This window comes from Methylobacterium sp. P5_C11, from assembly GCF_054049775.1.
Window position 1 is genome coordinate 1 of the sequence record NZ_JBFULS010000037.1, and the last position, 50,706, is coordinate 50,706.

At 69.2% G+C, this 50,706-nt stretch carries 42 protein-coding genes and 1 pseudogene; 20 read left to right on the forward strand and 23 right to left on the reverse strand.

The features are described from left to right. From ACXJKQ_RS18445 to ACXJKQ_RS18475, 7 genes are all read right to left on the reverse strand, one after another. A partial coding sequence (locus ACXJKQ_RS18445) for a DUF5343 domain-containing protein (protein WP_457107183.1) occupies positions 1–620 on the reverse strand: 620 nt, incomplete at its 3' end. 41 nt (positions 621–661) lie between these two features. After that, positions 662–2,065 carry a pyruvate dehydrogenase complex dihydrolipoamide acetyltransferase gene (locus tag ACXJKQ_RS18450; protein WP_457107184.1) on the reverse strand — a complete coding sequence of 468 codons (1,404 nt, stop codon included), beginning with the start codon at positions 2,063–2,065 and terminating at the stop codon, positions 662–664. Positions 2,066–2,069: 4 nt separating this feature from the next. Further along, entirely contained in the window at positions 2,070–2,663 is a 594-nt protein-coding gene (locus ACXJKQ_RS18455; protein ID WP_457107185.1) for a Uma2 family endonuclease, read from the reverse strand. A gap of 15 nt (positions 2,664–2,678) precedes the next feature. After that, positions 2,679–2,966 carry a DUF5076 domain-containing protein gene (locus ACXJKQ_RS18460; protein ID WP_457107186.1) on the reverse strand — a complete coding sequence of 96 codons (288 nt, stop codon included), beginning with the start codon at positions 2,964–2,966 and terminating at the stop codon, positions 2,679–2,681. A gap of 72 nt (positions 2,967–3,038) precedes the next feature. Then, positions 3,039–4,481: a pyruvate dehydrogenase complex E1 component subunit beta gene (locus ACXJKQ_RS18465; protein ID WP_457107187.1), complete on the reverse strand. Its 1,443-nt coding sequence runs from the start codon at positions 4,479–4,481 to the stop codon at positions 3,039–3,041. Between the two features lie 56 nt (positions 4,482–4,537). Continuing rightward, entirely contained in the window at positions 4,538–5,611 is a 1,074-nt protein-coding gene (pdhA, locus tag ACXJKQ_RS18470) for a pyruvate dehydrogenase (acetyl-transferring) E1 component subunit alpha (RefSeq protein ID WP_457107188.1), read from the reverse strand. 137 nt (positions 5,612–5,748) lie between these two features. Further along, positions 5,749–6,060: an FtsB family cell division protein gene (locus ACXJKQ_RS18475; RefSeq protein ID WP_457107189.1), complete on the reverse strand. Its 312-nt coding sequence runs from the start codon at positions 6,058–6,060 to the stop codon at positions 5,749–5,751. Positions 6,061–6,155: 95 nt separating this feature from the next. On the opposite strand from ACXJKQ_RS18475, the gene ACXJKQ_RS18480 reads away from it, so the two are divergent. Further along, positions 6,156–7,403 carry an adenylate/guanylate cyclase domain-containing protein gene (locus ACXJKQ_RS18480; protein ID WP_457107190.1) on the forward strand — a complete coding sequence of 416 codons (1,248 nt, stop codon included), beginning with the start codon at positions 6,156–6,158 and terminating at the stop codon, positions 7,401–7,403. Here the strand turns inward: ACXJKQ_RS18480 and ACXJKQ_RS18485 are convergent. Together ACXJKQ_RS18485 and eno are read right to left on the reverse strand one after the other, a co-directional pair. Beyond that, on the reverse strand, positions 7,379–7,783 hold the full coding sequence (locus ACXJKQ_RS18485) for a DUF3574 domain-containing protein (protein WP_457107220.1): 405 nt from the start codon (positions 7,781–7,783) through the stop codon (positions 7,379–7,381). The two genes, ACXJKQ_RS18480 and ACXJKQ_RS18485, sit on opposite strands and share 25 nt — an antisense overlap. After that, complete coding sequence (gene eno / locus ACXJKQ_RS18490) at positions 7,780–9,069, reverse strand: phosphopyruvate hydratase (RefSeq protein ID WP_457107191.1); 1,290 nt, start codon at positions 9,067–9,069, stop codon at positions 7,780–7,782. The genes ACXJKQ_RS18485 and eno overlap by 4 nt, the downstream gene beginning before the upstream one ends. A gap of 193 nt (positions 9,070–9,262) precedes the next feature. Between eno and queF the strand changes: the two genes are divergently transcribed. Then, positions 9,263–9,715 (forward strand): preQ(1) synthase, encoded by a 453-nt coding sequence (queF, locus tag ACXJKQ_RS18495; protein ID WP_457107221.1) that lies wholly within the window; start codon positions 9,263–9,265, stop codon positions 9,713–9,715. Positions 9,716–9,989: 274 nt separating this feature from the next. Here the strand turns inward: queF and ACXJKQ_RS18500 are convergent, their stop codons facing one another. Together ACXJKQ_RS18500 and ACXJKQ_RS18505 are read right to left on the reverse strand one after the other, a co-directional pair. Continuing rightward, on the reverse strand, positions 9,990–10,508 hold the full coding sequence (locus ACXJKQ_RS18500; protein ID WP_457107192.1) for a hypothetical protein: 519 nt from the start codon (positions 10,506–10,508) through the stop codon (positions 9,990–9,992). 246 nt (positions 10,509–10,754) lie between these two features. Continuing rightward, positions 10,755–11,087, reverse strand: a complete 333-nt coding sequence (locus tag ACXJKQ_RS18505; RefSeq protein WP_457107193.1) for a hypothetical protein — start codon at positions 11,085–11,087, stop codon at positions 10,755–10,757. Between the two features lie 324 nt (positions 11,088–11,411). Here ACXJKQ_RS18505 and ACXJKQ_RS18510 point away from each other — a divergent pair, with 324 nt between their 5' ends. Next, entirely contained in the window at positions 11,412–12,086 is a 675-nt protein-coding gene (locus ACXJKQ_RS18510; RefSeq protein ID WP_457107194.1) for a class I SAM-dependent methyltransferase, read from the forward strand. A 6-nt stretch (positions 12,087–12,092) separates the two neighbouring features. On the opposite strand, the gene kdsA is transcribed toward ACXJKQ_RS18510, so the two are convergent. Both kdsA and ACXJKQ_RS18520 read right to left on the reverse strand, forming a co-directional pair. After that, positions 12,093–12,947, reverse strand: coding sequence for a 3-deoxy-8-phosphooctulonate synthase (kdsA, locus tag ACXJKQ_RS18515; RefSeq protein WP_457107195.1), 855 nt, complete (start codon positions 12,945–12,947; stop codon positions 12,093–12,095). 10 nt (positions 12,948–12,957) lie between these two features. Further along, positions 12,958–13,449 (reverse strand): hypothetical protein, encoded by a 492-nt coding sequence (locus tag ACXJKQ_RS18520; RefSeq protein ID WP_457107196.1) that lies wholly within the window; start codon positions 13,447–13,449, stop codon positions 12,958–12,960. Between the two features lie 689 nt (positions 13,450–14,138). Between ACXJKQ_RS18520 and ACXJKQ_RS18525 the strand changes: the two genes are divergently transcribed. Beyond that, positions 14,139–14,936 carry an FkbM family methyltransferase gene (locus tag ACXJKQ_RS18525; protein WP_457107197.1) on the forward strand — a complete coding sequence of 266 codons (798 nt, stop codon included), beginning with the start codon at positions 14,139–14,141 and terminating at the stop codon, positions 14,934–14,936. Between the two features lie 103 nt (positions 14,937–15,039). Next, on the forward strand, positions 15,040–16,044 hold the full coding sequence (locus ACXJKQ_RS18530) for an alpha/beta fold hydrolase (RefSeq protein ID WP_457107198.1): 1,005 nt from the start codon (positions 15,040–15,042) through the stop codon (positions 16,042–16,044). A 46-nt stretch (positions 16,045–16,090) separates the two neighbouring features. On the opposite strand, the gene ACXJKQ_RS18535 is transcribed toward ACXJKQ_RS18530, so the two are convergent. Then, positions 16,091–17,266 (reverse strand): amidinotransferase, encoded by a 1,176-nt coding sequence (locus ACXJKQ_RS18535; protein ID WP_457107199.1) that lies wholly within the window; start codon positions 17,264–17,266, stop codon positions 16,091–16,093. 209 nt (positions 17,267–17,475) lie between these two features. Here ACXJKQ_RS18535 and ACXJKQ_RS18540 point away from each other — a divergent pair, with 209 nt between their 5' ends. The 6 genes from ACXJKQ_RS18540 (at position 17,476) to ACXJKQ_RS18565 (ending at position 23,859) form a co-directional block, all read left to right on the forward strand. Next, positions 17,476–18,585: a flippase-like domain-containing protein gene (locus tag ACXJKQ_RS18540; protein ID WP_457107200.1), complete on the forward strand. Its 1,110-nt coding sequence runs from the start codon at positions 17,476–17,478 to the stop codon at positions 18,583–18,585. Further along, positions 18,576–19,211 carry an MlaC/ttg2D family ABC transporter substrate-binding protein gene (locus ACXJKQ_RS18545; RefSeq protein WP_457107201.1) on the forward strand — a complete coding sequence of 212 codons (636 nt, stop codon included), beginning with the start codon at positions 18,576–18,578 and terminating at the stop codon, positions 19,209–19,211. The genes ACXJKQ_RS18540 and ACXJKQ_RS18545 overlap by 10 nt, the downstream gene beginning before the upstream one ends. 78 nt (positions 19,212–19,289) lie before the next feature. Then, on the forward strand, positions 19,290–20,498 hold the full coding sequence (gene hpnI / locus ACXJKQ_RS18550; protein ID WP_457107202.1) for a bacteriohopanetetrol glucosamine biosynthesis glycosyltransferase HpnI: 1,209 nt from the start codon (positions 19,290–19,292) through the stop codon (positions 20,496–20,498). A 57-nt stretch (positions 20,499–20,555) separates the two neighbouring features. Then, complete coding sequence (gene hpnJ / locus ACXJKQ_RS18555) at positions 20,556–21,989, forward strand: hopanoid biosynthesis associated radical SAM protein HpnJ (RefSeq protein ID WP_149310638.1); 1,434 nt, start codon at positions 20,556–20,558, stop codon at positions 21,987–21,989. Between the two features lie 119 nt (positions 21,990–22,108). After that, positions 22,109–22,951, forward strand: a complete 843-nt coding sequence (hpnK, locus tag ACXJKQ_RS18560; protein ID WP_457107203.1) for a hopanoid biosynthesis-associated protein HpnK — start codon at positions 22,109–22,111, stop codon at positions 22,949–22,951. A 32-nt stretch (positions 22,952–22,983) separates the two neighbouring features. After that, positions 22,984–23,859 carry a bifunctional helix-turn-helix transcriptional regulator/GNAT family N-acetyltransferase gene (locus ACXJKQ_RS18565; protein WP_457107204.1) on the forward strand — a complete coding sequence of 292 codons (876 nt, stop codon included), beginning with the start codon at positions 22,984–22,986 and terminating at the stop codon, positions 23,857–23,859. 22 nt (positions 23,860–23,881) lie between these two features. Here the strand turns inward: ACXJKQ_RS18565 and ACXJKQ_RS18570 are convergent, their stop codons facing one another. Continuing rightward, positions 23,882–26,548 (reverse strand): MMPL family transporter, encoded by a 2,667-nt coding sequence (locus ACXJKQ_RS18570; RefSeq protein ID WP_457107222.1) that lies wholly within the window; start codon positions 26,546–26,548, stop codon positions 23,882–23,884. A gap of 591 nt (positions 26,549–27,139) precedes the next feature. Here ACXJKQ_RS18570 and hpnH point away from each other — a divergent pair. Next, positions 27,140–28,303 (forward strand): adenosyl-hopene transferase HpnH, encoded by a 1,164-nt coding sequence (gene hpnH, locus ACXJKQ_RS18575; protein WP_243927709.1) that lies wholly within the window; start codon positions 27,140–27,142, stop codon positions 28,301–28,303. A gap of 81 nt (positions 28,304–28,384) precedes the next feature. On the opposite strand, the gene ACXJKQ_RS18580 is transcribed toward hpnH, so the two are convergent. The 4 genes from ACXJKQ_RS18580 to ACXJKQ_RS18595 are packed head-to-tail and all read right to left on the reverse strand — an operon-like array spanning position 28,385 to position 31,087. Further along, positions 28,385–29,005 (reverse strand): GNAT family N-acetyltransferase, encoded by a 621-nt coding sequence (locus tag ACXJKQ_RS18580; RefSeq protein ID WP_457107205.1) that lies wholly within the window; start codon positions 29,003–29,005, stop codon positions 28,385–28,387. A gap of 29 nt (positions 29,006–29,034) precedes the next feature. Next, complete coding sequence (locus ACXJKQ_RS18585) at positions 29,035–29,817, reverse strand: hypothetical protein (protein WP_457107206.1); 783 nt, start codon at positions 29,815–29,817, stop codon at positions 29,035–29,037. A 23-nt stretch (positions 29,818–29,840) separates the two neighbouring features. Continuing rightward, the gene (locus tag ACXJKQ_RS18590; protein WP_457107207.1) at positions 29,841–30,041 is read right to left on the reverse strand and encodes a hypothetical protein; all 201 of its coding nucleotides are present in this window, start codon (positions 30,039–30,041) and stop codon (positions 29,841–29,843) included. Then, positions 30,038–31,087 (reverse strand): hydantoinase/oxoprolinase family protein, encoded by a 1,050-nt coding sequence (locus ACXJKQ_RS18595; RefSeq protein ID WP_457107208.1) that lies wholly within the window; start codon positions 31,085–31,087, stop codon positions 30,038–30,040. Before ACXJKQ_RS18595 ends, ACXJKQ_RS18590 begins: the two co-directional genes overlap by 4 nt. A 9-nt stretch (positions 31,088–31,096) precedes the next feature. Here ACXJKQ_RS18595 and ACXJKQ_RS18600 point away from each other — a divergent pair, with 9 nt between their 5' ends. From ACXJKQ_RS18600 to ACXJKQ_RS18620, 5 genes are all read left to right on the forward strand, one after another. Next, a complete protein-coding gene (locus ACXJKQ_RS18600) occupies positions 31,097–31,828 on the forward strand; it encodes a HisA/HisF-related TIM barrel protein (RefSeq protein ID WP_457107209.1) in 732 nt (243 codons plus the stop codon). 188 nt (positions 31,829–32,016) lie between these two features. Next, positions 32,017–32,619 carry a 3-isopropylmalate dehydratase small subunit gene (gene leuD / locus ACXJKQ_RS18605; protein WP_457107210.1) on the forward strand — a complete coding sequence of 201 codons (603 nt, stop codon included), beginning with the start codon at positions 32,017–32,019 and terminating at the stop codon, positions 32,617–32,619. A 384-nt stretch (positions 32,620–33,003) separates the two neighbouring features. After that, positions 33,004–34,218, forward strand: coding sequence for a lytic murein transglycosylase (locus tag ACXJKQ_RS18610; RefSeq protein WP_457107211.1), 1,215 nt, complete (start codon positions 33,004–33,006; stop codon positions 34,216–34,218). After that, positions 34,215–34,598 (forward strand): RidA family protein, encoded by a 384-nt coding sequence (locus tag ACXJKQ_RS18615; protein WP_457107212.1) that lies wholly within the window; start codon positions 34,215–34,217, stop codon positions 34,596–34,598. The genes ACXJKQ_RS18610 and ACXJKQ_RS18615 overlap by 4 nt, the downstream gene beginning before the upstream one ends. A 532-nt stretch (positions 34,599–35,130) precedes the next feature. Continuing rightward, positions 35,131–36,678, forward strand: a complete 1,548-nt coding sequence (locus ACXJKQ_RS18620) for a methyl-accepting chemotaxis protein (RefSeq protein ID WP_457107213.1) — start codon at positions 35,131–35,133, stop codon at positions 36,676–36,678. A gap of 115 nt (positions 36,679–36,793) precedes the next feature. On the opposite strand, the gene rplS is transcribed toward ACXJKQ_RS18620, so the two are convergent. The 3 genes from rplS to argB form a co-directional block, all read right to left on the reverse strand. Next, on the reverse strand, positions 36,794–37,195 hold the full coding sequence (gene rplS, locus ACXJKQ_RS18625) for a 50S ribosomal protein L19 (RefSeq protein WP_457107214.1): 402 nt from the start codon (positions 37,193–37,195) through the stop codon (positions 36,794–36,796). Positions 37,196–37,325: 130 nt separating this feature from the next. Then, positions 37,326–38,087: a pyrimidine 5'-nucleotidase gene (locus ACXJKQ_RS18630; protein ID WP_457107215.1), complete on the reverse strand. Its 762-nt coding sequence runs from the start codon at positions 38,085–38,087 to the stop codon at positions 37,326–37,328. A gap of 190 nt (positions 38,088–38,277) precedes the next feature. Beyond that, entirely contained in the window at positions 38,278–39,171 is an 894-nt protein-coding gene (gene argB, locus ACXJKQ_RS18635; protein WP_457107216.1) for an acetylglutamate kinase, read from the reverse strand. A 310-nt stretch (positions 39,172–39,481) separates the two neighbouring features. On the opposite strand from argB, the gene ACXJKQ_RS18640 reads away from it, so the two are divergent. The 3 genes from ACXJKQ_RS18640 (at position 39,482) to ACXJKQ_RS18650 (ending at position 50,000) form a co-directional block, all read left to right on the forward strand. Next, positions 39,482–40,825 (forward strand): UDP-glucose dehydrogenase family protein, encoded by a 1,344-nt coding sequence (locus ACXJKQ_RS18640; protein WP_457107217.1) that lies wholly within the window; start codon positions 39,482–39,484, stop codon positions 40,823–40,825. Between the two features lie 368 nt (positions 40,826–41,193). After that, positions 41,194–48,636 carry an SDR family NAD(P)-dependent oxidoreductase gene (locus ACXJKQ_RS18645; protein WP_457107218.1) on the forward strand — a complete coding sequence of 2,481 codons (7,443 nt, stop codon included), beginning with the start codon at positions 41,194–41,196 and terminating at the stop codon, positions 48,634–48,636. Continuing rightward, positions 48,633–50,000, forward strand: a complete 1,368-nt coding sequence (locus ACXJKQ_RS18650) for an aminotransferase class I/II-fold pyridoxal phosphate-dependent enzyme (RefSeq protein WP_457107219.1) — start codon at positions 48,633–48,635, stop codon at positions 49,998–50,000. The genes ACXJKQ_RS18645 and ACXJKQ_RS18650 overlap by 4 nt, the downstream gene beginning before the upstream one ends. Before the next feature lie 158 nt (positions 50,001–50,158). On the opposite strand, the pseudogene ACXJKQ_RS18655 reads toward ACXJKQ_RS18650, so the two are convergent. Next, positions 50,159–50,706: pseudogene (locus ACXJKQ_RS18655) on the reverse strand (polysaccharide biosynthesis/export family protein); the annotation flags it as partial.

The window sequence follows — 50,706 nt, forward strand, 5'->3', positions numbered from 1 at the left end:
GTCTCTTTGAGGCTCTTGAATATGGCTTGATAGACCCCGATCTCTGTTGTTGCCGGAAGGTGTATTTGAATATTATAGTGAAACTCAGATCTCCGATGTCCGACATGGAATGGAGTTGATGCGTTAGTGCTTTTGAATGAATCATCCTTCGAGGAAATTTCGTCTGCGGAATTGCTGGCTGGACGTGCAGGAGCCAAATTGTGCTGGAAATCTGCTATACCGCAAAGTGTTTTGAACGTTGACGCAGTACGATTGACGTTTGTCTCATCTTTGCCCGTAATTCGTGCTATGGCGCCCCTAATCTCTTGGTCTGGCGCCTTGTTTATTTCGGTGTTGATGGAAAAGAGTTCATTGTAAGACTCGCGGATTTGCTCTGCCAGAACTTGCTTAGAGCGGCTGCCGTCCTTGAGTAAATCGTACTTCGTGTTAGGCCGAAAATTCTCGTCTAAAAATCCTAAGAAGCGCAAGAGGCGCGGGAATGATCTATCGTTTGAGCTCGAAAAACCCAATTTTTCTAGAAAATCCTGGGAAAACTTCTCGGGTTTGGCCGCCCCAGTAATCTTATCGAATAAAAGGGGCAGCCTCGCATTTCCCAGGACATAAGGCAGGTCGTTCGACAAAAGAGGTTCCCCTCGATCAGAGTTGTTTGCCGCTTTGCATATTACACCAGCATGCCCATCGGGTTCTCGATCAGCCCCTTGAAGGCCGAGACCAGCTCTGCGCCGAGCGCCCCGTCGAGGACGCGGTGGTCGCACGACAGGGTGGCGGTCATCACCTGGACCACCGCCGGTGCCCCGTCCTTCACGACGACGCGCTTCTCGCCCGCGCCCACCGCCAGGATGCTCGATTGCGGCGGGTTGATCACCGCGGTGAAGTGCTTGATCCCGAACATGCCGAGGTTCGACACCGAGGTGACGCCGCCCTGATACTCCTCGGGCTTCAGCTTCTTGGCGCGGGCGCGGGCGGCGAAGTCCTTCATCTCGTTGGAGATGGTCGAGAGCGTCTTCTCGTTCGCCCGGCGGATCACCGGGGTGAACAGCCCGCCGTCGATCGCCACCGCGACGCCGACCTCGGCGTTCTTGAAGCGCAGGATCCGGTCCTCGGCCCAGACCGCGTTGGCGGCCGGCACCCGGGTCAGCGCGAGGCCCATCGCCTTGATGACGAAGTCGTTGACCGAGAGCTTGAAGGCGGGCTTGCCGTCCTTGTCCTTGCCGGCCGAGCCGTTCAGCGTCTCGCGCAGCTTCATCAGCGCGTCGAGTTCGCAATCCACCGTCAGGTAGAAGTGCGGGGCGACCTGCATCGCCTCGGTGAGGCGCTTGGCGATGGTCTTGCGCATGCCGTCGAGCGGCACTTCCTCGTAAGCATCCTTGGCGAAGAAGCCCTTGACCTGATCGGTCGTGAGCCCGGCCGGCGCGCCGCCCGCGGGGGCGACCTTTGGGGCGGGCGCGGCCTTGGGTGCCTCGGCTGCGGCCTGGGGCGCGGGCGCCTTGGTGGCTCCTGAGGCCTTCGCGGCCTGGACGTCGCGGGCGATGATGCGGCCATGCGGGCCGCTGCCCTGGACGGCGCCGAGTTCCACGCCCTCCTGCTTGGCGATCCGCCGGGCGAGCGGGGAGGCGAAGACCCGGCTGCCGGATGCGGCCTGTGATGTGCCGCCCGGCTGCGCGCCCTCCGGCGCGGCGTTTACCCGCTCGTACGCCATGTGCCCGCCGCCGGGCGTGGTGTTCTGCGCGGCGGCTGACGGCTCGGCCTTCGGCTCCGGGTTGGCCGCACCGTTGGAGGCCGCCTTCGGCGCTCCGCCTGCGGCGGCCGCCGCCACGTCCTCGCCCTCGGCGGCGATGATGGCGATCAGGTCGTTGACCGGCACGTCCGCGGTGCCCTCCGGCACGAGGATCTTGGCCAGCACGCCCTCGTCGATGGCCTCCACCTCCATGGTGGCCTTGTCGGTCTCGATCTCGGCCAGCACGTCGCCGGACTTGATCGGGTCGCCTTCCTTCTTGAGCCACTTGGCGAGGTTGCCCTTCTCCATGGTCGGGGAGAGCGCGGGCATCAGCACGTTGATCGGCATGGCATCAGGTCTCGGGCAAGGCCGGGGCGGCCGGATCGTCGAAGGGGAAGAGGTCGTCGAGGGGGAATGGAACGGCGTCGAAGGGCGGCAGCTCTACGGTCTCGCCGCGCTGGATCGTGGCGAGGAGCACCCAGCGCCCGTCCGCGAGGGCGAAACCTTCCAGCACACCGGCACTCGGATCGAGCAGCCAGAGGTGACTGATCCCGGCCTCCCCGTAGATGCGGCGCTTGCGACCGCGGTCGAGGCGGATCGTCGCCGGCGAGAGGATCTCGCAGGCCCAGTCCGGGGCGATCTCGATGAAGGCGGCTTCGAAATCGGTCGGCACCCGCTCGCGGCGCCAAGCGGCCAGATCGGGTACGACGACGTGAGCGCCGAGGTGAAGTTCCGGCTCGACCATGAAGATCCAGCCGCCGGGTCCGCCGCGCCCATAGCGGAACGGGGTGCCCAGCAAGGTTGATAGATCGGATGCCGCCATCGCGTGTCGGGGCCGTGGCCGCGGATGCGTCTCGAGCACCCCGTCGATGATCTCGGCGACGAGATACTCGGGGACCGTCTCCAGATCCGCGTAGGTCGCCTGCCGGACGGCCGCCTCAGCCATGGTCAAACACCATCGCTAGTTGAGGCCGCCGGGGTCGAGCCCCTCGGCTTCCCACCCGGCACGGATGCGTTCGACCGCGTCTTCCTCCGACATGTCGGTCTCCAGCGCGTAGGCGCGGGCGGCCTGCCGGGCGAGGTCGGCCAGGAGCCGGCCCCACGTCGCCGGGTCGTCGAAGGAGCGGCGGAGCGCGATGCTGACCGCGCCATCGACCACGGCTGCGCGCAGCACCTCGACGCCGCCCTGTTCCAGGGCGTCGGGCGGGATAGCGAGTTCGGCGAAGTCGCTGCTGGAATCTTGGCTCATGGCGCGCCGGCTGTTCCTTGGACCCCCCTTGCCGGGACGAAGCCGGGATCACGGATCCCGGCCACGCGCCGGTCACTTGTAGCAGACGCTCTTGGCCGCCTCGACGACCTCCGCCACGTTCGGCAGCGCCAGCTTCTCGAGGTTCGCCGCGTAGGGCATCGGCACGTCCTTGCCGGTGATGCGCAGGACCGGCGCGTCGAGGTAGTCGAACGCGTCGACCATCAGGCGGGCCACGATCTCGGCGCCGATGCCGGATTGCGGGAAGCCCTCCTCCACGGTGATGCAGCGGCCGGTCTTCTTCACCGACTTGACCACCGTCTCGGAATCCATCGGGCGGATCGTGCGCAGGTCGATGACCTCGGCCTCGATGCCTTGCTCGGCGAGCACCTGCGCGGCCTTGAGCGCGTAGGTCATGCCGATCGAGAACGACACGATGGTCACGTCCGTGCCGGGCCGGTGGATCCGCGCCTTGCCGATCGGCAGCACGAAATCGTCGAGCTGCGGCACCGGGAAGGACTGCCCGTACAGGATCTCGTTCTCGAGGAAGATCACCGGGTTCGGGTCGCGGATCGCGGCCTTGAGCAGGCCCTTGGCGTCCGAGGCCGTGTAGGGCGCGATCACCTTCAGGCCCGGGACGTTGGAGTACCACGCGGCGTAGTCGTGGCTGTGCTGCGCGCCGACCCGGGCGGCCGCGCCGTTGGGTCCGCGGAACACGATCGGGCAGCCGAGCTGGCCGCCGGACATGTACAGGGTCTTGGCCGCCGAATTGATGATGTGATCGATCGCCTGCATGGCGAAGTTGAAGGTCATGAACTCGATGATCGGCTTCAGGCCTGCGAGCGCCGCGCCGACGCCGATTCCCGCGAAGCCGTGCTCGGTGATGGGCGTGTCGACCACGCGCTTGGCGCCGAACTCCTGGAGGAGGTTCTGGGTGATCTTGTAGGCGCCCTGATATTCGGCGACCTCTTCACCCATCACGAACACGTCGCAGTCGCGCCGCATCTCCTCCGCCATGGCGTCGCGCAGGGCCTCGCGCACGGTGGTGGTGACCATCGGCGTGCCTGCCGGGAACTCCTCCATCACCGGCTCGTCGGCCTTGTTGGTGACGACGGCCGGGGCCGCCGGCGCCTTCGGGGCGTCGTCGCCGGTCTTGGCTGCGGGCGCGGCCTTGTCGGCCATGCCCTCGGCCTGCATGTCGGGGGTCGGCGCCGGATGACCGCCCGCGCCGTTCGGCTTCGCGCCGCCGCCGGACTGGACGCTCGCCGGATCCTCGCCCTCGCCCGCGATCACGGCGATCGGCGTGTTGACCGCGACGCCCTCGGTGCCCTCGGCGATCAAGATCTTGGCAAGGATGCCCTCGTCGATGGCCTCTACCTCCATGGTGGCCTTGTCGGTCTCGATCTCGGCCAACACGTCGCCGGACTTGATCGGATCGCCCTCCTTCTTCAGCCACTTGGCGAGCTTGCCCTCCTCCATGGTGGGCGAGAGGGCGGGCATCAGGATGTCGGTCGCCATGCTCAGCTCTGCGGTCGTTTATTCGGTAGGGGGGCGGCCAGCGGTCTCGTCCGCGCTCAGGCGTGCGCGTCCAGAAGGATGTCGGTCCACAGCTCGGACGGATCCGGCTCGGGATCGTTGGTGGCGAACTCGGCCGAGGCGTTCACGGTCTCGCGGACCTTCGCGTCGGTGGCCTTCAGATCCGCCTCCGGCACTCCGTGCAGCTCGAGCAGACGCTTCCGGACCATCTCGATCGGGTCGTGCTCGTCGCGCATCTTCGAGACTTCGTCCTTGGTCCGGTACTTGGCCGGGTCGGACATCGAGTGGCCGCGGTAGCGATAGGTCTGCATCTCCAGGATGTAGGGACCCTGGCCCGTGCGGGCGTGCTCGATCGCCCGCGTGGCGGCCTCGCGCACCGTGCGCACGTCCATGCCGTCGACCTGCTCGCCCGGGATGCCGAACGAGAGGCCGCGCTTCGAGAAGTCGGTCTGCGCCGAGGCACGGGCCACCGAGGTGCCCATGGCGTAGCGGTTGTTCTCGATGACGTAGACCACCGGCAGCTTCCACAGCGCCGCCATGTTGAAGCTCTCGTAGACTTGGCCCTGGTTGGCGGCGCCGTCGCCCATGTAGGTCAGGCTGACCTTGCCGTTCTCCCGGTAATGGTCCGCGAAGGCGAGGCCGGTGCCCAGCGAGACCTGCGCGCCGACGATGCCGTGGCCGCCGAAGAACTGCTTCTCGCGGCTGAACATGTGCATCGAGCCGCCCTTGCCGCGGCTGTAGCCGCCGCGGCGGCCGGTCAGCTCGGCCATCACGCCCTTCGGATCCATGCCGCAGGCCAGCATGTGGCCGTGGTCGCGGTAGCCGGTGATGACCTGGTCGCCCTCGACCGAGGCCATCTGCATGCCGATCACCACGGCTTCCTGGCCGATATAGAGGTGGCAGAACCCGCCGATCAGGCCCATGCCGTAGAGCTGGCCGGCCTTCTCCTCGAAGCGCCGGATCAGCAGCATCTCGTGATAGGCGTGGAGATCCTCGTCCCGGGTGAATTGCGGCATGTTCGGCGCCGGCTTGTGCGCCTCGGCGGCCTGAGGGCTCGCGGCCTGCGGTTCCGTGGACGAAGCGTCCTTGGCAGGCTCCTTGGCGGCGTCCATCGGCGCTCTCCCCGTGATTCCACGCGACGTGGTGGGGGTGTAGGACAGCGACGGTTGGAAAGCGAGGGCTGCCGCTCTGACAGGAAGCCGGTCTTGTCAGAAGGCTTTCGGGACTGGGGAATACGCCGCCGGAACCTTCACGGCGTGATGATGACCACGTCGTTGGCGTGGACGCGGCCCAGAACGATCCGCGCCCGTTCCTCCAGCAGGTCGCGGTCGATCTGATCGCTCTTGAGGAGCGTCACGCGGTGCTCCCAGGTGGTGCGCTCGGCCCGCACGGCGGCGAGTTCCTGGCTGAGTCCGTAGGCGCGGATCTTCAGCGCTTTCTTGGCTTCGAGGCCGCGGTTGCCGCTCTCGGCCTGCCACACGAAATAGCCGACCACGAGCGCCGACAGGGTCCAGAGACCCAGCGGCAACACGACCATTCTGACTCGGCGGCGCACAACCATGGCGCGACCCTCGCGCGGAAAGGTTAATGGATCCTCTCGATCGCGCGGCATGACCGGGTCGCGCGTCCGGAGCGAGCGAAGGGCCAGCTTGACACATGGACATGACGGATCTGAGCCGCTGGATCGCCGAGCACGCCACGGCGACCGACGACCACGACACCCTGCTGGCCCGATTTTGCGAGGCGCTCGCCGACGCCGGCATCCCCCTCTGGCGTGTCAGCGTCATGGCTCCGGCCCTCGACCCGACGCTGCGAGGCGTCAGCCTGAACTGGCATGCGGGCGAGGGGATCTCGTTCGTGCTCAGTCCCCACGGCGCCGTCGAGGAGAGCGACTGGCTCCTGAGCCCGGTCTACGCGCTGGTGGAGAAGGGCGAGACCTTCGGCCGGTGGCGTCTCGACGTGCCCGAGCGGCAAGCGGATTTTCCGGTGCTGCAGGCCCTCGGGGCGCAGGGCGGCGTCGACTACGCGCTCCATATCGTCGAGTTCGCCCCTGGCACCGCGTTGCGCGGTATCGCGGTCTCGTTCTGCACCCGCGTCGCCGCCGGCTTCACGGACGCCGATCTGTCCGCCATCGCCGGCGTCCTGCCGTACCTGACGCTGGCATTGGCCAAGATCAGCTTCGCCCACACCCTGCGTGAGGTGTCGGCCACCTATCTCGGCCGTTCCACCGCCGAGCGCGTCCTCGACGGTCAGATCCGGCGGGGCGAGGGCCGCGCCGTGCCAGCGGCCATCCTGCTGACGGATCTGCGCGGCTTCACGGCCCTCGCCGACCGGACGGACCCGGCCGACATGGTCACGTGGCTCAACGAGCATTTCGACGCTCTCGGCGACCCGGTGGCACGGCACGGCGGCGAGATCCTGAAATTCCTCGGAGACGGGTTCCTGGCGATCTTTCCGGTCCCGGATGCCGACACCCTGCCCTGTCCGGTCTGCGGCAGCGCCTTGGCTGCCGCCACCGACGCGCTCGCCGCCAACGGGGCGCTCAATGCCCGCCGCCGCGACGCGGGATTGCCCGAACTCGCGGCCGAATGCGTCGTGCATTTCGGGACGGTGATCTACGGCAATGTCGGGACCGAGCGGCGCCTCGACTTCACCATCATCGGGCGGGCGGTCAACGAGGCGAGCCGGATCGAGTCCCAGTGTGCGGCCCTCGGCCATGCGCTCCTGGTCTCGGATGCCTTCGCCGAACGCTGTGCGCGGCGGCTCGAACCCGTCGGGACGATCGAGTTGCGGGGCCTGTCGCGGCCGATGCGGGTCTGGACCCTGCCGACGGACCTGTCGGACGCCACGTCCACCGGAGGAGGCGCGGACCGGCACGCTCAGAACAGCGCGCAGCTCCGCTGAAGCACCAGCCCGACCGCGCTCTGCGCGAACCGGCTCCGATACGCCTCCTGGATGGTGCGCAGCGCCGCCACCGCCTCGGGCGTCGCATCCGTGACGATCAGGACGATGCGGGCCGGCTCGTGAACGCGCCGCCCGTCTGGCCCCCGCCATTGGCCCTGCCCGGAGAAGACCGTCAGCCCGTCCGGGAAGCGCGGGGTGACCCGCTCGGCCAGGAAGCGGTCGAAGGCCGCCTGCGGGACGCGGCCGCCATCCGGCCGCGACAGGCCGAACAGCAGCTGCGCGGAGAGCGCCGGGCGGGCGCCCGCGCAAAGCGGATCCGCCCGTGTCGAACCGGCCGCTCCGAGGACGAGCAGGACGGCCAGCAGGAGCCGCCGGATCAGCGGCGGGCGAGCTGCTTGAGCGCCGCCGCGCCGGCATAGCGCGCCTGCGAGCCCAGGCCCTCCTCGATCCGGATCAGCTGGTTGTACTTGGCCAGTCTATCCGAGCGGGCGAGCGAGCCGGTCTTGATCTGCCCGCAATTGGTGGCGACCGCGAGGTCCGCGATGGTCGAATCCTCGGTCTCGCCCGAGCGGTGCGACATCACCGCGGTGTAGCCGGCGCGCTGGGCCATATCGACGGCCGCCAGGGTCTCGGTGAGCGAGCCGATCTGGTTGACCTTGATCAGGATCGAGTTGGCCGTGCCCTCCGCGATGCCGCGGGACAGGCGCTCGACGTTGGTGACGAACAGGTCGTCGCCCACGAGCTGGCAGCGTTCGCCGATCTTGTCGGTCAGCATCTTCCAGCCGGCCCAGTCGTCCTCCGACATGCCGTCCTCGATCGAGACGATCGGGTAGGTGGCCACGAGCTGGGCGAGGTAGTCGACCTGCGCCTCGATGGTGCGGGTCTTGCCCTCGCCCTCGTACGCGTAGGCGCCGTCCTTGAAGAACTCGGTGGCGGCGCAGTCGAGGGCGAGCGCCATGTCCTGGCCGGGCTTGAAGCCGGCGGCGCTGATCGCGTCCATCACGAAGTCGAGGGCGGCCTCGGCGGACGGCAGGTTCGGGGCGAAACCGCCCTCGTCGCCGACATTGGTGTTGTGGCCGGCCTTCTTCAGCTTGCCCTTGAGGGTGTGGAACACCTCGGAGCCCATGCGCACGGCCTCGGCGAGCGAATCGGCGCCCACCGGCATGATCATGAATTCCTGGAAGTCGATCGGGTTGTCGGCATGCGCCCCGCCGTTGATGATGTTCATCATCGGAACCGGCAGGACCCGGCCCTGCACGCCGCCGACATAGCGGTAGAGCGGCAGCCCCGAGGCCTCGGCCGCGGCCTTGGCCACCGCCAGCGAGACGCCCAGGATGGCGTTCGCGCCGAGGCGGGCCTTGTTGGGGGTGCCGTCGAGTTCGATCATCGCCTCGTCGACCGCGACCTGATCCTCGGCCTCCATGCCGCCGATCGCATCCAGGATCTCGGTCTGTGCCGCCTCGACCGCCTTCAGCACGCCCTTGCCGAGGAAGCGGTTCTTGTCGCCGTCGCGCAGCTCCACCGCCTCGTGGGCGCCCGTGGACGCGCCCGAGGGGACCGCGGCGCGGCCGAAGGAGCCGTCCTCAAGGATGACGTCGACCTCGACCGTGGGGTTGCCGCGGCTGTCGAGGATCTCGCGGGCGCTGATATTGGTGATCGCGGTCATGGAAGGTCCTCTTGCGGGGGCCGCGGGTCGGCGACCGCGTCCCGATTCCGGGTGCGGCACATCGCGGCGGCTTATCCGTCAAGCCGCGGCCGGCGGCAAGCACCGGAGCGACAGGTCTCCTGGCGCATACGCGGGGGAAATCGCCGCGGATTCGATGGATGCGCGCGGCGGTGGCACGCTTTATATGCGCGCCATGACGACCGCCAACGACCTCCAGCTCGGCCAGCCGACGCCCGTTCCCACCTCCCCCGAAGAGGCGCGCCTCGACCGGGTCCCGAACCCGCACGCGGATACCGACTACGTCGCCCGGTTCACCGCGCCCGAATTTACCTCGATCTGCCCGGTCACCGGGCAGCCGGATTTCGCGATCCTGGTGATCGACTATGTCCCCGGCGACTGGCTGGTAGAGTCCAAGTCGCTGAAGCTCTACCTCGGGTCGTTCCGCAACCACGGCGCATTCCACGAGGATTGCACGGTGGCGATCGGTAAACGGCTCCGCGACCTGCTGGAGCCGCGCTACCTGCGCATCGGCGGGTTCTGGTATCCCCGCGGCGGCATCCCGATCGACGTGTTCTGGCAGACGGGCGAGCCGCCCAAGACCGTCTGGCTGCCCGATCCCGGGGTGCCGCCCTATCGCGGGCGGTGACCGTCACGGCCGCCAGCGGTCCGCGCTCGACTTCGCGCGGCGTGTGCCGGGCTTGGCCGGCGAAGATCTGGATCCCCCGATCGCGACAGGCCGCCGCGAACGAATGCGCTTGGCCGGTAATCCGGGCGCGCACCGTTTCCTCCAGAGCCGCCAGGCAATGCGTCTGCCCATCGTGGATCACGAGCGCACACCGGTGGGTGCAATGTCCCATCCGACTGTGTTGCCGGTTGTCCGAGGGTCCATCGCGCCAGGGCTGATTCGGCTCGCGTTCATGTCAGTCGATCGGCGCCAGGCTGCGTGCCGTCCGGGCCATCAGGCCTTCCTGTGCCGGGATCGGCCCTTGATGGATGGCCGCGACGGCACCGAGCATGCGTTCGAGATCGGCGTGTTCCGAAGGCGTCAGCTTCTCCCGCAGCAGGGGCGCCAGATGGCCGAGGGCCGTTTCGGCATCGGCGACCTGATGGGCGGCGTGGCGGATATAGGCGATCCGGATCGCAAGATCGTCAGCCGGCGGCGCGATCGCGCGCAACTCGGCTTCGATCGCCGATTCCTGCTCCGGAGTCGGCGTCCCGCGCGCAAGGGCGACCAGATACATCAGGACACCGGCGGCATCGATTGGGTCCCGAATCGTGCGCACCGGTGCAGCGCGATAGGCCGCCTCGCTCTTGGCGCGAAGCCTGGCGTTGCGCCGATCGTTCAGATGGCGGTCGATCTGGGCCATGCCGCCGCCGTACATGAACCAGTAGACCAGCGCGGTCATGATCGCTCCGATGACGGCCGCGATGATCGGCACCGTCCGCCCTCCGACAGATAACTATCCTTGAACAGGATGTCGCAGCAGAATCCGGAAGGCAATCCCTGTTTAGGAATGCAGGCGGCGGCCAGCCCGACCGTCGGACCCCGCGGTGACGCAACCGGGAGCGCCCTTGCTGTCCTACGGGGCCGGGTCGGCCGAAATCCTCGCAGCGCTTCGAGAACCCATAAAAATGGGGCGACCGGCTTGCGCCGGTCGCCCCCTGATCCTCACGGATCGCTATTCTCAGTAGCCGTAGCCGTAGTAGCCGTAGCCCGGAGCGGCGTAGCCGTAGCCGCCGTAGGCCGGGGCGTAGCCGTAGGCCGGAGCGTAGCCGTAGCCACCACCGTAGTAGCTGTCGCGGGCCGCGCCGGCGGCGATAGCGCCAGCGGCGAGACCGGCGATGCCCAGGCCGATGGCGGCGCCGGTGCCGATACCGCGACGGCCGCGGTAGTAGCCGTGGCCATAGCCGCCGTAGCCGCCATGGTACCCGTACGGACGCGCCTCGGCGCCCGTGGTAGCAGCGACGCTGCCGATCGCGAGGGCAGCAGCGGTGGCGATGATCCCGATCTTGCGCATAGTGTTCCTTCTCGATCCTCGATCGAACATGCCCATTAACGTGGCCGCTCGTGCTCAGTTCCAGACTTCGTCCCGACTTCGAGTGCGGGTCCGCACACCGACAGAATCCTGAACCAGCGTTCATCATCGCCGACGCACCGCCGATCGCCGTCAAGCTCGAGTGTCTGCGTGCGGATCGCGGCTGAACTCTTGCGGATCGTCTACGCGTCCGCGGCGCTCGCGACGGGCAGAACTCGGTCCCGCGTCCGGCCGGTCGGCCGTTCCGGCGGCAAAAATCGCCTCTCCGCGATCGGTCGTGCTACGGGGATTTCCGGAGGACCGACGATGGACGCCCTGACCCTCATCCGCGAGAGCTTCGCGCCGCTCCCCGGCAAGAGGATCCTCGACATCGGCTGCGGTCCCGGAACCCTCGCGCGGCGGCTGGTCGACGAGGGGGCGGTGGTCACCGGAATCGATCCCGGCACGGCGGCGCTCGCCAAGGCCCGGGCCGCGGTGCCGGAAGCCCGCTTCGAGGTGGCGGGCGGCGAGGCCCTGCCCTTCCCCGATGCCAGCTTCGACGGGGCTGTGCTGCTGAACGCCCTCCACCACGTGCCGGACCCCGCGGCCGCCCTCGTCGAGGCGGCGCGGGTGCTTGTCCCGGGCGGACGACTCGTCGTCGTCGAACCCCTCGCTGCCGGGACCTTCTTCGATGCCCTGCGGCCGATCGAGGACGAGACCGCGATCCGGGCCGCGGCCCAGGACGCCATCGCGGCAGTCCTCTCCGGGGGCGCCCTGGCGTGCTGCCGCGACGTGACCATCGAGCGGCGGGAGCAGTTCGGCTCCCTCGAAGCCTTCTTCGATCGGGTCAGCACCGTGGACCCGGCCCGGGTGGCGATCATCCGGGACCGACGGCCCGTCGCGGAAGCGGCCTTCCTCAGGGCGGCCGTGCGCGGGGCCGACGGACGCTACGGCCTCGTCCAGCCCCTGCGCATCCACGTGCTGGAGGCTGCCGCCGCCTGAACCSGTTCAGGCGGTCCGGCGCTTGGCGAGCCGGTCGAAGGCGATGAGGTCTTCGAGCAGCGCCGGCATGTCCTTCAGCGCCACCATATTGGGGCCGTCGGAGGGCGCCCGGTCCGGATCGGGATGGGTCTCGATGAACACGCCGGCCACGCCAACCGCCACGGCGGCGCGGGCCAGGACGGCGACGAATTCCCGCTGCCCGCCGGAACTCGCGCCCTGGCCGCCCGGCTGCTGGACCGAATGGGTGGCGTCGAACACCACCGGCGCGCCCTGGGTGACCTGCGCCATGATCGGCAGGCTGCGCATGTCCGAGACCAGGGTGTTGTAGCCGAAGGAGGCGCCGCGCTCGGTGACGATGACGTTGGGGTTGCCAGCCTCCGTGACCTTGGCGGCCACGTGCTTCATGTCCCAGGGCGCCAGGAACTGGCCCTTCTTGATGTTGACCGCCCGGCCGGTGGCGGCGGCGGCCAGGAGCAGGTCGGTCTGGCGGCACAGGAAGGCGGGGATCTGGAGCACGTCCACCGCCTCGGCCGCGCGGGCGCAATGCTCGGCGGCGTGCACGTCGGTCAGGACCGGTAGGCCGAGCGTCTCGCGGATCTCGGCGAAGACCGGGAGCGCCCCGTCGAGGCCGATGCCCCGGGCGGCAGTCCCGGAGGTGCGGTTGGCCTTGTCGAAGGAGGTCTTGAACACGAGGCCGAGGCCGAGGCCCGCCGCCATCTCCTTCAGGGCGGCGGCGATCTCGAGGGCGTGGCCGCGCCCTTCGAGCTGGCAGGGGCCGGCGATCAGCGTGAGCGGCAGGTGGTTGGCGAAGCGCGCGCCGCCGACTTGGACGACGGGGCCGTGTGTCTCGATCTTCGACATGCGGGCCGGTCTAGCCCTTGCGGCGGATCCGCGAAAGGGCGGCCCGGTTCGCAATCCGGCAGACCGTGAGGTCGTCCCGGAATCCGTCGCTGCGCGGACCGGTCTCGCACAGCATCAGGATCCGGCCGGTCGCACCCCGGCGCGGCGCCTGCGCCAGGAGGCTGGCTTGGTGAAGGTTGAGCGCCAGCCCCTCGGCCGCGGAAACATCCGTGCCGGCGAGCGCCTGCGCCGCCCGGCCGATCAGGGTGAAATACGCCGGCCGCGGCTCACGATCGAGGGAGGCCACCGTGATCCGCGCGGGGACACGGCAATCGAGGCTCATCCGTTCGGCATCCTGCGCCCGGAACACCGCGACCGGGCCGGCCCGACCGGCCAGGGAGGCGCCGGTGGTGCGGATGACCCGGGCGGCGAGGACGTCGCAGGGATCCGCGGCCCGGGCCGAGCCGGCCGAGAGGGAGGCCAGGAAAGCAAAAATTAGGGCTGTTTGTGAAGATCGATCCATCGTCGTTCATCGAGTCCTGTGCAGGGGCGCCGGCGTTCCGAGTAAGATTATCTAAGATTTCTAATTTCTAGGGCACAAATATTAGTAAAATTTCGCTTTTATGTCAATAATAGGAGATGTATTATAAAAATACACGGATATAAATCATTGAAAGTGATCTAATCGTGACGAAGGCGCACGATTTTTTTGATCTGGCGGTGGTTCGATCTTTCTTGTAAGGCTCGTCGAACTGACGAATGCCCGCGGCTGCGATGATGATGTCTTGAACCATCAGTGATCCATGGAAGTACTCTTCCCTTGAAGTGGGGCGTCTTGCTGGCGGATTGCTGAATGTCATGGCCCAAGACCGAGATGCTCCCTCCAGCCAATGCACCGGCCGATCTATGATCGCCGACGCGAAAGGTTCCTCCTACAGGATCGAAGGGTTGTCGTCGGCCGCGAGCACAGGGCGGTGCAACCCTCCAGGCCGCCACCAGCCGGTTTGGATTGGACGACGGATCGGCTGTCTCGCTGTGGGGCTGTCGAGTCGACGGACGTCGCGACATCGAGCCGTTGCCGGAGGACTGTGGGAGCGGGGTTGTCCGGTCTGCGCGCGGGATGGCGGGTCGGCCGGCCGTAGCCGCGGCGGCCGTCAGATTTGAAATGGCGGCACCGATTGCTGGAATCACGGTTTGCGGGGGAGGCTCGTTGTGGAAAGCCAATTTTTGACCGTGTTCAAATCGATCCTCGACGTGAGGGAATCGCTCGAGGGTTCCATTCGGGACCTCAAGGGCGTGTTGGGTCCAGGGCAAGAGCTTCACGGCGACCAAGTCGACTTCTTGATCTACGCGGCCCGGCGGGCACCTCTGTCGAACGCGCAGCTCATGCAGGACCTGTGGGTCCTGTATGAACTCGGGCAGAAGCGCGACGGGTATTTTGTCGAGCTGGGTGCCTGCGACGGTTCGACCCTCAGCAATACGCTGTTGTTGGAGGAAATCTTCGGCTGGCGGGGCGTGCTCGCGGAACCGGCACGATGCTGGCAGGAGCGGCTCCGCGCCAAGCGGCACTGCTACATCACCGACCAGTGCGTCTACGGTCAGGGCGGCCAGGCATTGACCTTCAATGAAACGCGCGCAGCTGAATACTCGACCATCGATGCCCTTTCGGAAGCCGACACGCAGGGGCATCTTCGGCGGGACGGAACGCGTTACGAGGTCGAGACCGTGTCCCTTCGCGACGTGCTGCGCGAGGCGGGCGCACCGAGGGTCATCGATTATATCAGTCTCGACACGGAAGGCAGTGAAATCGAGATTCTTCGGAATTTCGACTTCAGCGAATACGACGTGAAATTGCTGAGCGTCGACCATAATTATACGTCTCAGCGCGGCGAGATCTACGATCTCCTGTCGCGGAACGGATACCGCCGAAAATTCGAGAACCTGTCGATGTTTGATGACTGGTACATCAAGATCGACACCGACGGGGCATCACCGCCGAACGGGGCTTAAGGCCGGTCGAGGCCGCGATGCGTAGACAGGCGGCCTCGGATGACCGATCTGGGCGGGCGGCGCGGCGCCGCACGCCGCTCGCAGATCAGGCTCCGACGCGGCCATGCTTCGAACCGTCCTCACCTCCGTCCTGCTGGCCCTGGCGCTGTCGGGAACCGTCCGCGCGGAGCCGCTTCCGGCCTACGGGCCGGAACTTGAAGGCTTCGCCTACCCGTTTCCGGTGGAGCGCTTCACCTTCACGTCGCAGCGCCAGCCGCTGCAGATGGCCTATCTCGACGTCCGCCCCGAAACCCCCAACGGCCGCACCGCGGTGCTGCTCCACGGCAAGAATTTCTGCGCCGCCACCTGGGAGAGCCAGATCCGCGCGCTCAGCGCAGCTGGGTACCGGGTGATCGCGCCGGACCAGATCGGCTTCTGCAAGTCGAGCAAGCCGGCCGCCTATCAGTTCAGCTTCCGGCAGCTCGCCGAGAACACCCACGCGCTCCTGGACAAGCTCGCGGTCGAGCGCCCAATCCTGGTCGGCCATTCCACTGGCGGCATGCTCGCCGCGCACTACGCCCTGCTCTACCCGAAGGCGATCGAGCAGCTCGTCTTGGTCAATCCGGTTGGTCTGGAGGACTGGAGCGCCAAGGGCCTGCCGCCGATCTCGCTGGCGCAATGGTACCAGCGCGAGCTGAAGACCTCGGCGGAGTCGATCCGCGCCTACGAAACCGCGACCTACTACGCGGGCCGATGGGAGCCTCGCTACGAACCGTGGGTGACGATGCTCGCCGGCCTCAACAGCGGGTCCGGCAAGGAGGCGGTGGCCTGGGATTCGGCGCTCGTCTACGACATGATCGTCACCGAGCCGGTGGTCTACCGGTTGCCGCAGATCGCGGTGCCGACCCTGCTGCTGATCGGCCAGAAGGACAACACGGCGATCGGCAAGGACCTCGCCCCGCCGGAGCTGCGGCCGAAGCTCGGCAACTATCCCGAACTCGGAAAGGCGGCCGCGCAGGCGATCCCGGGGGCGCAGCTCGTGGAGTTTCCCGACCTCGGTCATGCGCCGCAGATAGCGGATCCCGAGGGGTTCAACCGGGCGCTGCTCGCGGGGATCGCGGGCCGGTGAACGGGGCCGGTCCCTCCCGCGCAGAGGGGAAGGGACCGGACAGGCCTTAGAAGTACGACTTCAGCACGCCGCGGCGGCGGACGTCCAGGGTCGCGCAGTGGAAGGAGCCGCCGAACGGGCCGTAGCTGAGGAACGGTGCCGGGATCGGATCGAAACCCCAATCCTTGAGCGCCTTGATCAGCGTCGGCTGGCTCTGATCGACGACGATCTTCTTCTCGGTGATCGCCAGGACGTTGATCGAAGTCCAGGGCGAGCACATCGAGATCTTGCTCATGAAGCCTTCGACCGGGTCGGGGCGCGGCGCGATCAGCACGTCCCACTTCTTGAGCACGGCCGGCAGCTTCTCGACGTCGACGTAATCCGGGTTCACCAGCACCTTGCCGGGGGCCAGCGGCATGAACGACGAATCGATGTGCATCGGCTGCGGGCAGCGGCTCTCGATCTCGTGGATGCGGAAGCCCGGGCCGAGGTGGCGGCGCAGCCACTCGATGCCCATCAGGTTCGTCACGTTGGAGCGCGTGACGAACAGGTCGCGGCCGCAGCGGACGAAGTCGGCGGCGTCGAAGACCGGCTCGAACTCGTTGACGGTGAACTGCATGGGCTCGCCGGCCTTCAGGTTCGGCACCCGGTAATCGTAGTTGTAGAGGTCGTCGGTCAGCTGCGGCCGCGGCGCCGACGTCCAGCGGGCGCCGGCGCGGAAGTATTCCTTGAACAGCGACCGGTAGGCGTCGCCCTCGAAGTAGCGCGAGCGCCAGCACATCGGGCTCTCGATGATCTCGTCGCCGATGACGAGGTACGGGTCGCGCGGGCAGGCCACGCAGAAGCCGCGGGACGACCAGCGCGGCGCCTTGAACTTCTTGGAGAAGTCCACCGTGTCGGGGCGGCGGACCTTCACGCCCTCGCCGGCCAGGATAGTGATGAAGTTGTCGAGCTCGGCCTGGGCGAGCTTCTTCATGAACTTCGGATATTTCCAGCCGCTCGCCAGCCGGTAGAACGGCTGCGCCGCGCGCGGCAGGTTGAAGATCACCGTGAGGTGATGGGTCGGGATCGTGGCGCCGTCGAGAGAGCCGACGATGACCTCCTCCAGCGGATCCCACTCGTTCCAGGCCATGACCGGGGATTGGGGGGCCGGGACGCCCGGTTCCAGTCCGCCCGGAAGGCCGCCGGCATGCGTTTCGTCGGTCACGGCCTCGAGGGCCGTGATCGGTGATTCGCGCTCCATGACGTGTGCCCCTTCTGCGACGTGCCGCGGCCTTCTGCGTAGGCCCTCAGGCCCCGCGCCGCTTTGGCTCCCGGTGTGTCAAACGGGTGATAGACACCGCTAATCCGTGCTGCAACGTGACAGAAACGTTCCCGGCTCGGCGGACCTATTTCTGCCGCGACCGTGACCGATTTCCCGCATCAAGCCTGTTGCGAGCTTGAAAGACGACAATGAAGCGCCTGACGACCCTGGCCTCGATCGCCGGTCTGTGCACGGTCGTCGGCCTGTTCATGTCCTCCGGCCTGGAGGATGTGTCGGCCGCCGTCGTGAGTGCCGGCTGGGGCGCCGCCCTCGTGGTGCTGGCCCGCATCGCGGCCGTCGCCTGGGCGGGGCTCGGCTGGTATGTCGTGTTCCCGCGGGCCACGGCCAAGCTCGCCGACTGCGTGTCCCTCCGGTTCGTTCGTGAGGGTATCAACACGCTGCTGCCCGTGGCCACCGTCGGCGGTGACTTCGTCGGTGCGCGCCTCCTGTCGAAGCGCAACGTTCCGGGGGCGCTCGCGGGCGCCAGCATGTTCGTCGACCTGATGACCCAGGCGCTGACGCAGCTCCTGTTCACGGTGATCGGCCTCGCCCTGCTGGTCGTGATCGCCGGCGACGGGCCGATCGCCCGCACCGTCGCGGGCGGGCTCGCCATCGCCGTGCCGGCGCTGGGCGCATTCTACCTGATCCAGCGGCGGGCCGGACACCGCCTCATCCAGGGACTGCTCAGCCGCTTCGCCTCCGGTCGCGAATGGCGGGCGTTCGGCGCCATCGACCAGCTCTACGACAGCCTGCGCCGGCTCTACGGCAACCATGGCCGCTTCGTGCTGGCGCTGGTGGTCCACCTCGCCGGCTGGGTGATCGGCACGCTCGAAGTCTACGTCTGCCTGCGGTTCATGGGCTATCCCATCGACTTCGCCCAGGCTCTGATGATCGAGAGTCTCGCCCAGGCCGTGCGCGGTGCGGCCTTCGCGGTGCCGGGCGCCCTCGGCGCGCAGGAGGGCGGCCTGATCGCCCTGTGCGGCCTGTTCAACATCCCGGTCGAGGCGGCGCTCGCCCTGTCCCTGGTCAAGCGCTTCGCCGATCTCGGCGTCGGCCTTCCGAGCCTCCTGCTCTGGCACCGGATCGAGGCCCGGCTCCGGGCCGATGCGCCGGAGGAGGAGCGCGAGGCGGAGCTGGAGGCCGGACGCAGAGCCAAGAGGATCGCGCAGCCCGCGACCCTCGGCCCGTTCTACAGCTACGCGCCGCCACGCATGGGGACGCGGCTCGGCGACGGCGAGGAGTTGAAGAAGTGCGCCTGACCCGCCGGCTCGCGGCCGCCCTGATCGCCGCCCTCGTCACCGCGCCGTCGGCGCTGCCCCTGCTCGTCCCGGTCCCGGCCTGGGCCGCGGACGATCCCGCCGTTCAGACCGTGCGCGACCTCTACGCGGCCTTCTCGGCCGCGGTGAAGGACGGGCCCGGCCCCCTGCCGGCGCGGGTCGAGGCCGTCGGGCCGGCGATCGAGAAGGCCTTCGACTTTCCCGTCATGACCCGCCTCGCGGTGGGCGCGAAATGGTCGAGCTTCACGCCGGAGCAGCAGGCGGCGGTCATCGACGCGTTCAAGCGCAGCCTGACCATCACCTACGCCAATCGTCTGGCCCGCGCCGCCGGCGGCAAGTTCGACGTGACCCCCAAGGTCGAGGAGCGCGGTGCCCAGCGCGTGGTGCCGACCCGCGTCACCGCGGCGGACGGCGACGACTCCGCCGTGGACTTCGTGGTCAACGCCGAGAACCGCATCCAGGACGTGTTGCTCAACGGCGATGTCAGCGAGATCGCCGCCCAGCGCAACGCCCTGTCTGCGCCGCTGAAATCCGGCGGCGCCGACGGCGTCGTGAAGTTCCTCCGTGCGCGGGCCGACGGCATGCTCGCCGCCAAGCCGACACCGTGAACGCCGACGCCGACCTGAACCGGCCGTTCGCGGCCATCGCCGCCTGACGCGGCCGGACGACCGCACGGATCCGACCGGATGGATGTCTCCTCGCTGGCGTTGCACGGCCTCTCTTGGCTGTCTCTGCTCTGTCTGATCCTGGCGGCGGCGGGTGGCCTCTACGGGCTGGCCGCGGCCTATTGCGCCGGCCGGTACGCAGCCCGCATCGCCCCGGTCCTGGACGCGGACGCACCGCGGCCCTCCGTGACCGTGCTGAAGCCCCTCTGCGGCCTCGAGCCGAATCTCTACGCGAATCTCGAGACCGTGCTGCGCCAGGATTACGCCGGCCCGGTCCAGGTGGTGTTCGGTGTTCAGAGGGCGACCGATCCGGCGATCGACGTGGTCGAGCGGCTGCAGCAGGCCTATCCCGAGGCCCGCATCGACCTCGTGATCGACGGCCGCCAGCACGGCTCGAACCGCAAGGTCTCGAACCTGATCAACATGGCCGAATCGATCGCCCACGACGTGGTGGTGCTCGCCGATAGCGACATGGTGGTCGGCCCCGACTATCTCGAGCGCCTGGTCGCCGAGCTTTCACCGGAGGGTGTCACGGGCGTCACCTGCCTGTACCACGGCGTCCCGGCCTACCACGGCCTCTACGACCAACTCTCGACGCTGGCGATCGACACCCATTTCCTGCCCAACGTCGTGATGGGTCTGAGCCTCGGTCTGGCGAAGCCCTGTTTCGGCTCCACCGTCGCCTTCACCCGGGCAAACCTGGAGGCGGTGGGGGGCTTCCGCGCCTTCCGCAACGATCTGGCGGACGATTACGCCATCGGTGCCGCCCTGCGCGGCCTCGGCGGCCGCGTGGCGATCCCGAGCTTCACCATCGGCCATACCAGCGTAGACACCGAATTGTCCGGCCTGTGGCGGCACGAGCTGCGCTGGAACCGCACGATCCGCACCGTCGATCCGGCAGGCTATGCCGGCTCGATCGTCACGCATGCCTTCCCCCTCGCCCTGCTCGGTGCCCTGTTGCCGGGCGCCGGCACGGGCGCGCTCTGGGTCGCCGCCGCTGCGCTGGCGAGCCGGATCCTGCTGTGCCGGCACCTCGAGCGGGCCTTCGGCCTCGCCCCGCACCCCTACGGACTGTTGCCGATCCGCGACATCCTCTCCTTCCTGAACTTCTCCTGGGCCTTCGTGTCGGGGGCGGTGACATGGAAAGGTCACGATTATCACGTGGTTGCGGATGGCACCCTGATCCCGGACGCCGAACTCGGCCGCGATGCCGGCGCGCCGCTCCGCTGAACCCGGCTTTCTCTTCAACCGCCCTCCCCCCGGCATTGCCCTGAGGCCTTGAACCCCATGCGCACGCTCTTCCTCCAGGCCCCCACCTTCGACGGTTTCGACGGCGGTGCCGGCTCCCGCTACCAGGCCAAGCGCGAGATCAAGTCGTTCTGGTACCCGACCTGGCTGGCCCAGCCGGCCGCCCTGGTGCCGAACTCGAAGCTGATCGACGCGCCGCCGCACAACATCAAGCTCCCCGAGATCGTGGCGCAGGCCAACGACTTCGACCTCGTCGTGCTCCACACCTCGGTGCCGTCGTTCAAGTCCGACGTGAAGACGATCGAGGCGCTCAAGGCCGCCAACCCGAAGCTGATCGCCGGCCTGATCGGCGCCAAGGTCGCGGTCGATGCCGCCGGCGCGATGGCCCAGGCCCCGGTGGTCGATTTCTGCGCCCGCAACGAGTTCGACTTCACCGTGAAGGAAGTCGCCGACGGCGTGCCGATGGCGCAGATCAAGGGTCTGTCCTATCGCGATGCCAACGGTGTCGTGGTCCACAACGAGGACCGCGAGATCATGACCGACATGGATCAGCTGCCCTTCGTCACCAGCGTCTACAAGCGCGACCTCGAGATGGAGAAGTACTTCATCGGGTACCTGAAGCACCCCTACATCTCGTTCTACTCGGGCCGGGGCTGCAAGAGCCGCTGCACCTTCTGCCTCTGGCCGCAGACGGTCGGCGGCCACACCTACCGCACCCGCTCGGTCGCCCACGTGATCGAGGAGATCAAGTACTGCCTGAAGGAGTTCCCGCAGACCAAGGAGTTCTTCTTCGACGACGACACCTTCACCGATAACCTGCCGCGCGCCGAGGAGATCGCCCGCGAGCTCGGCAAGCTCGGCGTCACGTGGTCGTGCAACGCCAAGGCGAACGTGCCGCGCGAGACCCTGAAGGTCCTCAAGGAGAACGGCCTGCGCCTGCTGCTGGTCGGCTACGAGTCCGGCAACCAGACCATCCTGCACAACATCAAGAAGGGCATGCGGGTCGAGGTCGCCGAGAAGTTCACCAAGGATTGCCACGAGCTGGGCATCGCCATCCACGGCACCTTCATCCTCGGCCTGCCGGGTGAGACCAAGGAGACGATCCAGGAGACGATCGCCTTCGCCAAGCGGATCAACCCGCACACGATCCAGGTCTCGCTGGCGGCGCCCTACCCGGGCACCTTCCTGTACAAGCAGGCGGTGGAGAACGGCTGGCTCGACATCGAGAACGCCGAGCTCGTCGACGAGAACGGCGTGCAGGTCGCGCCGCTGCACTACCCGCACCTCTCGCACACCGAGATCTTCACCTCGGTCGAGGAGTTCTACAAGAAGTTCTACTTCCGGGCGCCGAAGATCGCCTCGATCGTCAGCGAGATGGTGCGCTCGCCCGACATGATGAAGCGCCGCCTGCGCGAGGGCGTGGAATTCTACCGCTTCCTCAAGGAGCGTCAGGGCACCGCCAAGGCGGCGTAAGGAAAGGGGTCCGGGGCCAAGGACCCGGCGGGGAGCGGGGCGGAGCCCCGCCCCTACCCAGGGCTCCGCCCTGGACCCGCGAGAGGGCACGTCCTCTCGACACCCGTGACGAGGTTTGCGTGAAGCGTCTGGTCGTCACCGCGGACGATTTCGGGCTTAGCCCCGAGGTCAACGAGGCCGTCGAGCAGGCCCATCGCGACGGGATCCTCACGGCGGCGAGCCTGATGGTCTCGGCGCCGGCCGCCGCCGACGCCGTGGCGCGGGCGAAGCGGATGCCGTCCCTGCGGGTTGGGCTGCACCTCGTCCTCGTGGAGGCGTGGCCCACCCTCCCCGCGGCGGATCTGCCCGACCTGACCGACCCGGCCGGCCTGATGCGCGCCGACATGGCCCGCCTCGGCCTCGACTTCGCCCGCAGGCCAGCGGCCCGGCGCCAGCTCGCCGCCGAGATCCGCGCGCAGTTCGAGGCCTACCGGGCCACCGGCCTGCCGCTCGACCACGTCAATGCCCACAAGCATTTCCACGTCCATCCGCTGATCGCGGGCGCGGTGCTGCGCATCGGCCAAGACTTCGGGATGCGCGCCCTGCGGGTGCCCCGGGAGCCGCGGGAGATCCTGCGCCGCGCCGAGCCTGGCGCCCGCCCGCGGCTGGCCCTCGACATCGCACCCTGGGCAGCCCTGCTCGCCGTCCGCGCCCGGCAGGCCGGCTTGCTGATCCCGGACCGCACCCTCGGCCTGGCTTGGTCCGGGGCGATGACGCCGGCCCGCGTCGCGGCTTTGCTGGCAGAACTCCCGGACGGCCTGACCGAACTCTACACCCATCCGGCCACCGCGGGCGGCTTCCCCGGCGAGGCACCGGGCTACCGCTACGCCGACGAGCGGGACGCGCTGATCGCCCCCGCAGCCCGCTCGGCCGCCGACGCGTCGGGCGCGATCCGCGGCGGGTTCTCTGACTTCCTCGGTTGACCAGGGCTGATATCTGACTTTAGTCAGATAAAATGTCGCCTACCGAGATCGCCCGCGTCCGCCGCTTCGCCCGCGCCGTCACGGCCGAGGTCGGGGCGCTCGACAGCTCGTTCCTCGGCCGGGGCCGTCCCCTGGGCGCCGCACGCGTCCTCAACGCCATCGGCGCGGGGCGCGCCGAGATCGGCGAGATCCGCAGCTATCTCGGCCTCGATTCCGGCCTGATGAGCCGCCTCCTGCGGAGCCTGGAGGAGGAGGGACTGGTCGCCACGGTGCCCCATCCCGCGGATGCCCGACGCCGGGTCGCGTCCCTGACCGAAGCCGGCCGGCGCGAATTCGACGCCTACGAGGCGCTGTCGAATGCTCGCGCCGTCGCGCTGCTGCAACGGGCGCCGTGCGCGGACGACCTTCTGCGCGCGATGGACCACGTTGCCCTCGTCCTGGGCCGCGACGCCATCGCCATCACGGAGGCCGAACCGACCGGCGAGGCGGCCCGCGCCTGCCTCGCCACCTACTACGCGGAGTTGGCCGCGCGCTTCGCCGGAGGGTTCGATGTCGCCCGGTCCTGCGACCCCGAGGCAAGCGCCATGGTGCGTCCCCGGGGCGTCTTCCTGCTCGCGGTCTCGGACGGCCTGCCGGTCGGGTGTGTCGGCCTCAAGGGAAACGGCGGCCCGGAGGCGGAGATCAAGCGACTCTGGATCGATCCGGCGTCCCGCGGCCTGGGTCTCGCCAAGCGCCTGATGCGGGAGGCCGAGGATGTCGCCCGCGATCTCGGGATCCGGACGCTGCGGCTCGACACCCACAGCGCCCTCCCCGAGGCCTTGGCACTCTATCGGAGGTTGGGCTGGGTGGAGATCGATCGCTTCAACGATGATCCCTACCCGGACCATTTCTTCGAGAAGGCCCTCTGAAATCTGGCCGAGGCGCCAGCCGCTACTTGGCCGGCACGGGATCCTTCTGCGCGACGCTCTTCCGCATGGCGGCGCCGGCGGCTTTCTCGGCCTCCGGACGGTCCTCGTCGGGCTGGGCCGGCGGCTCGCCGAGGGTCGCCGGCACCACGAAGAAGGCCGCCATCAGGGTGAAGAACAGCGAGAGCGCGAGCAGCTTTCCCATGCTCGCAGTGCCCGGATGGCTCGACAGGACGAGCGATCCGAAGGCGCTGCCCGTGGTGAGCGCCGAGAAGAAGATTGCCCGGGTCAGGCTGGAAGCGAGCATGTCGTTCACGCCGGCCCGCCAGGCGATCACGTAGTAGATGTGGAACGCCACACCGACGGCAAGCATCAGCGGCAGGGCGATGATGTTGGCGAAGTTGAGCGGCATGCCGACGATGCGCAGCGCCATCAGCGTCCAGAGGGTCGCGATCACCAGCGGGCCGAGGGTCATCGCAACGTCCCAGGGCTTGCGCAGGGCGACCGACAGGATGACGAAGATCAGCACGAAGGCCGTCACCGCCGCCTGCACAAAGGCGCCCAGGATCGTGTAGCTCGACTGCGTGGTTGCCACGGGCGCGCCGGTGGCGTGCGGGGCGACCTTCAGCACCTCGTCCGAGAAGTTGCGCAGCACCGTATCGTCGTTCGAATCACCCTTCGGGTGGACCTCGATCCGGGTGCGCCCGTCGGCCGCCACCCAATCGGCCTTGAGCTGCGGCGGAAGGTTGTCCAGCGTGATCTTCTCGGGATGCAGCAGGTCGCGCAGGCGGGCGAGCAGCGGAACCAGATCCTTGGTCAGGGCCACCGAGGCCGCCTCCCGCAGCGTCACCGGGCCGGCCGCGAGCTTGTCGAGGGTGCCGGCGAGCTGCTTGGCCTCCTGGGCGCCCTTCGCGTCCCCCTTGGCGTCGCCGGCCACGCCGTTCAGGGCCGTGGCGGCGTCCTTGAGCGCCTTGACGTTCTCGGCATCGGTGGGCGGCGGCGGCTTGCGGCCGGGATTAAGCACCGGGTCGAGGAGCTGGGCCGTGTCGGCGATCTGGGTGAGCTTCTTGTCCTGGTCCCGCGGCACGAAGGTGTCGATGCTGTTGACCGAGGCCGTGACCGGCAGTGCCATCAGCTGCTTGGACAGGGCCGGAACCGCTTCGACGCTCGGCGCCAGCACGTCGATGAAGTTGGGGCTGGTCTCGGGATTCTTGATCAGGTCCAGGTAGGTCGCGATGGACTGCGTTTTCGGGCTGCGCAGGTGCATCGGGTTCGAGTCGAACGGCAGGTGCCAGAGCAGGGGCGCCCCGGCCAGGGTCACGAGGCCGACGCCGATCAGGATCGGCTTGCGGTGGCGGATGATCCAGGGGTCGACGCCCACGAGCCAGTCGGTCTGCACTGCCGCCTTCTCGCCCTCCGGCTTGAACACGGCGATCAGCGCCGGGAGCAGGGTCAGGGAGAACAGGAAGGCCACGACCATGCCGACACCGGCGATCAGGCCGAGTTCGGACACGCCGCGGAACGCGGTGGGCAGGAAGGCGAAGAAGCCGGCGACGAGCGAGACCGCGGCGAGCGTCAGCGACCAGCCGACGCCGCGGGCGGCAGCGCGGATCGCACTCTCCAGGCTCGGCTGCTCGTAGCGGTCCGCTCGGTAGCGCACCGAGAACTGGATGCCGAAATCGATGCCGAGTCCGACGAACAGGGCGGCGAAGGCCACCGAGATGGGATTCAGCTCCTTGACCATGACGAGGCCCAGGGCTGCCGTCACCACGAGGCCCGCGAAGGTGGTGATGATCACAGCGCCGACGAGCTTGCCCGAGCGCAGGGCGAGCCACAGGAACAGCACGATCGCGCCCACGATGATGCTGTTGTTGACGCCCGCATCCTCCGACAGGGTCGCGAACTCCTCGTCGGCCACCGCCACCGTTCCGGTCAGGCGCATGCGCAAGCCGTGCTCGCCGTCGATCTTGAGATCCTGGGCGACGTTGCGGATCAGCTTGGTCGCCTGGTAGCCGGGCTCAAGCGCGTTGAAGTCCAGGACAGGCTGGATCACCACGAACTTCATCTTGTCGGTGACGCTGGTCTCGCCCCCCGACAGGAGTTCCTGCCAGGACATCCGCGCCGGCTTGCCCGCCAGCACCTTCTGGAGGGTGGCGTCGATCTGCCCCATGGGCTTCTCGAGATCTTCGAGCTTGGCATCGCCGGTCTTCACCCCGCGGGCGCCCAGCGTCATCACCCGCATCACCCCGCGCAGCGACGGATCGGCGGCGAGCGGCCCGAGCAGACCCTGCTGCTGGGTCAGCGATTCCAGGGTCTTGTCGAGGTCTGCCTGCGACATCAGCAGCAGGCCGTTCTTGTCGAAGAACGGGCCGCCGTCGGGCCGGTAGACCGTCTCGATCAGATTCTTGTGCGCGGTGAGCGCTTTGGCGAGGCTGGCGGCCGCCTCTTCGGTCTCTTCGGGCGTCTCGCCGTTGATCACCGCAACGATCGTGTTGCTGCGCTGGGGGAACGCCTTCTCGAAGTTGATCTCGTCCTGACGCCACGGCTCCTTCGGGTCGATCAGCCGCTCGACGTCGGTATTGATTCGGAACAGGTGCGCCGCGACCCCGAGGCTCGCGACCGTGAGAAGCGCCGTGAGGGCGATCACGATCCACCGATACCGCACCGATAACCCGACGAGACTTTCGATCACGAGCACCTGCCTGTTCGCATCGGACGCGCCCCGTGCGCGACCGGCTCCTGCTATCTGTCCGGCCCAGGCCAGGGCCATCGGCGACCGAGGGCTTCGCGGCTCGCGGCGCGGCTGCTCCGCGATCCGTCCCGCCGCGCATCGGGTCCGAGGAACGCCGCACCGGCGGTTCCGGCCGCGCCGCGCGCGTCAGCGGGCCGATACCGCTCGACGCGGGCCGGGACTTGCATCGCGGCCACGAGGCTCAGTAAAGAGGGCGATGCCAGATTGCAACGCGGCCGCCATGGCGTGCATCCCGCGCCTGCCCGTGTGCGCTAGCGCACGGCGTTGCTGGCGCGGCCACCAGAATCCTGGGATTCCGGTCGTATTGCCGACGCAATGCACGTGCTGTCCTCAACGATCGGACGTCCGCACCCATCGAGCCTGCGCACGCAGTTCATGTGGCGCCGTTGCGTCAGGAGCCGAATAAGATGTCATGGTCCCGCCGAAACGGGGTCGTTTCAGATTAGTTCCAAGCTAGGTCGCTGGAATTCGAGATTTTTTCGCGTTAAGCACCCCGACGCCCCGGGGCCGACGAAGTAAGGAGCCGCAATCTTGGGTATCCCCCTCCGGTACGTCGCGAAGATCGGCGGCTACATCCTGAAGCAGCACCTCACGGGCCGCAAGCGCTACCCGCTTGTGATGATGATGGAACCGCTGTTCCGCTGTAACCTGGCCTGCGCCGGCTGCGGCAAGATCGACTACCCGGACGAGATCCTGAACAAGCGCCTGCCGGTCGCCGACGCGCTCGAATCGGTGCGCGAGTGCGGTGCTCCGGTGGTGGTGATCGCCGGCGGCGAGCCGCTCCTGCACAAGGACCTCCCGCAGATCGTCGAGGGCATCATCGCCCAGAAGAAGTTCGCGATCGTCTGCACGAACGCGCTGCTCCTCGAGAAGAAGATCAAGGAGTACAAGCCCAGCCCGTACTTCACGTGGTCGATCCATCTCGACGGCGACAAGGAGATGCACGACCAGTCGGTGTGCCAGCGCGGCGTCTACGACAAGGCCGTGGCGGCGATCGCGAAGGCCAAGGAGATGGGCTTCCGCGTCACCATCAACTGCACCTTCTTCAACAATTCGCAGCCGGAGAAGATCGCCGACTTCTTCGACAGCGTGACCCGGATGGGCATCGACGGCATCACCGTCTCCCCCGGCTACGCCTACGAGCGCGCCCCCGACCAGAAGCACTTCCTGAACCGCAAGGCGACGAAGGACCTGTTCCGCGGCGTGTTCCGGCACGGCAAGGAGAAGGGCCGCGAGAAGTGGACCTTCCAGCAGTCGGGCCTGTTCCTCGACTTCCTGGCCGGCAACCAGACCTACCATTGCACCCCGTGGGGCAACCCGACCCGCACCGTGTTCGGCTGGCAGAAGCCCTGCTACCTGCTCGGCGAGGGCTACGCGGCGACCTTCAAGGAGCTGATGGAGGAGACCGACTGGGATTCCTACGGCACCGGCAACTACGAGAAGTGCGCCGACTGCATGGTCCACTCGGGCTACGAGGCCTCCTCGGTGGTCGATTCGGTCCGCAAGCCGTGGAAGCCGCTGGTCCACGCGATCCGCGGCATCAAGACCGATGGCGCCATGGCCCCCGAGGTCAGCCTCGAGAACCAGCGCCCGGCCGAGTTCGTGTTCTCGCGCAACGTCGCGCAGAAGCTGTCCGAGATCAAAGCGGCCGGCGTCGACACGAAGCAGGAAGCCCGCAAGCGCACCGCCGCCTGATCGGCCCGCGCCATTGACGACCTGAGACCCGCGGCCGTGAGGCCGCGGGTCTCTTCGTTTCAGGGATCGCCGCCCGGCGCATCACCCGAGCCGCGGCACGTGCGGCGCGCAATCCCGTGGCAGGGTCCCGTCGAGCCGTGGATCGGGCGCGACCTCGACATGGACGGCACAGGGATCGAAGCCCGAGCGCCGGTAGAAGGCGAGCGCGTCGGGATGATCCAGGGTGCAGGTGTGCACCCAGAACCGCGTGATCGGACGCGCCCAGGCCCGGCGGATTGCCGCGTTCATCAACGTGCGGCCGATCCCGGTTCCGATCGCGCTTCGGGTCAATCCGAGGAAGACGAGCTCGCAGGCGCCGGGCTCGCGGAAATCCAGTTCCAGCATGCCGATGTCCCGGCCCTCACGGCGAAGCGCGAAGATCTCGACCTCCCGGTCGGCGAGGATGGCGGCCAAAGCGCCCTCCGGCAGGGTGAGCCGCGAGAACCACAGCCAGTCGGCGCCGACCGCGCGGAACAGGGTCCGGTAGGTCTCCGGGTCGGCCCGCTCCAGGGGTTCGAGGGCGATCCCGGCTGGGAAGCGCCGGACGGGCGGCGGGGATGGCGGGCGGAGCATCTCCAGGCTGGTGACGATGGTCGCGATATGGCCGGGCGGTACCGCCGCGAAGCCCGGGGCCAGGGTCGGGATCCCCGTGTTCGGCAGCATGGCGTCCTCCGAAGATGCCTCGGCGCGGGTCAGATCGCCCGCGGGCGGCGTCGCGCGATCAGCCAGGGCAGAACGCAGGCCGCCGACACAGCGATCGCCGCCGCGTAGGCCGCGACCGGGTCGATTCGCCCGAGCAGCAGGTGCACGCAGACATAGAAGGCCAGCACACCGAACGCGCCCTGCGCGCTGCCGCGTACCACGTCGAGCGCCGCGCCGGCCCCGTCCTGCGCCCGGGCAAACACGATCAGCGGCCAGGAGATGATCGGGATCGGCGCCAGGACGCCGCTCAGGCCGGAGCCGAGATGCGGGGCGAGGGTCGAGACCAGCAGGACCAGGGTGGTGGCGGCCGCGAGGCGCGCCGGCATATCCCAGCGCGGCGGTCGGGGCCGGCGGATCGGTGCGCGCGCTTCGACGGCCGGCCGGCACAGGGCGACGACCAGCGCCATCGCCGGCAGGTCGATCGCCGTGGCCAGCCAGATACCGGGCCGGATCACGCCGTGCAGGAGGGCGCCCCCGAGGACGAAGGCCGCCAGGGCGATGGCGGCGCCGGCGACGATCCCCATCCGCTGCGCGCAGGCGGCATAAGCGAGGTAGCTGGCCGTGACCGCCCCTAAGCCCTCCACCGAACCGACGGCGGCGTCGGCGGCGAAGCGCTCGCCCTGCTCCACCGCGAGATAGATCGAGATCGGTGCCGAGGTGAGCGGCAGGCCCGAGAGGAGGCCGCCCACGAGGCTGCCCCACCGGCGCGCGGCCGCCGAGACGGCCCACATCAGCGTCGGCGTGACGAGGATCTTGGCGGCGATCAGGCTCATGACGCCCTGCGCGATCCGGGGCGTCAGGCCGCCTCGGGCGGCCCGTCATCCTCCGGATCGGCGGGGGCGTGAAGCATGTCCTCCAGCTCGTCGATCAGACGGTCGATCTGGTCCTCTGTGGCCAGCACCTTCAGGACCTCCCCCGATTCGGTCTCGACGGCCAGCTCGATATGCGGCCCGACCCGGGCCGTGAGGAACCGGGCCAGGATCTTGATGGCGCTCATGCGACTGCTTCCTCCGCGGCGATGAGGCCGACGGCCACCGCCGGTCCACAGGTCGAGATCGCGTCGCGCGCGCCGGCGATCCGCGCCTCCAGCAGCGCCACCAGCGGGGTTGCCGGCCGCCCGAGCCGCTCCGCGAGGCGGAGGCCCAGGAAGGTGCCGGCGCCGCACACGACCAGAGGGGCGCCCGCGCCGAGATCCGGCCGGCTCAGGAGGTCCGCCGCCGCATCGTGCAGCAGGCGCAGCTGCGCCTCGGCAAAGTGGCCGGCCAGCGCCGCCCAGGCGGAGGCGGGCGCCTCCGTCCGGTCCCGCCCGACGACGCGGGCGAGCCGGGTTTCGCTCTCGGCCACCGACTTGCCCTTGCGGTCGCCGCTCGGCTGCTGGTCGGCGCCTTCGGGGAGCTGGCCGAGGATGCGGTAGACGTCCGCCATGTGGGCGAAGGTCTCGGTCATCAGGCGGGTGCGGCGGCCCGCGAAGGGGGCGTGGTCGGACAGCGCGATCACCGGCGTGCGCACCGCGCCGGTATAGACGAGTTCGCCGGTCTCCAGCCGCTCGGCGTCGCTGTAGCCGGTGGCGGCCGGCCGGCCGCGGACGATGGGGATCAGGTCGGCGGTGGTCGAGCCGATATCGATCAGGAGCGCGTCCGGGACGTGCCGGCCGGCGAGGGCCGCGGTGGCGTGCCAGTTGGCCGAGGCCACGTCCGCCGCGTGGGAGGCGGCGGCCTCCGGGGCGACGAAGCCGGAGCGGCCGGCGTAGATCCGCACGGTCCCGGCGAGGTGCGATCCGGCCCATCCGGACAGCGCCGCGACGCCGTCGCGCCGGTCGGCGAAGCAGTCGGTCAGCTCGCCCGTCATGGTCACGGCGTGCGAGGCCGCGCCGCGAGCCCAGTCGGGGGCGGCGTCCAGCGCCCGGTCGAGGGCGGGCAGGCCCTGCCAGAGCGGGCACGGCACCTGGGCGGCGGCCACGACGCGGCCGTCCTCCACCAGGGCGACCTTGACGTGGACCCCGCCGAGGTCCCACCCGATCGTCATTGGGTTAGATGAGCGCATGGGACCGTGATGGGCGCCTCGATGGACCACAGGATCGGGCGCCCCGGCTTCGCGGTGATCCCGGTGCTCGATCTCCGGGGCGGCCGCGTGGTGCGGGCGCGCCGGGGTGAACGCTCCTCCTATGCCCCGATCGAGACGCCCTTGGCAAAGGGATCCGCGCCCGCCGCGGTGGCGCGCGGCTTGTGCGACGCGTGGCCCGCCGCGATCCTCTACGTCGCCGATCTCGACGCGATCATCGATCGTGCCGCGCCCGATCTGCGCGCCCTGGAGGCGATCGCCCGCGCCTGCCCGGATGCCGCCCTGTGGGTTGATGCGGGCTTCGCCGAAGCGGCCGGCGTCGACGCCTTCCTGGCCTCCGGCCTCGGGCGGCCGGTGATCGGCAGCGAGAGCCAGGCGGATGCCGGCCTCGTGGCGCGCCTCGGCGACCGGGCGGTGTTCTCCCTCGACACCCGCGGCACGGAGCGGCTCGGCCCGGCGGCGCTCCACGACGATCCGACGATCTGGCCGCCTGAAGTGATCGCCATGACGCTGGCGCAGGTCGGCGCCGGGGCCGGCCCAGACCTCGCGGCCCTCGGCGCCTTGCGGGCGCGGGCGCCGGATCGCCACCTCTACGCGGCGGGCGGYGTCCGCGGCCCGGACGACCTGCGGGCGCTGCGCACGGCCGGGATCGCCGGGGCGCTGGTCGCCTCGGCGCTCCACGACGGYACCCTGTCCCGGGCCGCCGCGCCGGATCTCGCCTGATGCTTCCGGCGGGCAACACGGGCTGCTAAGAGGCTGCAGCAGAGGTATCGACGCTCCCTTCGTCTTTGCGAGCGGAGCGAAGCAATCCAGCGGCGCTACGCTCGCCGAGGTCGAGCTGCCCTGGGTTGCTTCGCTCCGCTCGCAAGGACGGGACGGACAGGAAGCGCAACCGCGAGAGCCGTCAGACGATGGAAAAGTTCACGACCCTGGAGGGCGTCGCGGCGTCCATGCGGACGATCAACGTTGATACCGACCGGATCATCCCGGCGAAGTATCTGAAGACGATCCGTCGGACCGGGCTCGGCACGAGCCTGTTCGCCGAAATGCGCTATCGCGAGGACGGCACCGAGAACCCGGACTTCATCCTCAACAAGCCCGCCTACCGGAACACCAAGATCCTCGTGTGCGGCGACAATTTCGGCTGCGGCTCATCGCGGGAACACGCGCCCTGGGCGCTCGCCGATTTCGGCATCCGCTGCGTGATCTCGACGAGCTTCGCCGACATTTTCTTCAACAACTGCGCCAAGAACGGCATCCTGGCGATCGTCGTGTCCGCCGAAGACCTTGAGAAGCTGTTCGAGGATGCCGAGCGCGGCGCGAACGCGACCCTGTCGATCGATCTGGCGGCGCAGACGATCCGGGGGCCGGACGGCGGCACCCTGCATTTCGACATCGACGCGGGCCGCAAGCACAACCTGTTGAACGGGCTCGACGAGATCGGCCTGACCCTGGAGCGCGCCGCGTCCATCGACGCCTACGAGCAGAAGCTCGCCCAGCGGGAATGGGCCTGAGCGAGGTCCCGACCTCCGAGCCCTGCCGATAGGCGACCGATGGGCGGTCCTGCGCCGGCCGGTCGTCGTTTGCCCTGCCCGGGGAAGGCTTCGATCAGAGCGGCGCCGGCATGCGGCGCGCCCGTCTCCCGCCTTGAGGCGGCCTTGACCTCGCCGACGCGGCCGGGCGTGCCGATCCGTTCGGCGCCGTACCGGTTCCGATCCTTCATCATGGGTTCCGCCGTCAGGCCTGGAAGGTCCCGCCGTGGCCGGTCGGGTTCGGTGCCAACCTGCCGGTCGGCCGACAAGCGGGTCCGGGCGAGGCGCCGCGCCTCACGCTTCGTTAACCCACATGTCGCCTGAATCCGCCGGCAGAGTCTGACCCGCATCGTGAGGATCGCCTGAATGCCGAAGCACCCGACGGGACCGAGACTCGCGCGCGCGGTCGGGCTGCTCGCCGGCATCGCGGCGCTGCCCCTGACGACCCTGTCGGCGCGGGCCGATTTCGACGGCTGCCTCGCCGGTATCCAGTCCCAGGCGGCCGCCGCCGGGGTCTCGGCGCAGACCTTCCGGTCCGCCACGAGCGGGATCAGCTACGACGACAAGGTGATCGAACTCTCGCAGGCGCAGCCCGAGTTCAAGACGCCGATCTGGGACTACATGGCGGCGCTGGTCGACGACGAGCGGGTCGAGGACGGGCGCGCGGCCATGCGCCAGCACGCGGCGGCCCTCGCCCAGGCCGAGTCGCGCTACGGGGTCGACCGCTACACGATCGCCGCCGTCTGGGGCGTCGAGTCGAATTTTGGCAAGAACCTCGGCAAGATGCCGCTGGTGCAGTCGCTGGCGACGCTGGCCTGCTCGAGCAACCGCCGCCGGGACTTCTTCCGCGGCGAGCTGATCGCCACCCTGCGGATCATCGAGCGGGGCGACATCGCGCCCGAGCGGCTGACCGGCTCCTGGGCGGGCGCCTTCGGCCAGACCCAGTTCATGCCGACCACCTATCACCGCCTCGCGGTCGACGGCGACGGCGACGGGCGGCGCGACGTGGTCGATTCGGTGGCCGACGCGGTCGGGTCCACCGCCAACTTCCTGCACGTCGCCAAGTGGCAGAACGGCCAGGTCTGGGGCTACGAGGTGAAGCTGCCCCGCGGCTTCAACGTCGGCGCCGCCGGACGCAAGAACAAGAAGCCGCTCGCTCACTGGGCTTCGCTCGGCGTGACCCGCGTGGACGGCCGCCCGCTCTCGGGCGACGGACCGGCCGGAATCATCGCGCCGGCCGGGATCGACGGGCCGGCCTTCCTGGTCACCAGGAACTTCGACGCGATCTACTCGTACAACGCCGCCGAGTCCTACGGCCTCGCCATCGCGGTCCTGTCCGACCGGCTGCGCGGCAAGGCCGGCGTCCAGGCCGCCTGGCCGACCGACGATCCGCCCCTGTCCCGGGCCGAGCGCCGCGACCTCCAGACCCGGCTCGCGGCCCGCGGCTACGATGTCGGCGAGCCGGACGGCAAGGTCGGCCAGAAGACCCGCGACGCCATCAAGGATGTGGAGCGCAAGCTCGGCATGAATCCCACGGGCCGTCCCGGCGGCAAGGTGCTGGAAGCCCTGCGCGGCGGATGAGCCGGCGGCTCATCACGTCAGGCTCCCCGTTCGAGCGGGACTACGGCTACTCCCGGGCGGTGGTCGACGGGGATACCGTCCATCTGTCCGGGACGACCGGCTACGACTACGCCACGATGACCATGCCCGAGGGTGCCGCCGCGCAGGCCGAGGCATGCTGGCGCACGATCCGGTCGGTTCTCGCCGAGGCCGGGACGGACCTCGCCGGCATCGTACGCGCCACCTATTACGTCACCGACCGGGACGACGCCGAGGCCGTGCTGGCGGTCTGCGGACGGGTTCTGGCCGACATCCGGCCGGCCGCCACGATCGTGCTCGTGGCGGGCCTTCTGCGCCCCGAGATGCGCGTCGAGATCGAGGTCACCGCGCGGATCGGGTAGCGCTGTCCGCATCGCGCCGGGGACGGCGCGCGGGCCCTGCGTGCCGTTCTGCCGGACCGTCCGATCCATCGATACAAACGCCCCGATCGCGCCCGAACCGCGGCTGCCCGCCCCTACCGGTTGCAGCGGCCATTCGGGCCGCCCGCCTGTGCGCTCCGGCGTTCCGGCCGGCGCGGCATTGCCCTCGGGTTCTGTTGCCCCGACGAAAGCCTCTCCTTACGCCCCACGCACGCCGTTCCCGAGGCAGCCGCTTCGTCGTCCCGTGTTGAGATCCACGAGGCACAACTTACAGGTAATGATCTTGTCCTGCGGACTTAAGTTGACATGAGCATTCAGGCTTATCAGATCTCGACGTGGACTCGCCGGTTTTTTCGATCCGTGAGAATATGTTATGTTCGATGGGTTTTTTAAGAATGGTCTATCGCGTCGAATTGCTGCTCAAACTTTACTCATTGGGTTGGTTATAGCAATCATCGGAGCCGGTGGATTGCGATCGTATTATCTGGAGATGGTGTCTGGACGCCTGCAATCCTTGCACACGATCACGGAGCTGTTCACAACCTACGCGCAGCACCTCGAGTCCCAGGTGCGGAGCGGCGCCCTGACCCGCGATGCTGCCCTGGCGGAGCTGGCCGAGACGGCCATGGCCATGCGCTTCGACAACGGCACCAACTACGTCGCCATCTATGAGATGGACGGAACGGTTCTGGCGGTTCCCGACCGCAGGCTTGTCGGCAGCAACCAGCTGGAAACCCAGGTCGACGGGGTGCGCGTGGCCGGGACGCTGATCGATCGGCTGAAGACCTCCGACACGGCCATGATGACCTACCTTTATCCCCGGCCTGGGCGTGAGGGCCTGTATCCGAAGACGACGCTCGCCGTCAGGTTCACGCCCTGGAACATCGTGATCGCGGCGGGGACCTATACGGACGACATCAAGGCAGCCTTCTTCGCCCTCGCCCTGGCGGCGGTCGGCCTGCTCGTCGGGGTGGGCACCCTCGGGCTGATCGGCTCGGTCCTGATCGGGCGCGGTATCACGCGTCCGCTCGCTCAGCTCGGTCGTCGGATGCAGGCCCTCGCCCAGGGCGACGGCACGGACCCGATTCCCGGGCTCGAGCGGAAGGACGAGATCGGTCAGATGGCCCGGACCGTGGAGGTGTTCCGCCAAGCGCTGATCGCCAAGGCCGAGATGGACCGGGCGGCGGCGCAGGAAACGCAGGCCAAGGCCCGGCACGCCCAGAAGCTCGACGACCTCACCCGGGCGTTCGAGGCCAATGCCGCGTCCCTGATGACCGGTGTCTCGGCCGCCGCCACGCAGATGGAGGCGACCGCGGAGGTCATGGCGCGGACGGCCTCGCGCACCCGTGCCCGGGCCACGCGGGTCGCCGGGGGCGCGCAGGAGACCGCCGGGAGCGTACAGAGCGTCGCCGCCGCCACCGAGGAAATGGCGATCACCATCCAGGAAATCTCCGGACAGATGACGCAATCCTCGGCCAAGACCGCGCAGGCGGCCACCGAGTCGCAGCGCACGGACGCCATCGTGGGCGACCTCCTGAACGGGGCCGAGCGGATCGGGGCCGTCGCCAGCATGATCGCGGGCATCGCCCGTCAGACCAACCTCCTGGCCCTCAACGCCACGATTGAGGCGGCCCGGGCCGGCGAGGCGGGTCGGGGCTTCGCCGTCGTGGCCGCCGAGGTCAAGGGGCTGGCCGAGCAGACCGCCACCGCCACCGCGGAGATCGCCACCCGGATCGGCGCCGTCCAAGCGTCGACCCGGCAGGCCGTGGAGGCGATCCAGGGAATCGGTCGCACCATGGGAGAGGTCAGCACCCTTGCGGCGGCGGTCGCGGCTGCGATCGAGCAGCAGGGGGCGACCACCCAGGAGATCGTGCGCAGCGTTGCGCGCGCCGCGGCGGGCACCGAGGCGGTCACCGGCAACATCGCCGACGTCTCGCAGGGCGCCGAGGAAACCGGCGGTGCGGCCGAGCTGGTTCTCGGCGCCGCGGTCGACATGTCGCGCAGGTCCGAGCAGCTCTCCGCCGAGATCCACCGGTTCCTCGACGGCATCCGCGCCGCCTGAGCGGCGCGTGTCGTCCGCCGGGGCGGCGGCGCCGCACAACAAAAGACCGGCCCGGCTGAGCCGGACCGGTCTGAAACGGGGCGATCGCTCCGGCCTGCGGAACGGGTCGGACCGCTTATTCGGCGGCGGCCGGCGCCGCGGCCGGCGTATCCTTGGCCTTGTAGCGGTCGGTGCGCTCGACGATGCGGGCCGACTTCCCGCGGCGGTCGCGCAGGTAGTACAGCTTGGCGCGGCGCACCTTGCCGCGGCGGGCCACCTTGATCGAATCGATCATCGGGGAATGGACCGGGAAGACGCGCTCCACGCCTTCGCCGTAGGAGATCTTGCGGACCGTGAAGCTCTCGTTGAGGCCGCCGCCCGAGCGGGCGATGCAGACGCCCTCGTAGGCCTGGACGCGGGTGCGCTCGCCTTCCTTCACGCGGACGTTCACGATGAGGGTATCGCCCGGCTCGAAATCCGGGATGGTCTTGGCGAGGCGCGCGACTTCCTCGCGCTCCAGCTGCTCGATGATGTTCATGGCATAGCTCCGGCCGTCGCGCCGTTCCGCCCCTCATGGGCGACCGGCACCAGGATTTCGGCGATCCTGTTGTGAGTTGGGCGGCTCTCTACAGGATCGCCGCCGGCTTGTCGATTGCCGTCGGCTGCGATCAGCGACGGCCCGCGCCGGGCGGCTCGCGCGCCGCCTCGGCCTCGGGCAGCACGCAGGCCAGCAGGAACGTCGCGAGGTCGTCCGTGATGTGGTCGATATGCGCCTCGCGCACCGCCTCCTGCTCGAACGCCTCCCGATAGGGATCGGCGACCTTCGGCACCACCAGCACGGTCGCCATGCCGAGATCGTGCGGGACCGCGAGGTTGCGGGCGATGTCCTCGAACAGCGCCGCGCGGGTCGGCTCGACCGCGTGCTTGCTCAGGAACCGCTCGTAGGTCGCCCGTTCCGGCTTCGGGACGAAATCGGCGGCGGCGATGTCGAACACGTCCTCGAAATGGTCGAGGATGCCGAGCTTGGCGGCGACGTTCTCGGCGTGGCGGCGCGAGCCGTTGGTCAGGATCAGCTTGCGCCCGGGCAGCCGCTCGATCGCCTGGCCGAGGGCCGTGTCGAGCTTGATCGACGAGTGGTCGATGTCGTGGGCGAAGTCGAGGAAATCGTGGGGATCGACACCCGCCTCGATCATCAGCGCCGACAGGGTCGTGCCGTAGCGGTGATAGAAGTGCTTCTGCAGCGCGCGCGCCGAGAGTCCGTCGAGCCCGTAGAGCTGCATCACGTAGAGGGTGATGCGCTCGTCGACCTTCGGCCAGACCTCGGCGTCGCTCGGGTAGAGGGTGTTGTCGAGGTCGAACACCCAGGTGTCGACGTCGGCGAAGTCGCGGGCCGCAGGCGAGGTGAACTGGGCCTTGTCGGGGTGGTGCACCGGAACCCCTCAGGTTGCTGATACCTGCCAAATCTGTGGACCGGAACGGTCAAGCTCGCAAGTTTGCCGCTTGTCCGGGCCTTGCTGGGCGGGCGGGGTACGACAATGCGCGGCGGTCGCGGGATGTTGCGGTCCCGGATCCGCGCCGCATCGCCCCGGGCGGCGACGCGGCGCGCGGGCGGTTCGGGACTCAGCCCCGTCGGATCAGCGTGCCGGCGCCGTAATCGGTGAACAGCTCGAGCAGCACGGCGTGGTTGACCTTGCCGTCGAGGATGACCACCGCCTCCACACCGCGCTCGATCGCGTACATGCAGGTCTCGATCTTGGGGATCATCCCGCCCGTGATGGTGCCGTCCGCGATCAGGCGCCGGCAATCCTCGACGGTGAGTTCCGGAATCAGCTTCTTGTCCTTGTCGAGGACGCCCGGGACGTCGGTGAGCAGCAGCAGGCGCTTGGCCCGGAGCGCGCCGGCGATGGCCCCCGCGAAGGTGTCGGCGTTGACGTTGTAGGTCTGGCCGTCCGCCCCGTAGGCCACCGGGGCGAGAACCGGGATCAGCTCGGCCTTCAGCACCGCGTCGAGGACGCCGCGCTCGACGTGATCCGGCTCACCCACGAGGCCGAGATCGATGGCCTGCTCCTGATGGCTCTCCGGATCGACGACGGTCTTCATCGCCCGCTTGGCGCGGACCATGTTGCCGTCCTTGCCGCACAGGCCCACCGCCCGGCCGCCTTCGGCGGAGATCCAGCCGACGATCTGCTTGTTGATCAGGCCCGCCAGGACCATCTCGACCACCTCGACGGTGGCCTCGTCGGTCACGCGCAGGCCGCCGCGGAACTCGGACTGGATGCCGAGCCGGTCCAGCATCCGGCCGATCTGCGGTCCGCCGCCATGCACGACGATCGGCTTCAGCCCGGACTGTTCCAGAAGGACGATGTCCTCGGCGAAGTCCTCGGCCGCGGCGCGGTCACCCATGGCGTGACCGCCATATTTGATCACCACGATTTCCTGGTCGTAGCGCTGCATGTGGGGCAGCGCCTGGGCCAGGACCTCGGCGCGCACGTGCACGTTCGGCAATTCGGTCATCGCGGTCCTTCGCCGATCCTCGGGTCGGGTCTTCGGGGGCGGATCCGGGCCTCCCCGTCGGGCGGTGGCGCTTCTACAGGAAGCCGCCCGCGCTGCGAAGCCGCCCCGCGCAGGATGACGGCGGCGGGGCGCGTTCCGGCGTCCGGCGCGCGGCAGCCGAGCCACGCTGTCAAACCACAGTCATGCTTTGCGGGTGTTGCATTCGCGTGACAGACTGGAGGCGATCCAGGCTGGCCCGGCTTGCATCGTCGAACGGCCGGGATCATGTTGCATCGCAGCAAGCCGCTGGGCGAGCTGCCGGGAGAGCCCGATGCGGATTGCGATGATTGGGGCCGGATATGTCGGCCTGGTCTCCGGAGCATGTCTCGCCGATTTCGGCCACGCGGTGGTGTGCATCGACCGCGACTCGGACAAGATCGCCAGCCTCGACGCCGGCCGCATGCCGATCTACGAGCCGGGCCTCGACGCGCTCGTCGTCGAGAACGTCCGGCAGGGCCGCCTCGCCTTCGGTTCGACCATGCGCCAGGCCGTGGCCGAGGCCGACGCGGTGTTCATCGCGGTGGGGACGCCGTCCCGCCGCGGCGACGGCTTCGCCGACCTGAGCTTCGTGTTCGACGCCGCCCGGGAGATCGCCGGGGCGCTGTCGGGCTTCACCGTGGTGGTGACCAAGTCGACCGTGCCGGTGGGAACCGGTGACGAGGTCGAGCGGATCATCCGCGAGACCAACCCCGAGGCGGCGTTCGCCGTCGTTTCCAATCCCGAGTTCCTGCGCGAGGGCGCGGCCATCGCCGACTTCAAGCGCCCCGACCGCATCGTGGTCGGCGCTGAGGACGCCCGGGCCGAGGCGGTGATGCGCGAGGTCTACCGGCCGCTCTACCTCAATCAGGCGCCGATCATGGTGACGTCGCGGCGCACCGCGGAGCTGACCAAGTACGCGGCGAACGCCTTTCTGGCGGCCAAGATCACCTTCATCAACGAGATCGCGGACCTGTGCGAGGAGGTCGGAGCCGACGTCCAGGCGGTGGCGCGCGGCATCGGCCTGGACAACCGGATCGGGTCGAAGTTCCTGCATGCCGGGCCGGGCTACGGCGGCTCGTGCTTTCCCAAGGACACGCTGGCGCTGGTCAAGACCGCTCAGGACGCCGGCACCCCGCTGCGGCTGGTCGAGACAGTGGTGGCCGTCAACGACCAGAGGAAGCGCGCCATGGCGCGCAAGGTGATCAAGGCCTGCGGCGGTTCGGTGCGGGGCAAGACGGTGGCGCTGCTCGGCCTGACCTTCAAGCCCAACACCGACGACATGCGCGACGCGCCCTCGCTGGCGATCGTGGCCGGCCTGCAGGATGCCGGTGCGCGGATCCGCGCCTACGATCCGGAAGGCATGGAGCAGGCGCGTGCCCTGATGCCGGCTGTGGATTATGCCGAGAACGCCTACGCCTGCGCGGAGGGCGCCGACGCCCTGGTGATCGTCACCGAATGGAACGCATTCCGGGCGCTGGACCTCGACCGCCTGCGCCAGACCATGTCGTCCGGCGGATCGGCGCCCGTGCTGATCGACCTGCGCAACATCTACGATCCCGAAAGCGCCGCCCGCCACGGTTTCACCTATTGCGGCGTCGGACGAACCAAGCAGAGCACGGCACGGAGCGCGTCTTGAGGGTCTCGGGCGCGGCCGACGGACCCGAATTCCTGTGCGGGATCTGCGCCCTGTCGCGAAGATCTCTTTCGGAAGCGACCCCGATGCCGCTAGACGGGCCGCGGCCGCAGAGGCGCAACTGTGGCTTTCTCGTGATCGAGGCTGCGTCTCAACAGCCGGTGCAACGGTTCAATCTTGGCTTTTTGGCCGCAGGCATTGGATAAGCCCGTGATGAATACATGTCACAGCCTCCGGCAATTTTGCCATCGAGGGATGACCTCGCCTTGGGGCTGGTTGGACACCGCAATGGTGCCACAGTAAGGGGTGAGAGGGTACTCACTCGTCGAGAGCCGAGCCGACTTCCGATAACGAGCGTGTGCGAACCGAACGTGACACAACGTACAGACATTGCGATCGTCGGACGCGCATGCCGACTGCCCGGAGCCCCCAGTGTGGACGGGCTGTGGTCACTCCTGTCCGCTGGACGCTGCGCCGTCAGCAAGGTGCCGGCAGACCGCTTTTCCCTGGAGCGGTTCGCCCACCCCCGCGCCCATGAGCGCGGCAAGAGCTACACCTGGGCGGCCGGTGTCATCGACGACGTCTGGTCGTTCGATCCGGCGGTGTTCGGCATCTCGCCCCGCGAGGCCGAACAGATGGATCCGCAGCAGCGGATGCTGCTGGAGCTGACCTGGGAAGCCCTCGAGGACGCGGGTCTGCGCCCGTCGAGCGTGGCCGGCAGCAACATCGGCGTGTTCGTCGGTGCGTCGTCCCTCGATTACGGCAACCTGCGCATCCTCGACGCGCCGTCGGGCGACGCCTACGCGGCGACCGGCAACACGCTCTCGATCATCTCGAATCGCATCTCCTACATCTTCGACCTGAAGGGTCCGAGCTTCACGGTCGACACGGCCTGCTCGTCCTCGCTCGTCGCCTTCGACAACGCCGTCCAGGCGATCCGGTCGGGCCGCGTGGACACCGCCGTCGTCGCCGGCGTCAACGTCCTGGCGAGCCCGTTCAACTTCATCTGCTTCTCCAGCGCGCAGATGCTCTCGCGCACCGGCCTGTGCCAGGCGTTCTCCAAGAACGCCGACGGCTACGTGCGGTCCGAGGGCGGCGTGGTTTTCGTGCTGCAATCGGCCGAGGCCGCGCGGCGCAACGGCGCCACGGTCCGCGCCGTCGTGGCGGCCTCGGGGATCAACTCCGACGGGCGCACCACCGGAATCTCCCTCCCCTCGGGCTACGCCCAGGGTGCCCTGCTGGAGAAGGTCTACCGCGAGGCCGAGATCGGGCTCGACGACCTCGCCTTCATGGAGGCGCACGGCACCGGCACGCCGGTGGGCGACCCGATCGAGGCCTCGGCCATCGGCTCGAAGCTCGGCCGCGGCCGGCAGGCGCCGCTGCCGATCGGCTCGATCAAGACCAATATCGGCCACACCGAGCCGGTCTCGGGCCTCGCCGGCCTGATGAAGGCGACGCTGGCGCTGGAGCACGACCTCGTGCCGCCGTCGCTGCACGCGGCCGAACTCAACCCCGAGATCCCCTTCGGCGAACTCAACCTTCAGGTCGTGCGCGCGCCGCTGAAGATCGGCCGCGGTTCGCGCGAGCGCTTCGCCGGCGTGAACTCGTTCGGGTTCGGCGGCACCAACGCCCACGTGGTCATCACTGACGCCCCCGCCTGGGCGAAGGCTCCCGAGGCCGCTCCCGCGCCCGCCGCGCAGGTGCTCCTGCTTTCGGCCCAGAGCCGGGCGGCCCTGAACGAGCTGGCCCTCGACTACGCCGAGCGCCTTGAGGCCGAGCCCGCGAAGGCCGCCGCCGTGGCCGCCGCGGTCGCGCATCGCCGCGAGCGCATGTCTGCCCGCCTCGCCGTGGCGCTGGACGGCAAGACCGACGTCGCCGCCGCCCTGCGCGCTATCGGCGAAGGTGAGGACACCGCGGACGCCTTCACCGGCACCGCGGTCGACCGCGTCGCCGAGGTGGCCTTCGTCTATTCCGGCAACGGCAGCCAGTGGGCCGGCATGGGCCGCGAGGCCTACGAGGAGAACCCCACCTTCCGGGCCGCCTTCGACCGGATCGACACGCTGTTCCAGGTCCATTCGGACTGGTCGCTGAAGGAAGCCCTCTACGCCGACGACCTGGACGGGCGCCTCGCGCTCACCAGCGTCTCGCAGCCGCTGATCTTCGCGATCGAGAGCGCCTCCACGGCCGCCCTCAAGGCGAAGGGCCTGATCCCCTCCTACGTCCTCGGCCACAGCGTGGGCGAGATCGCGGCCGCCGAGGCCGCCGGCATCCTGAGCCTGGAGGACGCGGTCCGGGTCATCTACTACCGCAGCCACCACCAGGAGACGACGCACGGCCAGGGCACCATGGCGGTGCTGCTGATGCCGGCCGAGGAGGTCGAGTCCTTCCTCAGGGATTACCCGACCCTCGACATCGCCGCCTACAACAGCCCGAAGGCCGTCACGGTCGCCGGGCCGGTGGCGGATATCGACGCCGCCCTCAAGGCCCTGTCGCGCAAGCGTCGCCGCGGCCGCAAGCTCGACCTCGCCTACGCCTTCCACGGCCGGCTGATGGACCCGACCGAGAAGCCGCTCCTGCGCGATCTCGCCGGGCTGAAGGCCAAGACCGGCACCACCGCGATGGTCTCCACCGTCACCGGCAGCGTGCTGGACGGGTCCCATTTCGGCGCCGGCTACTGGTGGCGCAACATCCGCGAGCCGGTGCGCTTCTGCGAAGCCGTGCAGGACGCCACCCGCCGCGGCGCCCGCGTCTTCGTCGAGGTCGGCCCGCGCGCGACCCTCATGTCGCATGTCGGTGACGCAGTCGAGCCGCTGGGCATCGAGACCGCCACGGTCGGCGTGATGCACCGCAAGGCCTCCGGCGGCGACCCGATCGCCAAGGCGGTCAGCGCCGCCCTGGTCCAGGGCGCGCAGGTCGACGAGAGCCTGCTGTTCGGCGACGCGCCGAAGGGCGACGTGCCGCTGCCGACCTATCCGTGGCAGCGCCGGCCGTTCCGCCTCGCCGACACCACCGAGGGCGTCGGCGCCATGAGTCCCCGCCCCTACCACCCGTTGATCGGGTCGCGCACGACCTTCGACGGCCTGGAATGGAACGGCTTCGTCGATCCGGCCACGGTGCCCGAGCTCGAGGATCACAAGGTCGACGGCCAGGTGATCATGCCCGGCGCCGGCTTCGTCGAGATGGCGCTGTCCTGCGTCCGCGAGGCCCTGCGCGACGACGAGATCGTGCTCGCCGATTTCGAGATCGTGGCGCCGATGGTGTTCGCCGAGGATGCCCTGCGCGAGGTCGCGGTGCGCCTGTCGGGCTCCGGCAACGGCATCCAGGTTCTCAGCCGCCCGCGCCTGACGCAAACGCCCTGGCAGCTCCATGCCCAGGCCAAGATCGTCGAGGGAACCTTCTCGGCCCCCAAGACGCCGGACCTGGACGGCTTCAGCTTCGAGACCGCCGGCGACCACGTGCTCTCCGGCGATGCGCTCTACGCCAAGGCCCTCGCCTCGGGGCTGGCCTTCGGTCCGAGCTTCCAGCAGGTGGCGATGAGCGCCCGGCTGGACGACGCCACCATCGTGTCCGACCTGCTGCCGGCCGAGCCCGACACCCGCTACGCCCTCGTGCCGAACCGGCTCGACGCCTGCTTCCACGGGCTGATCCTGCTCTTCGCCGACCTGCTCGGCGAGAATGGCGGCAAGGCCTACATCCCGGTGCGCTTCGGCGAGGTCCGGCTGCTGCGCCCCGGCGCGGTGATCGCCCGCTCGATCATCCGCACCCGGCGCTGCAACGAGCGCTCGATCCTGGCGGACTTCACCCTGCTCGACGCCGACGGCGCCGTGATCGCCACGATCCGCGAGGGCCGGTTCCAGGCCCTGCGCGCGAAGAGCGGCGGCGACCTCTCGGCCTTCGCGATCTCGCAGGTGCCGGAACTCGCCACCGAGCCGACGGCGATCCCGATGGAGCGCCGGCCGAGCGTGGCTGCGCGGCTGCGGCCGCTCGCCGCCGAGGCCAAGGGACCGGCCGATGCCGCCCTGTCGCCGGGGCACCTCCTCCTGGAGGGCTGGGCCACGTCGCTCGCCTACCGCCTCGCCTACGGCCTGGCGCAGGGCGAGACCGTCTCGGTCACCGACCGGCGCGTGCCCGAGGCCTTGCGCCCCTGGCTCCTGAACGCCCTCTACGCCCTCGAGAGCAGCGGCCTCGCCGAGCGCGCGGGGGAGAACTGGACCCTGGGCGACGGTTCCGCGCTCCCGGCCCCCGACGAGATCATGCGCTGGATCGCGGGCGACCACCCGGATCTCTCGGCCGAACTGGTGCTGATCGCCGATGTCGGCGCCCTGGTCGACCGCCTGCTCGCCGGCAAGCTGACCGATGCGCCCGCGCTGCCGCAGGGGGCGATCGACGCCTTCGTGCTGCGCTCCGCCACCGCGCGGCACGGTGCCGACGTGGTCGCCAAGCTGATCGAGCGCAGCCGCGCCCTGCTCCCGAAGGAGCGGGCGCTGCGGGTTCTGCAGGTCGGCTTCGGTCCGCTCTCGGCGCAGACCGCGATCTTCGCGGACGCCGCCGAGGCCCGGCTCACCGTCTTCGAGACGGACCGCAGGCTCGCGGAGCGCGCCCGCCTGTCGCTGGGCCGCGCCGCCGCCGTGATCGAGGCCGCGGATGAACTCGCTCCGGCGAGCTTCGACCTGATCCTGGCCTCCGGCAGCCTCCACCGGGGCGACCGGTCCCTGCCGGGCCAGCTCGCCGGGGCGCTCGCCACCGGGGGGCTGCTGGTGGCCGTCGAGCCCGGCGCCTCCCTGTTCCGCGACCTCGTGTTCGGCCTCACAGCCGGCTGGTTCGAGGAGGCGGTCGGAGGCCTGCCCGTAGGCCGTCTGGAGGACATAGAGGGCTGGCAGCGGACGCTCAGCGCCCACGGCCTCGTCAAGGTCGAGGTCGAGCGGGCCGCGTCCGCCAACGGTGACGACCTGCTGCTGACCGCCGAGGCGCCGGTGCGCCCGGGGCCGGCCCCGGCTCAGAGCTTCGCTTTCGTGATCGGCTCGGACGACGAGTTCGCCGCCGAGACCGCCTCGTCCCTGGCGACCCTGCTGGTCGCGGGCGGCGTGCACGTCTCGATCATCCTGGACTCCGAGACCTCCCTGATGGAGCTGGAGAAGGAGACCCCCGACACGGTGGTGTTCCTGGCCGGCGCCTTCACCCGCGGCGGCGAGGCGGCCGAGCGGCTGCGCGACCGCTGCCTCAGTCTGAAGCGCTGCACGGAGCATCTCGGCGCCCGCCAGACCAAGCTCTGGGTCGTGGCGCCGGGCGCCACCCGCGACCGCGGCGGCCAGACCACCAACATCGAAGCCGGTGTCTGGGCCTTCTCCCGCACGCTCGCCAACGAGGCCCCGAACCTCGACGTGCGCCGGATCGACCTCTCCCCCGAGATGTCGTCGAAGCGCGCCTCCGAGCGCCTGCGCGACCTCATCCTCTCCGGCACCCCGGAGACCGAGATCGTGCTGGACGACGAGCGGACCCAGGTCGTGCGCTTCCATGCCGGCCGGCCACAGCACCGGGATCCGGCGGATGCCGTCCCGGCCGGGGCCGCGCGTCTCGAGCGCAGCAACACCGGCGGCTTGAGCGAGATGGTCTGGGGTCCGGCCGAGCGCCGCACCCCCGGCAAGGGCGAGATGGAAATCGCGGTGGAGGCCACCGGCCTCAACTTCCGCGACGTGCTCTGGGCGCTCTCCATGCTTCCCGAGGAGATCCTGGAGGACGGTTTCGCCGGCCCCCGCCTCGGCCTCGAATGCGCCGGCCGCGTCACCGCCGTCGGTCCGGGCGTGAAGGGCTTCAAGGTCGGCGATCCGGTCGTCGCCTTCGCCCAGTCGGGCTTCGCCACCCACATCGTGGTGCCGGACCTCGTCGTCGCGCCGATGCCTCACGGCCTGGACCCGATGGCGGCCGCCACCGTGCCGGTGGCCTTCCTCACCGCCTATTACAGCCTCGTCTCCTGCGCCCGGATGCGGCGCGGCGAGTGGGTGCTGGTCCATGGCGGCGCGGGCGGCGTCGGCCTTGCGGCCCTGCAGATCGCCAAGCTGAAAGGCGCACGGGTCATCGCCACGGCGGGCTCCCGCGAGAAGCGGGCTCTGGTGAAGGCGCTGGGCGCCGAGCACGTGCTCGATTCCCGCTCGCTGGCCTTCGTGGACGAGGTCCGGGCGATCACCGGCGACGGCGTCGACATCGTCCTGAACAGCCTGTTCGGCGAGGCGATGGAGCGCTCGCTCAACGCGCTGCGGCCTTTCGGCCGCTTCGTCGAGCTGGGAAAGCGCGACTACGTCGCCAACACCCATATCGGCCTGCGCCCGTTCCGGCGGAACCTCAGCTACTTCGGTGTCGACCTCGATCAGGTGATCCAGCACCAGGGCGACGACGGCGCGCGGATGTTCCGCGAGGTGATGGCCCTGTTCAACGACGGCGGCCTCAAGCCGCTGCCGTACCAGCCCTTCACGGCAGCCGAGACCTCGGACGCGTTCCGGCTGATGCAGCAGTCGGGTCACATCGGGAAGATCGTGATCAGCCCGCCCAAGGCCGGCACGATCATGAAGGAGACCGGCCGGCCGTTCACGGTCTCGGCCGAGGGTGTCCACCTGCTGACCGGCGGCCTCGGGGGCTTCGGCCTGGAGGCGGCGCGCTGGCTGATCGACCGGGGTGCCAGGCACCTCGTGCTCGCCGGCCGCAAGGGCGCGGCCACCGACGAGGCCAAGGCCATCGTCGCCGAACTCGCCGGCCGGGGCGTGACCGTCGAGGCCAAGGCGGTCGACATCACGAGCCGGGCCTCCGTAGACCGGCTCATCGCCGGGATCGAGCAGGGCGGGAAGAAGCTGGCCGGCGTGCTGCACGCCGCCGCGGTGCTCCAGGACGGCCTGATCTCCAACATCGACGCCGCGGCGCTCGACGCGGTGATCGGCCCGAAGGTGATCGGCGCCCAGCACCTGGACGCCGCCACCCGGGACCGGAGCCTCGACTACTTCGTCCTGTTCTCCTCGGCCACGACCTTCATCGGTAACCCGGGTCAGGGCTCCTACGTGGCCGCCAACGGCTTCATGGAGGGCTTGGCGCGGCAGCGCCGCCGCCGCGGCCTGCCGGCCCTCGCGGTCGCCTGGGGCGCCATCGGCGATGTCGGCATGCTCGCCCGCAACAAGGCAGTCATGGAAGGCCTCGCCGGCCGCGTCGGCGTCACGCCGATGGAGGCCCGCCGCTGCCTCGACCTGATGGCCGAGGCGCTGGGGAGCCAGGGTACCTCTCCTGACGAGGCGGTGATCGCCATCGCGGCGATGCACTGGGGCAAGGCGCGTGAGCGGCTCGCCACCATGCGTTCGCCGAGCTACGCCGAACTCGGGACCGACCAGCAGGCCGAGGCCGGCGGCGTCCAGGCGATCAACATCGGGGCGCTCCTCAAGGGCGGCGACATCGATGCGGTCCGCAAGACCGTGTCGGACGCGATCGTCGAGGACATCGCCCGCATCCTGCGCCTGCCGAAGGACGACATCAGCCGCGTGCGCCAGCTCTCGGAGATCGGCCTCGATTCGCTGATGGGCGTCGAACTCGGCGCCAGCCTGCAGGAGCGCTTCGCCCTCGACGCGCCGCCCGCGGGTCTGTCCTCGGGCATGACCGTCAACGAGCTGTCGGAGTCCTTAATTCAGGCGGTTTCCGCGCCCATGGACGAGGCGGCCGGCGTCGCGATGAGCCTCGTCTCGAAGCATGTCGGCGGTGAGATCGATGCGCAGATGATGGCGCCTCTCCGGGAACTCATCGAGCAGACGTCCAGCGAGATCAAAGAGACCAACTCATGACTGATACGGCACGGCCGGACGGCGGGCGCGCGGCGCTCGCCGGCTTCGTGACCAACCGGCTCGGGCGCGCCACGCCGCGCCCGGCCCCCGTCAAGGCGGCCTCGCCCACCGGCAAGTCGGCTGCGCAGAACTTCGAGAATCTGCCGGGCTACCGCGAGCTCAAGCTGCAGCGCCAGGCGGCCGAGTTGATCGGCCTGGGCAACCCTTTTTTCCGGGTCCACGACGCTAAGGCCGGGGCGACCACCCGGATCGACCAGAAGAGCTTCACCAACTTCTCGTCGTACGACTATCTCGGCCTGAACGGTCACCCGCGGGTGAGCAACGCGGCCCGGGAGGCGATCGAGGCCTACGGCACCTCCTCCTCGGCGAGCCGCGTCGTGGCGGGCGAGCGGCCCGGCCATATCAGCCTCGAACAGGCTTTGGCCAAGCACTACCACTCCGAGGGCTGTGTCGTGATGGTGAGCGGGCACGCCACCAACGTCACCACCATCGGCGCCCTGCTGGAAGCCGGCGACGTAATCTTCCACGACGCCCTGTCCCACAACAGCATCGTCACCGGCGCGCAACTTTCCGGAGCGCAGCGGCGGTCCTTCGCGCACAACGACCTCGACGCCCTGGAGACCCTGCTCCAGTCGACCCGCCACGAGCATCGGCGGGCGCTGATCGTCGTCGAGGGCCTCTACAGCATGGACGGCGACGCGCCGGATCTCGCCGGTCTCGTCGCCCTGAAGAAGCGCTACGACGCGTGGCTGATGGTCGACGAGGCGCACGGTCTGGGCGTCACCGGCCGCACCGGCGCCGGCCTGTTCGAGCATTGCGGTGTCGATCCCAAGGAGGTCGACATCTGGATGGGCACGCTCTCGAAGACCCTGTCCACCTGCGGCGGCTACATTTGCGGCCCGATCGCGCTGATCGAGTACCTGAAGCACTCGGCCGGCGGCTTCGTCTACAGCGTCGGCATGTCGCCGCCGCTTGCCGCGGCCGCGGAGGTGGCGCTGGCCGTGATGCATGCCGAGCCGGAGCGGGTCGAGCGCCTGCGCCAGAACGGCACCCTGTTCCTGGCGACCGCCAAGAAGCTCGGCCTCGATACCGGCTTCAGCCTCGGCCTCGCCGTTGTGCCGATCATCGTCGGCGACTCGCTCAAGGCCGTGACGCTCTCGGACCGTCTGTTCCGCCGCGGTATCAACGTGCAGCCGATCATCCATCCGGCGGTGCCGGAGCGGGCCTCGCGCCTGCGCTTCTTCCTCACCTCCGAGCACACTGCCGACCAGATCCGCGATACGGTGACCGCGGTGGCCGAGGAGCTGGCGGCGATCGACAAGGGCGGTTCCCTGATCGAGCAGCTGCTCGCGAAGCGGGTCTGAGCGCAGCTCGGACACTCCGCGCGTCGGAGCCATAGAACGAGACAGGGCGCGGATGTTATCCGCGCCCTGTCTTCGTTTCGGGTCACACCGCGCGACGCCACTGTGCACGTCACGCGGCGGGCCGGGAGCCGCCGCCGGCCCGGAAGCCGGCGGTTGGGTCAGTTCTTCGTGTAGGCGTAGGCGGTTGCCGCCGAGGCCACCGGCCCGGTGACGCCGTTGAAGGCGGTGAGCACCTTCTGGACCTCGGTGAACGGCGCGTTCGACACGTAGATCAGGTCGCGGTTGCGCATGCGGAACGCCTGGGACACGAACAAGCTGTTGGGGTCGCGCATGTCGATCCGGTAGACCACCGGCACAAGCGGCGTGCCGAGCAGCCGCGAGCCTGGGCTGAGGCGGCGAACCACGCTGGCCGGCTCGAATCGGAAGATGAACGTGCCGGACGGATCGGCGGCGAAGTCCGACAGGCCCCGCGCCTTGGCCAGCGCCTGTGCCAGGGTGATGCCGTCGGCCTGGAACGGCAGCTCGGTGCTGTTGCCCAGCGCGCCCACCGCGATGAACGTCTGCGGATCGCGCACCAGGGTGAGCACGTCGTTGGGCCGCAGGTAGATGTTCTCCTTGGGGTTGGACACCACCGTGGTCAGCGGCACTGTGGCGGTGAGCGGCCCGCGCGAGAGCCGCACGAAGGTCTCGTTGACCGGGGCGCGGT

Excerpts from the sequence above, each read along its gene's own strand:
- hpnJ (WP_149310638.1), top strand. The coding sequence starts at position 20,556 with ATGCGCACGCTCTTCCTCCAGGCCCCCACCTTCGACGGTTTCGACGGC.
- pdhA (WP_457107188.1), bottom strand. The coding sequence starts at position 5,611 with ATGGACGCCGCCAAGGAGCCTGCCAAGGACGCTTCGTCCACGGAACCG.
- ACXJKQ_RS18585 (WP_457107206.1), bottom strand. The coding sequence starts at position 29,817 with ATGAGCCTGATCGCCGCCAAGATCCTCGTCACGCCGACGCTGATGTGG.
- ACXJKQ_RS18480 (WP_457107190.1), top strand. The coding sequence starts at position 6,156 with ATGGACATGACGGATCTGAGCCGCTGGATCGCCGAGCACGCCACGGCG.
- ACXJKQ_RS18455 (WP_457107185.1), bottom strand. The coding sequence starts at position 2,663 with ATGGCTGAGGCGGCCGTCCGGCAGGCGACCTACGCGGATCTGGAGACG.
- ACXJKQ_RS18640 (WP_457107217.1), top strand. The coding sequence starts at position 39,482 with ATGCGGATTGCGATGATTGGGGCCGGATATGTCGGCCTGGTCTCCGGA.
- ACXJKQ_RS18565 (WP_457107204.1), top strand. The coding sequence starts at position 22,984 with ATGTCGCCTACCGAGATCGCCCGCGTCCGCCGCTTCGCCCGCGCCGTC.
- ACXJKQ_RS18650 (WP_457107219.1), top strand. The coding sequence starts at position 48,633 with ATGACTGATACGGCACGGCCGGACGGCGGGCGCGCGGCGCTCGCCGGC.
- queF (WP_457107221.1), top strand. The coding sequence starts at position 9,263 with ATGACGACCGCCAACGACCTCCAGCTCGGCCAGCCGACGCCCGTTCCC.
- kdsA (WP_457107195.1), bottom strand. The coding sequence starts at position 12,947 with ATGTCGAAGATCGAGACACACGGCCCCGTCGTCCAAGTCGGCGGCGCG.
- ACXJKQ_RS18475 (WP_457107189.1), bottom strand. The coding sequence starts at position 6,060 with ATGGTTGTGCGCCGCCGAGTCAGAATGGTCGTGTTGCCGCTGGGTCTC.
- ACXJKQ_RS18615 (WP_457107212.1), top strand. The coding sequence starts at position 34,215 with ATGAGCCGGCGGCTCATCACGTCAGGCTCCCCGTTCGAGCGGGACTAC.
- eno (WP_457107191.1), bottom strand. The coding sequence starts at position 9,069 with ATGACCGCGATCACCAATATCAGCGCCCGCGAGATCCTCGACAGCCGC.
- ACXJKQ_RS18465 (WP_457107187.1), bottom strand. The coding sequence starts at position 4,481 with ATGGCGACCGACATCCTGATGCCCGCCCTCTCGCCCACCATGGAGGAG.
- rplS (WP_457107214.1), bottom strand. The coding sequence starts at position 37,195 with ATGAACATCATCGAGCAGCTGGAGCGCGAGGAAGTCGCGCGCCTCGCC.
- ACXJKQ_RS18580 (WP_457107205.1), bottom strand. The coding sequence starts at position 29,005 with ATGCTGCCGAACACGGGGATCCCGACCCTGGCCCCGGGCTTCGCGGCG.
- ACXJKQ_RS18530 (WP_457107198.1), top strand. The coding sequence starts at position 15,040 with ATGCTTCGAACCGTCCTCACCTCCGTCCTGCTGGCCCTGGCGCTGTCG.
- ACXJKQ_RS18510 (WP_457107194.1), top strand. The coding sequence starts at position 11,412 with ATGGACGCCCTGACCCTCATCCGCGAGAGCTTCGCGCCGCTCCCCGGC.
- ACXJKQ_RS18610 (WP_457107211.1), top strand. The coding sequence starts at position 33,004 with ATGCCGAAGCACCCGACGGGACCGAGACTCGCGCGCGCGGTCGGGCTG.
- argB (WP_457107216.1), bottom strand. The coding sequence starts at position 39,171 with ATGACCGAATTGCCGAACGTGCACGTGCGCGCCGAGGTCCTGGCCCAG.
- ACXJKQ_RS18535 (WP_457107199.1), bottom strand. The coding sequence starts at position 17,266 with ATGGAGCGCGAATCACCGATCACGGCCCTCGAGGCCGTGACCGACGAA.
- hpnI (WP_457107202.1), top strand. The coding sequence starts at position 19,290 with ATGGATGTCTCCTCGCTGGCGTTGCACGGCCTCTCTTGGCTGTCTCTG.
- ACXJKQ_RS18460 (WP_457107186.1), bottom strand. The coding sequence starts at position 2,966 with ATGAGCCAAGATTCCAGCAGCGACTTCGCCGAACTCGCTATCCCGCCC.
- ACXJKQ_RS18520 (WP_457107196.1), bottom strand. The coding sequence starts at position 13,449 with ATGGATCGATCTTCACAAACAGCCCTAATTTTTGCTTTCCTGGCCTCC.
- leuD (WP_457107210.1), top strand. The coding sequence starts at position 32,017 with ATGGAAAAGTTCACGACCCTGGAGGGCGTCGCGGCGTCCATGCGGACG.
- ACXJKQ_RS18590 (WP_457107207.1), bottom strand. The coding sequence starts at position 30,041 with ATGAGCGCCATCAAGATCCTGGCCCGGTTCCTCACGGCCCGGGTCGGG.
- ACXJKQ_RS18595 (WP_457107208.1), bottom strand. The coding sequence starts at position 31,087 with ATGCGCTCATCTAACCCAATGACGATCGGGTGGGACCTCGGCGGGGTC.
- ACXJKQ_RS18505 (WP_457107193.1), bottom strand. The coding sequence starts at position 11,087 with ATGCGCAAGATCGGGATCATCGCCACCGCTGCTGCCCTCGCGATCGGC.
- ACXJKQ_RS18450 (WP_457107184.1), bottom strand. The coding sequence starts at position 2,065 with ATGCCGATCAACGTGCTGATGCCCGCGCTCTCCCCGACCATGGAGAAG.
- ACXJKQ_RS18540 (WP_457107200.1), top strand. The coding sequence starts at position 17,476 with ATGAAGCGCCTGACGACCCTGGCCTCGATCGCCGGTCTGTGCACGGTC.